Here is a 56,101-nt window from a genome sequence, read left to right on the forward strand (position 1 = left end):
CAGGAGGCCTGGTTCGTCGATGCCGACGGCAGCGTCAAGGAAGGTGGATCGTCGAATGCCTGGATCATCACCAGGGATGGCGTGCTGGTGACGCGTCCGGCCGAGCACGGCATCCTGCGCGGCATCACCCGCACCACGCTGTTCGAGGTGGCCGCCAAGCTCGGCCTGAAGATCGAGGAGCGGGGCTTTTCGGTCGCCGAAGCCAAAGCCGCGCGTGAGGTTTTCATCAGCTCCGCGACCACGATCGCCATGCCGATCGTGGCGATCGACGGTGCTCCCGTCGCCAACGGCCATCCGGGCTCGATAACACTTTCCTTGCGGCAAGCCTTTTTTGACGTTGCGGAAAAAAGTCCAGCCTGATAACCGCACAGGTGGAATGAACATCAATATATCTCGTTCTGCTTGTCGTTATTGACGGCAAGATGGTGTTTGCGTGCTTGACACGTGCCGGGTAATTTGGCGCATTGGCTTGCAAACCGAAGGGGATCGGCGAAAGACAAGAACAATGGCGGAACGATCGCAAAATCTTCAGGACCTGTTCCTGAATTCAGTTCGCAAAAGCAAAAACCCACTCACCATCTTTCTCATCAACGGCGTGAAGCTGACCGGTGTGGTCACTTCGTTCGACAATTTCTGTGTTCTGCTGCGTCGAGACGGCCATTCCCAGCTCGTCTACAAGCACGCCATTTCCACGATCATGCCGAGCCAGCCGGTTCAGATGTTCGATGGTGAGGAAAGCCAGGGCGCCTGATTGGCACGTAAGAAAGACGCGGACCGCAGCGTTCGCGAAAAATCAGCATATCAGCCGGGGACGGAAGCCGAAGGCCCGACCCGGGCTGTGGTCATCGTGCCTGTGCTTACCCGCCAGCCGCGCAGCGACGAAGACACGAATCGTCCGCGCTTGACGCGTTCCGCCGAGGCCCGCCACAACGAGGCGGTTGGCCTTGCCCAAGCCATTGACCTCGACCCGATCCATACCGCGGTGGTGACCGTCAACGATCCGCGCCCGGCGACCTTGCTCGGCAGCGGCAAGGTCGCGGAGTTCGCCGAGATCGTCAAACAGGGCCATGCCGAACTGGTCATTGTCGACCATCCGCTGACGCCGGTGCAGCAGCGCAATCTGGAAAAAGAGTTGAACGCCAAAGTGCTGGATCGCACCGGGCTGATCCTGGAGATTTTCGGCGAGCGCGCGCGGACCAAGGAAGGCACGCTGCAGGTTGATCTTGCGCACCTCAACTATCAGAAGGGCCGACTCGTGCGAAGCTGGACTCACCTCGAGCGCCAGCGCGGCGGCGCTGGCTTTCTCGGCGGCCCTGGCGAAACGCAGATCGAATCGGATCGCCGCGCCCTGCAGGACAAGATCAAGAAGCTGAAGCTCGAGCTGGAAACAGTGCGGCGCACCCGTGACCTGCACCGCGCCAAGCGCAAGAAGGTGCCTTTCCCGGTGGTGGCGATCGTCGGCTACACCAATGCCGGCAAGTCGACGCTGTTCAACAAACTGACCGGAGCAGGGGTGCTGGCCGAGGACATGTTGTTTGCCACGCTCGACCCGACACTGCGTCGGGTGCGGCTGCCGCACGGCACGCCGGTCATCCTTTCGGACACGGTCGGTTTCATTTCGGACCTGCCGACGCATCTGATCGCGGCCTTCCGGGCCACGCTGGAAGAGGTGGTCGAGGCCGATCTCGTCATCCATCTGCGCGATATTTCGGACCCCGACACGGCCGCCCAGGCCGAGGATGTCGAGCGGATCCTTGCCGATCTCGGCGTCGATGCCGGCGACAGCAAGCGCGTCATCGAAGTGTGGAACAAGATCGACCTGCTCGACGAAGGCAACCGGGCTCGGCTTCTTGCCGATGGCGCCGATGGCGACAAGACGCCGCCGATTGCCATATCGGCCGCCACCGGCGAGGGCATCGATGTGCTGAAGGCGATCATTGAGACAAGAGTTTCAGGCGAACTGGAAACGCTGACCATCACGCTCAAGCCTGAGCAGCTCGGGCTCGTCGACTGGCTCTACCGCAATGGCGACGTCGTCTCGCGCACCGACAATGAAGATGGCGGCGTGACCGTCGCGCTCAAGGCGACGCAAAGCGCGCATGAAGAGATAGAAAGCCGATTGCACCGTAAAAACAACGGATAGTCGCTGTTACTTCGCGCTCTTGGCTTGCTGCCAAAACGCCTCCATCTCGTCGAGCGAGGCCTTTTCCAGCGTGTTTCCGGACGCTTCCAGCGCTTGCTCGACGTAGTGGAACCGCGACCGGAATTTCTCGTTGGTGCCGCTGAGCGCCGCTTCGGAATCGACCTTGAGATGACGCCCGAGATTGACGACGGCAAACAGCATGTCGCCGAACTCGTCCTTGATCGAAGCCGTATCGCCCTTGGCAAGGGCCTCGCGCAACTCGCCGATCTCTTCCTCTATCTTGTCGAGGATCGGCGTGGCCTCGCTCCAGTCGAAGCCGACGCGGGCAGCTTTCTCCTGCAGCTTGAGCGCCCGGGTCAAAGCGGGCAGGGCGACCGGCACGCTGTCCAGAAAACCCTTGCCGTGATCCTCCGGATCGTGCCCGCGGGCGAGGCGGGCGCTGCGTTTCTCAGCCTTCTCCTCGGCCTTGATCTTTTCCCACATACCCTTGGCCATGCCGGCGCTGCGCGCCTTCTCATCGCCGAAGACATGCGGGTGGCGGCGGATCATTTTCGTGGTGATGGCCTGGACCACGTCGCCAAAAGCGAATTCACCAGCCTCCTCGGCAATCTGCGCGTGGTAGACGACCTGCAGCAGAAGGTCGCCGAGCTCGTCGCGCAGATCGTCCAGGTCGCCGCGCGCGATGGCGTCCGCCACCTCGTAGGCTTCCTCGATCGTGTAAGGCGCGATGGTCGAGAAATCCTGCTCGATGTCCCACGGACAGCCGGTTTCCGGGGCCCGCAGCGCCGCCATGATCTCAATCAGCCGGGAAATGTCCTTGGAGGGTTTCATCGGCCGGATGCTAGCCTGCGTCCGACCGTGTAGCCAACGGCGTCGGACGGCGAGGGGCGATTGTCCACAGCGCTGCTCAACGCCTCAGTCGAGCACGGAGACGATCGCCTTGGCGAGCGCGTCCATACCGTCTTCCGGCAGGCCGGCGACATTGATGCGGCTGTCACCGACCATATAGACGCCGTGCTCGGCGCGCAGCCGCTCGACCTGCGCTTCGGACAGGCCAAGCCGGGAAAACATGCCGCGATGGCTGGCGACGAAATCGAAGCGATCGGAATTGGACTGCCGCCGCAGCGCTTCGGCGAACTGCACCCGAAGCCGCAGCATGCGCAGGCGCATCTCCTCTAGCTCCGCTTCCCAGTCGGCGCGCAGCGTGGCGTCTTCAAGCACAGTGCGCACCGCGGCCGCGCCATGGTCCGGCGGCATCGAGTACATGGCGCGCGCCGCCGACAGCATCTGGCTCATTGCCACATCCGCCTGCGCGCCGTCTTTAGCCAGGATCATCGCCGCGCCGACACGGTCGCGATACACGGCAAAGTTTTTCGAGCAGCTCGAGGCAACGACCATCTCCGAAACTTTTTCAGCCAGCAGGCGCAAGCCGGCGGCGTCTGCGTCCAGGCCTTCGCCAAAGCCCTGATAAGCAATGTCGACAAACGGCAGCAGGCCGCGCTCGACGACAAGGTCGGCTATTTCAGCCCACTGCGCGATGTCCAGATTGGCGCCTGTCGGATTGTGGCAGCAACCATGCAGCAGCACTACGTCGCCGCTCTTGGCGGTCGCCAGCGCGCTCATCATGTCGGCGAAGCGAACAGCACCTGAGGCAGCGTCGAAATAGGGATATTCACGTATCTGCAAGCCGGCGGCGCGCATCACCGGCATGTGGTTCGGCCATGTCGGGTCCGACAGCCAGATTGTCGCGTCCGATCGCGTCCTCTTGAGCAGCTCAGCCACCAGCCGCAGCGCGCCTGAGCCGCCGGGCGCCTGCGCCGCACGGATGCGTGTAAGCTCGGCCGCAGGGCCAAAGACCAGCCTCGCCATCGCCGTGTTGAAGCCGGTATCGCCGGCAAGGCCGAGATAGGTCTTGGTATCCTGGCTCTGCAGCAATCGCTTCTCGGCTTCGCGCACGGCGCGCATCACCGGCGTCTTGCCATCGCGATCCTTGTAGACGCCGACGCCGAGGTCGACCTTGTCGGGGCGGGGATCGGCGCGATAGAGGCCAATCAAAGCAAGGATCTTGTCGGCTGGGGCAGGCTGAAGATCTTCAAACATCGGCGCGGTTCCGTTGGCGGCGGAGTGATACGCAAATCGGCCGTGCTGCGCCAGCGGTTTTCATTTGCGCCAAGTTGAAAACCGCCAACCGGGACTGGACATAGAAATCCATAGCGTGCCTCGAGGAGAGGCTCGCACCCGGCGAAAGGCCTTGATGGCACGGCGCGTCGCGCCGTTCTATCACGCTGGCTTGAGGGCAGCAGACGGCAAGGCGGCGGCAGGTTGCTGCTTCTTGGCACCCCAACCGATCCGCGGCAACCATTCGAGGTAGTAGGCGAAGCCGAACTGCAGCGCGATGCCTGTCGTGATCAGGATCGTGTCGTAGAGCAGCCCGCCCGGGCTGACGACCTTCATGACCTGCGCAATCATGGCGAGGATCGTTCCGGCGATGAAGACCGGCAGCGAATGCTTGCCGAGAACCGCGAGCGGGTGTCCGGGCCTGGTCCTCGCCAGGTTGGAAAGCGCCGGGAGCGTCACGATCAGATAGGCGATCGCCAGAATGTGCATGAGCCGCGACAGCGACAGGAATGTCTTATCGAAACCGGTCAGCACGGTAGGGAGGCCGGAGGCCGTCTCGATGCCCCACAGCGGCAGCCGCACCCAAATCAGCGCGCCGACCAGATACCCGACGGCCGCGCTCGTCATCATCCAGTTGAAGCGGATTTCGCCGCCGCGCTTGAGATGCAGCATGCCGGCGATCCCGATGACAAACAGAAATTGCCAGGAGAGCGGGTTCAGGAACCAGAAGCCGTCGCCGGGAAAATTCGAAGGCGCGATCTGGAAAATGCCGGCGATGAGCCAGAGGACAGCGGACGCAGCAAGCATCAGCCGCAGGCTGAACGTGCCGATCCACAGGAAAAGCGGCATCATCAGAAGCACCACGGCATACATGGAAAGAATGTTGTTGTAGCCGATCTGATGCCCGAGCGCGGCGATGCCGAGCAGCGCTTCCGGCGTGTCGTCGATGATCATCTGGATGTTGATTAGCTTCAAAAGATCGGGCCGCGAGAAATGCAGCGCAGCTGCCGAGAAGATCGCCAGCGTCGCCACGGTGGTCATGACGTGGGTGACATAGAGGACACCCGCGCGCCGCCAGGCCTTCAGGGTGATGAGCAACCGGTTTCCCGGCTGGAACTTCAGTCCGTAGGCGAGCCCGACAGCGATACCAGAAATCAGCACGAAGGCTTCGGCCGAATCGGAAAAGCCGAAATTCTTGTGCGTGAAATACTCGAAGACCGTCCCGGGCACATGGTTGACGAAGATCGTCAGTAGCGCTAGCGCGCGGAAGACATCGATGCGGGTATCCCGCTGGGTTGGCGCATTGCCTGTCGTGTCGGGGCTTGTCATATCGGGTCGATAATTCGTTGAACAAAGCGGGCCCAAAGGACCGTCGGCGAAGGGAAGATTCGGCGGTGAATGTTTCCTGCCTATAACTCGCAAGTGCCCCGAAAAAGATGACACCTTCGCGATTTTCCGCGTCACAAATTAATTCACGTGTAAACATCGAAATCCCAGGCGCCGCTAAGCCGCACGGCGAATTGTGGCGGCTGAGGGGAGGGCCGCTCGGTCGCGGACAAAGAAGCCGCATGCGTGATGGTGAGGCGTTGCACCGGTGATGTCTGACCTTCCCGGATCGCAAAAAATTCAAAGAGTGGGATTAAAACCTGCCATGCTCCGTAAACAGGACATGAGAGGGCCGATGTCACGCTTCGATATCATAGGACAGCTTGGTTCCCTGCGGCGCTACGCGCGTTCGCTAACGCGCGACAGCGCCGAAGCAGAGGACCTGGTGCATGACGCTCTGGTGCGGGCCTATGAGCGGCGCGGCACCTTCCGATCCGGCGGAAACCTGCGCGCATGGCTGCTGTCGATCGTCCACAACGCTTTCATTGACGGCTTGCGGTCCCGCAAGTCTGAAGCGGCGCGCGTCGAGCAGGCCGGGTATCTTGCCGACGCCAGTATGCAGGCTCCCCAGGAACATTCCGTCCGCCTGGCCCAGGTGCGCGAAGCTTTTTTCAAATTGCCGGAAGAGCAGCGCTCGGCGCTGCATCTCGTCGCCATCGAGGGACTTACCTACAGCCAGGCGGCCGAGGCCAGCGGCGTGCCGTTGGGAACGCTGATGTCGCGCATCGGCCGGGCGCGGGCGGCGCTCCGTGAGATGGAGGACAAATTGCCGGCGCGTGTGAAAAGCCACCTCAGGATCGTGGGAGGCCCGTGATGTCTGCGATGAACGAACTGCGCGACCCGGTGACCGATGCCGATCTCGACGCCTATGTCGACGACCAGCTGGACGTTGCCCGCCGCATCGAGGTCGAGGCGTTTCTTTCGGCCCGTCCGGAGGCAGCCGCTCGCGTGATGTCCGACCTCAGGACGCGCGACGAACTGCGCGTGGCGCTTGCCGGATCCAGGGGCATGGCGCGGCCGGCAACGGCCGATGCAGCGCGGCGGCTGGAGCGCGGACTGGCCCGGGGTCGCGTGTTAGGCACGTTGCGCCGGGCTGCGGCAGTCGCAGTCCTGGTGGCCGCGGGCTGGCTGGCGAACGGCATCGTCGGGCCGATATCGGTGACGAAAGTCGTCGCCTCGACACAGCCGCCCGCCTATCTGGAGGAGGCGATCCGGGCACACGGGACGACAATCATGCGCGAGGCCATGTCATCCCAACCCGAAGCGCCGGACTACGATGCTGACGAAATCCGCGCCGCCACGGCGATCGTCATGCCGTCGCTGCCAAAGGACTGGAAGGTTCGTGACGTCCAGATTTATCCGTCGCGGTTCGGCCCGAGCGTCGAGATGGCTGTCGAAACAAGGGACCTGGGACTGGTCTCGCTCTTCGCGATCAGGCCCGGAACGTTCGACGTGGTCAAGCCGACCGCCGCCCCCTCTGGCGAAATTTCCTCGGCCTATTTCCAGATCGGCGAAGTCGCCTACGCGGTCGTCGCCCGAAGCGGTATCCGCGATCTCGATCGCACCGCCGAGACGCTCGCCAAAACGCTTTACTGACCCTCACCAAGGAGAACTCGCATGAATACCCCCAATCTAGGATACCGCACGGGCGTCGGAGCCCAAACCGGGGCCGTCTTCGACGAAGGCCTGCGCAAGCACATGCTGCGCGTCTACAACTACATGGGAGTCGGCCTCGTCGTTACGGGCGTGATCGCCTTCATAGTGGCGTCTACGCCAGCCCTTTACGTCCCGATATTTTCCACTCCGCTGAAGTGGGTGGTGATGTTGGCGCCGCTCGCCTTCGTGCTGCTGTTCTCGTTCAAGATGCAGACGATGTCGGCGGCCGGCGCCCAAGCGATGTTTTGGGCATTCTGTGCGGTGATGGGCCTGTCTCTGGCCTCCGTGTTCCTGGTCTTCACCGGCACGAGCATCGCGCGCACCTTCTTCATCGCCGCCACCATGTTCGGCGCCACCAGCCTTTACGGCTACACGACCAAACGCGACCTGACCCAGTTCTCGTCCTTCCTGATCATGGGCCTGATCGGCGTGGTGATTGCCAGCATCGTCAACATCTTTCTCGGCTCGACTGCGCTCCAGTTCGCCATTTCGGTGATCGGCATCGCCGTCTTCATCGGTCTCACCGCCTGGGATACGCAGACGATCAAGGAGCAGTTTGCGGAGAATTTTGGTGCGGAATCGCAGCAGAAGCTAGCCGTCTTCGGTGCATTCTCGCTCTATCTGAACTTCATCAACATCTTCCAGTTGCTGCTGAACTTCACCGGCGAGCGCGAATAGCTGCGTCAAATCAAATGCATGTCGCGGCAGCGGTTTTGAAGCAGCGACATGCATAAATAGGGACGTAGAGCGCGCCGCGAGAATGTCCTGGACGCGGCGCGCGCAAATGACCGGAGTTGCTTCCCATGAACAGGAACGACCAGCAGGCGATTGGCAATCTTTTTGAGAAACTTGCGAATGTCGAGCGACAGACGCCGCCGCGCGATGCCGAAGCGGAACGCTTCATCAACGATCAGATTGCCCGACAGCCTGGCGCGCCATACTACATGGCGCAAACAATCGTCGTGCAAGAGCAGGCCCTGAACGCGGCACAGTCGCGCATCGAGGAACTGGAACAACAGGCACAGCAATCTGCCGGCGGCGGATTGCTTGGCGGCCTCTTCGGAGGCAGCGGCGCCAGGCGCTCGGGTTCGGTGCCGCGGGTCGGGCGCACCGCTGCCGCTGCACCGGAGCAGCCGCTTTCTGGCAATGATCGGCAGGGGGCAGGCGGCGGTTTCCTCGCCGGAGCCGCGCAGACTGCGATGGGTGTGGCGGGCGGCGTGCTTCTCGGCAACGCGATCGCAGGCATGTTTGGCGAAAGCGGCGAAGCGCAGGCAGCCGAACCGCCGGCACCACAGCCAGAGCAAGCCGACCAAGCAGACGATGCCGGCTCCGATGGCGGTGGTGATTTCGGCGATATTGAATTCTGACCATGCGCGGTGCGGGTGGGTCCGGCCTCGGACCACACGATATATGCCAATGGCTCGTCGGCCGTTGGCAGCCGCCTGCTGGCGGTCTCATGGACGGCTCTGTGGGAAAATATGACGCTGCTCGGCTTGGTCGATCGCACGAGTCCGGGGTTCTTTCACGCGGGACAATCACCTGATCGCGCATCGACCTCAGTTGGGAGCGCCGGGGAGGGTAGAAGGCATGGCAATCGAGAAAAGGTTAGGCTGATACGAGCCTATCGCTCGTGGCTGCATCGCGCGAAGGTGGAGAGTGCTGGTAGGACACTGGGCATTCATGGTGGGCCTGCGATCCAGCCGACGAAGCAAGCCGCTGTGACCACTGTGTCTTCGATGTGCCCAGGGCGAACTCTGCCAACCTGAGGAGCTGCACGTCAGAAGTGCCCGCCGGCGCGAAGATGTGGTGCGCATCCCGCAACAACCTTTCGATGGGCCGGTCGGCGAACAATCCACAAGCGGCATGCACTTCCATGGCGTTGCGGGCCGAATCCAAGGCGTGCTCCACGTTGATCAGCTTGGCATTTATCAGTTCAGCGTCACAAGGCAGGGCACGGTCCAGCATATGCACGGCGTGATAGGCGGCGAGCCGGGCGGTCATCAGCCGCGACTGCATCTGGCCGAGTTTCTGCTTGATGGTGGGAAGTTCGCAAAGAGGGCTGCCGTAACGGTGCTGCTGCGCGGCAAATGCCACGGTCTCCTCGACAAGCGCATGGTGGATTCCGAGCGCGACGGCGGTCAGGTTGGGCCTTCCGTAGAGGATGCTGGAAGAATAGGCCACAGCCAGGCCGTCGCCCTCCTTGCCGAGCAGGTTTTCAGCGGGGACCCGGCAGTTGTCGAAGACAAGTTCCCCAAAACCGAAGCCGTGCAGGCCCATCGCTGGCTTCAGTGCAGCGCGTGAGAAGCCGGGGCGATCCGCCTCTACGAGGAACGCGGACAGACCCTTCGAGCCGCCTCCGGTTCGGACGATCACCCCATGCAGATCGCCGACATGGCTATTGCCGACATACGTCTTGTGGCCGTTGAGGATATAGGCGTCCCCGTCGCGCTCGGCGTTCGATGCCATGCCGAGCACGTGGCTGCCGGACTCGTGTTCGGTTACGGCAATGGTCGGCAGACATTCCCCCTTGGCTATGGCCGGAAGCCATTTCCGCTTCTGGGCTTCGTTGCCGAAATGGAGAATTTTCGCGACGCCTAGCTGCGAGGCCTGCACCATCGCTCCCATGGCGCCGCTGACGCGCGAGATTTCCTCGATGACGATGGTCTTGGCCAGATGCCCGAGACCCAAGCCGCCAAATTCTTTGCCAATGGTGATGCCGATCCAGCCCTGGCGGGCGATCAGCCAAGATAGATCATGGTCTACAGACCGCGAGGCTTCCATGGCAGGTATACGGGGCCGGATCTCGGCCTCCGCAAAGGCCCGTGCCCGATCCCGAATCTGATCGTGGCGCTCGGTAGCGAAGTAACTGTCCATCCGATCCTCCTGACTTCCGGAGCGCGATGATCGGAGCAGCGGACTACCGGACAATTTCACGGGGAGGGGAATTCGGTTACATCCGAAACAGGGAAGCTACCTCCGTGACTCGAGACATGACCGTCTGGTGGCAAGTTGCGGTGCCTTTCAGACGTTCACTAGGTCGCACTGAGAGCTTCAACGATCTCTGAAACAGTCGCTATTTTGGCGATCTTGCCGTTCATGTAATCCAGGGAGACGCGCGCGTGCTCTGCGTCGTAGGAGCCGATGCATTCCTCGGCCAAGACCACTCGGAAATCTCGTAGGCGTCCACCGCAGCCACACGGATACAGGCGTGTGTATTGACGCCGCATAAAACCAGTTCACCGGCGCCAAATTCAGCCAGTAGCTCGTCAAGTCCCGTCTTGAAGAACGCGCTGTAGCGCTTCTTGACTATCGTCGCATCGCTTGGCTGCCAATCGAGCTCAGCGTGAAGCAGGGCACCTCTCGTGCCCTGAATTGTAACGGCGATGCGTTTGTCGCGCATCTCAAGAAATGCGTCGCTGAGATCCGAACGGAACTCCTGCCGCACCCAGATCACCGGGAGCTGTAAACTCCTGAAAGCGGCCACCAGCCGGTTGGTATTCTGAACCAGTCGATCGGCTTTATCTGCTTCCCACAGGTCGAGATACTCATTCTGCAGGTCGATGATAAGGAGGCAGCGTTTGGTCATCGTCGAGCTATATGAAGCGCTGAATGCAGATTTGTGACGAGGCCGTATCTCCTAGCGAGCTGTCAAAGCGATTTAGAGACGCGCCGGCGAACCACTGCGGCACGCGGAAACTGGCGATCCGGTGTCTTTGCAGCATTCGCCTTATCGTTGCCAGAAGGGCAGCTTGGCGATCTCTTCCTCGACCTGCTGTCTCGTCAGACCGATATCGTCGATCAAGTGGGGATTGTCCTTCGACATTTGCTTAAGTTCCCAGCGAAAGCGTGTCCGCTCGCGCCAGGTCGCGATAATGCTTCGCAGGGTCGTCAGGTGCCGACGCGACACTTCCGCCGGCCTCACGGGCGTTTCCGGCCGCGCTGCCTGATGCGGCGCCGATGCAAGGGTATCGTTCATGGCAACCTCCATATGGTTTGAGGGTCCGGGACCCTCGACCTGAAAGAGGTTGAATTCTGCAGGATACAAACAGCGCCGTAATTAAGCTCTCCCAAATAGTTCTCAAAACTTCCAAATCGGCTATAGATGCGCTGTATGCAAGGATCGCGCTTTGCCTTTGGTCCGTTCGTGCTTGATCCAGGTGCGGGAACACTCCTTCGGAACGATGTCCCCGTTGCCGTTGGCTACCGCGGGTTGAAGCTGCTTGCGGCGCTCGTCGGACGGCCCGGCGAAATACTTGAGAAGGCCGAGTTGATGGACGCGGCGTGGCCGGGCACTGCCGTCGAGGAAGGCAACCTCACCGTCCAGATCGCGCAACTGAGGAAGCTGCTTGGTCCGGCCACCGACGGCGGTGAATGGATCTCCACGGTTCCGCGCGTCGGCTACCGGTTCACGGGGGTCATCGAACAGCTCGGTGGCGCGAAGCGAAAACCTTTGCCGCTGCCCGGCAAACCATCGATAGCGGTGCTGCCCTTTGTTAACATCAGCAACGATCCCGAGCAGGAATCCTTCGCGGATGGGTTGACCGAAGACCTGATCACCGACCTGTCCAGGGTCTCCGGCCTGTTCGTCATCGCACGCAACTCGGTCTTTGCCTACAAAGGAAAGGCGACGGACGTGCGCGACATCGCACAGGACCTTGGCGTGCGGTACCTGCTGGAGGGTAGCGCAAGACACGCCGCGGGGCGGGTGCGTGTCAACGCACAGCTGGTCGACGCGGAGAGTGGCGATCATCTGTGGGCGGAACGCTTCGATCGCAGCCTGGAAGACGTCTTTGCCGTTCAGGACGAGGTCACCGGCAAGATCGTGGAGGCGTTGCTCGGCCGGCTGCGTGCACCGCCGCCGCGCAATCGACCCAAAAATCTCGAGGCTTACGATCTGTGCGTGCGGGCGCGCAAGCTGATGGATGATTCGCCGCAGACGGCGCAGGAAGCGCATCTGATGCTCACCCGCGCGATTTCGCTCGATCCGGAATATGCCGAGGCCTATCGCTGGCTTGCCATGAATCACTGGATGGGATGGGTGCATTCTGGCGGACCAACCGAAACATCCCGTAGCGTTGCTTTGGAACTGGCGCGCAAAGCGGTGGCGATCGACCCCAACGATGCCGGCTGCCGCTGGGTTTTGGCTTACCTGCTTGCCTATGAGCGCGGCTTCGCCGAGGCCGATGCGGAATTCGCCAAGGCGATCGAGCTCGACCCGAACGAGGCCGATGCCTGGGCGGCATTATCCGACATCGCGGTCTTGGCCGGGCGGGTCGAGGAGGGGCTTGAGCACATTCGCAAGGCGTTCCGGCTGAACCCGTTTCCGGCAAGTTGGTACTATCTGACGCTCGGCCAGGCGCAATATGCTGCGCGCGAGTACGAAGCCGCTGTCGACACACTGCGCAGGGATGAGACCTATCGTACAAGCTCACGCCGTTTCCTGGCGGCAAGCCTTGCCCAACTCGGCCGACTCGACGAGGCGCGCGCAGAGGTCGAGCTGTTTCTCGTCGGCAACCCGCATTTCACAACCCGCCACTGGGCCACGACGGAGCCGTTCCGGGACGCTGCGACGCTTGAGCATTTCGTTGAAGGTTACCGCAAGGCCGGTCTTCCGGAGTGACGCGCCGGCGTGACCCTCCCAAACGGCCACTCGCACCGTTCGTGCGTGCGACCTACTCCTCAAAGCGACCCGTGGCGTCACGATCGCGCTCATATCGTCTCTTGAGCGGAAACGGTGGCAACCAGGATTCGCGACGGATGATCCAGCTTTCGTATGTTGGCATCAGCTGGTCGGGGGCATCCAGGGATCCCAGGTTCACTTCGATTTCGTCTGCGGTGCGCCCGAAAATGGTCGAGCCGCAGCGGGGGCAGAAAAACCGCCCGGCGTAGTCGCGTGTTTCGCCATCGATCGTTACCGCATCCTGGGGGAACACCGCGGAAGCGTGAAAAAGGGCCCCATGATGCTTGCGGCAGTCGAGACAATGACAAATGCCGACCCGGTATGGGAGTCCCGACGCCACAATTCGGACGTTGCCGCACAAGCAACCGCCGGTGAATCGGTCCATGCTGCGTCTCCTCCAAAACAAGCGGTCGGAATGTTTACAACGAACCCCGTCGGGGCGTCCATGGGCGGCGAGGGGGCGTTGAAGCTACGAGAGGAATCCAGGTTTCAAACCTGCCTAACAATGGTGCCGATCACATTGACGAGAAGGCGCGCGGCGGTCAGCGCCGACAGGCCGTCAATGTCGGCCGGAGGATAGAGCTCGACAAGGTCGAATCCTGCGATCTTGGCCCGCCTGCCGAGGCCCGCGATCAGGTCGATCACCTGCGTATAGGTGAGGCCGCCGGGCGTACGCGCCGCCACGCCCGGCATGATGCCGGGGTCGAGGCCGTCGCAGTCGAGGGTGACGACGACCCGTACTCCTTCCGGAATATGCTGGAGTGCGGCTTCGACGCCCTGGGCGTGAACCTCGCGGGCGGTCACGAAGCGGCTGCCATAGCGCCGCGCCGCTTCGATGTCAGTGAGGCGTGCGCTGCCGACGCCACGGATGCCGACCTGCACGATGCCGGCGACATGCGGCATCTCGCTCGCCCGGCGCATCGGGTTCGAATAGCCGTGGCGTTCGCCATGCAACTCGTCGCGCCAGTCGATATGGGCGTCGATCTGCAGGATCCAGATCGGCCCGTGATCCGCAAAGCCGGCGAGAAAGGGTATGGGTACGGAATCGTCGCCGCCGAGCAGGATTGGTACGGCCGGCAATGCCAGGACCTCGCGCGTCTTTGCCTCGATCCGGGCCCGGTTGCCGGCATTGTCATGCATAGCGGTCGGGATGTCGCTGGCGTCGATGCAGCAGACCGGCTTGCCGTCGAACAGCGGGCCGCCGAGGTCGAAATCCCAGTGCTCGACGAGTTCGGCATCGTCTTGGCTCGCAGCGCGAATGGCGTCGGCGGCCAAGGCATAGCCGCTGCTGTCCTTGCCGGGATAAGTGCTGCCGTGACCGGCTCCGAAGATCACCGCACGAGGCATGCGGCCATCGGCGAAGCGATCGGGAAAGCCGAGAAAGGGAGGCGAGGCGGTCATGTTGTGATGGTCTTAGCTGAAAATTTCGGTGTTGAGAGGTGCAGGATGGGGTCGTCCGAATGCGAGATTGAGTCAGTCGACTGAATCGAAGCGAACGGTTGCCTCTCAGATAACGCGAGCGTTCGGTGCATGATCTAGGACGAGATTGGGCTCAATGCCATGCTCAAGGTAGAACTTCATGGCTGCTAACAGGTTTGTGAATCCTTCGGTGGAATTTATCGCTTCCTCCGCGCCGCCAGAAAAGCCCCAGTTTCTGACCGTGACGAAGGTCTGACCGTCTTCTATCGATCTAAATGTCCATCCGACGAAACTCGGATTTTCAGACCCGTTCCACTCGATCAGGATTCGCTCGTCCGGGTCGATAGCCTTTACGTCGGCGATTGTATGCACGCCATACATCTCCCAATCCCATCTGACCCTTTCGCCCACTTGCAACGGTGCGGCACCCTTGGAAAACCAGAAATGAGATGTGATCCTCGGATCGATCAGTGATCGAAAGACCTCTGCGACGGGCTTGCGTATCATCATCTGTGCCTTGGCGACTGGCTGCTCAGACTTGTTGGACATCTGAATTCCACCCTTTCACAATTGCCGGTCTCAAGGTCTAACACGTATCGATGAGGGTTGTTCCGCCAGGGCGCAACCGCGCAGGGACGTGCTGCCCTCCATGATCTCAAGCCCGCCGCGTCGGGGTAGTCGATTGCCCGGTCGGCTGCGCTTCATCTCTATCTCTATAGGCTGCCACATCAGAAAGTCGCATAAGATAGATTATGGAACTGACGTGCAGTTTTGATTGAGTTGCCTTTCGGCCAGCCGCAGTTCCTTGTTCCTTGGGACTCAGCGGAACTGCGGCTGGTAGAGTCTCCTACGCCGCCTGCGGCACGCAGGCTTCGCAGATTGCTGCGATGTGCCGGAGCTGGTTGACGCCGGAAACCAGGAAGAGAAAAAGTCTGCCACTGGCTTCTCCCTGGAAAATCAATGATTTGACGATCTGGGCAACCGTGCAGCCGCATTGCGCGGCGGCTTCCTCGGCCGTGCGTGTCGAGGCGCCCATGCGCCTGATCTCGATGTCAAGACCGGAATCAGCCGCTGCCTTGGTCACACGATCAATGCTGCCAGCCATGAAGAACCGAGCCTATTACACTGATTCAAAAGCGATTTCGATCGTCATGCCATCATAGGCCGGCTCGACGTTATCAGGCGTCTCGGCCATCACCGTGGCGTAGTCAAGCGGCACATGCATATGCGTCAGTACGGCCTTTTTCGGCGCCAGTTTTTCGATCCAGCCGAGCGCCTGGCCGAGCGACAGATGGCTCGGATGCGTCCTGTATTGCAGCGCGTCGATGACCAGCACGTCCAGCCCACCCAGACGCTCGGCGGTGGTGTCCGGGAAATCACTGATATCGGGGCAATAGGCGAGCCCGCCTATGCGAAAACCAAGCGATATGATGTCGCCATGGATCTGCGGCAGCGGCTCGAGGGTGAGGGCACCGCCCTCGCCTTCGATTACGACCGGCCTGGCGTGGTCGATGATATGGGGCTCGACGATGGGCGGATAGGAACTGCCCAGCGGTGTTTCGAAACAGTAGCTGAACGCTTCCCTTAACCGCAGCATGGTGGGCTGGTCGGCGTGGATATCGATGAGATGACGCTGCTCGAGCACGAAGCCACGCAAATCGTCGATGCCGTGGATATGGTCGGCATGCGGATGCGTATAGACGACCGCATCGATGCGCCTGACCGATGACAGCAGCATTTGCTCGCGGAAATCCGGCCCGGTGTCGATGACGACTGTGGTTCTGTCGCCGTTCGCGGCGATCCGCTCGACGAGCGCTGCGGTGCGCATGCGCCGGTTCCTCGGATTGGCTGGGTCGCAATTGCCCCAGTCGCCGGTGATGCGCGGCGTGCCCGGCGATGAGCCGCAGCCGAGAATGGTGAGGCGCAGCCGGTCGCTCATGCGTCAGGCGCTCAGCGCACTTGGGCGCGGCATCTTCTCGAACAGCCGGAAGAAATTGTCCGTGGTGACGGCAGCGATTTCGGCCTCGCTGACACCGATCGTTTCGGCCAGCACCTTGGCTGTATGCGCCACATACGCAGGCTCGTTGCGCTTGCCGCGAAAGGGTATCGGCGCAAGATATGGCGCGTCGGTTTCGACCAGCAGTCGGTCGTGTGGCACGTCGGCAGCGATGGCGCGCAGCTCGGCCGAATTCTTGAAGGTCAGGATGCCGGAAAAGGAAACGTAGCCGCCGAGCGCCACGCCGACTTCGGCCAGCCTGCGCCCGGACGAAAAACAGTGCAGGATGAAGGGGAAGGCGCCCTTCCCTGTTTCGTCCTCGAGGATATCGGCCATGTCGCTGTCGGCGTCACGCGAATGGATGACCAGCGGCAGGCCAGTCTCGCGCGCGGCAGCGATATGGATGCGAAAACCCTGCGCCTGCGCATCGCGCGGCGCGTGATCGTAGAAATAGTCGAGCCCGGCCTCGCCGATCGCCACGACTTTTGGATGAGCGGATAGCCGGACAAGATCCTCGGCCGACACGTCCAGCTCTTCGGCGGCATTGTGCGGATGGGTGCCAACCGAGCAATAGACTTCGTCGAAAGATTCAGCGATCTCAAGCACTTGTTGGAACCGCCTCACACGCGTCGAGATCGTCACCATGCGACCGATTCCAGCGGCAAGGGCGCGGGCGACGATGGCCGCCCGCTCCTCTGCGAAATCCGGAAAGTCGAGATGGCAGTGACTGTCGACCAGCATCAGGCGCTTGCATCCGTTTGCTCGACGTAACGTGGAAACACGCCTTCCGGCGCGGGCAAAGCAACCCCTGATGCCAGCGCATAGTCCGCGTGGACATGCACGAAATCGCGGCTGTCCGCCGGCACAGCCAGCAGGTCGAGCAGCTTAGCGGCCGATCCCGGAATGAAGGGCTGGCAGAGCAGCGCCACGCGTCGGATGATTTCTGCGGTCGTCCACAGCACCGTTTCCATGCGCGCCGGATCGGTCTTTCTGAGCGCCCAGGGTTCCTGCGAGGCGAAGTAGCGATCGGCCTCTGCCACCACGCCGAAGATCGCCGCAAGCGCTAGATGGATGCCCTGCTCCGCCATCGTCTTGCGTGCAGTAGCAAGCGCCTCCACCGCCTGGTCGAGGATCGCCCTGTCGGCCTCCGCCAGATCGCTGCGCTTCGGCACTACGCCGCCGCAGTTCTTGGCGATCATCGACAGCGAGCGCTGCGCCAGATTGCCAAGGCCATTGGCGAGGTCGGCATTGGTGCGGTTGACGATGGCCTCGTGGCTATAGCTGCCGTCCTGGCCGAACGGCACCTCGCGCAGGAAGAAATAGCGCACCTGGTCGAGGCCATAATGCTCGACCATCGCGAACGGGTCGATGACGTTGCCTACCGATTTCGACATCTTCTCGCCGCGGTTGAACAGGAAGCCGTGACCGAAGACGCGCTTCGGCAAGGGGATTCCGGCCGACATCAGGAAGGCAGGCCAATAGACTGCGTGGAAGCGCACGATGTCCTTGCCGATGATGTGTGCATCGGCAGGCCAGAAGCGCCAATTGTCAGCATTTTCATTTGGATAACCGACACCGGTAATGTAATTTGTCAGAGCGTCGACCCAGACATACATCACATGCTTCTCGTCACCCGGCACCGGCACGCCCCAGTCGAAGGTGGTGCGCGAGATCGACAGATCCTTCAATCCTGACTTGACGAAGCTCATCACTTCGTTGCGCCGCTCGGCCGGGCCGATGAAATCGGGTTGGCTTTCGTAGAGCGTGATGAGCTTGTCCTGATAGGCCGACAGGCGGAAGAAATAGCTCTCTTCCTCGACCCATTCGACCGGGGTTCCCTGCGGTCCGTAGCGGACATTGTCGGCGCGGACTTCGGTCTCCTCCTCGCCGTAGTAGGCTTCGTCGCGCACCGAATACCAACCGGCATAGCCGCCCTTGTAGATGTCGCCATTGGCAGCCATCGCCTTCCAGATCGCCTGCGAGGCCGCATAGTGACGTTCTTCGGTAGTGCGGATGAAATCGTCGTTGGAGGCATTGAGCGCGATTGCCATGCGCTGGAAATCGGCCGCGTTGCGGTCGGCCAGTTCATGCGCGGGAATGCCTTCCCGCTTCGCCGTCTGCAGCATCTTGATGCCGTGCTCGTCGGTGCCGGTGAGGAAGAAGACTTGCTTGCCGTCGAGTCGCTGAAAGCGGGCGAGTGCGTCGGTGGCGATCAATTCGTAGGCATGGCCTATATGCGGCTTGCCATTGGGATAGGAAATCGCGGTGGTAATGTAGAATGTGTCGCGTGACATGAATTAACCGTCATGAATGTCTGAATGAAGATGTAGCGGTGAGATATCGCATCGAAACGGCGATTGCCATCCCGATGGGCCGTCACATTCGCATTGCAGAATTCAGGCGGTCGATCATGGTCAAGGCGTGCTGCTTCTTGTCGAGATTGTAGGTGTCGGTCTCAGATATAGCGTTCAAAGCCTCGTGCCAAGTATCCGACAGTGTTTTCGCCCGCGCCAGATCGCCCGCCAGCGCGGCCTGGCTTGCGCCGGTCGAGAGCAGGTCGAGCGCACGGCGATTGAAGATATCGAACTGGATCGCCTGGTCGCGACCGGCGACCGCCTCCGCGAGGCGATAGGCGCCGGCAACATCGCTCTTCCTCGCTGTCGCCAGGGCGTCGAGCGTCTCGGCGATTTCCAGCCCGCCATACTGCGTCAACAGGATTGCGGTGCGCGCGCTGCCCCCTGCCCGCTTGGCCAATGCCGCGCGCGCCGCGGGTTCGTCCGGCGGCGGTGGCTCGACGTTCTCCAGAACCGCCATCAGGCTCTCGGCATCGAGCGGCGCCAGCCGCACCATCTGGCAGCGCGAGCGGATCGTCGGCAGCAGGCTGCCCGGCGCATGGACGATGAGGATGAACAGTGTGCGTGCCGGTGGTTCTTCAAGGTTCTTCAACAAGGCATTGGCCGCATTGACATTCATGTCGTCGGCCGGATCAACGATCACTACCCGGTAGCTGCCGTCATGCGAGGTCAGTGACAGGAAGCGGCTGACCTTGCGGATCTCGTCGACGGTCACGACCGTCTTGAAGCTTTTTGTCTTGTCGTTCGGCGGGCGGGTCAGATGGAGCACCGAAGGATGTGCGCCGGTGGCGATCTGGCGAAACAGCGATGACGCCGGATCAGGAACGGCGAGAACGTCCGGCGCCTGTTCGAATGCGGGATGCTTCAGCAGATGATGCGCCAGATGGAAGGCAAGCGTTGCCTTGCCGATGCCGACCGGTCCGACAAAGATCAGTGCATGCGGCAACTTCCCGGAGCGATAGGCGGCGGCCAGCATGTTCGCCGCCTGGCCATGTCCGACCAGACGCGGGGTCTCGGACGGCTCCGGCACGCCGTCGAGCGTGTCGTGCTGTTCTGGTGCGATCCGTTCGAAAATCATCCTGGCGACGCCTGCTTCCTGTGCGCCGGCGTCATCGTCTCCAGCGCCGCGAACACGGCAGCGGTGACGACATTCTCCACCGTGTCGGGGTCGGCGGACGCGTCGACGACGATGCAGCGCTCGGGCTCTGCCGCGGCAATCGCCAGAAAGGCTTCGCGGCGGCGCTGATGGATATCAAGCGTTTCCTTTTCGAAGCGGTCGGCGCCGGCATCGGTGCCCCGCCGTGCCGTGGCGCGCCGCAATCCTTCGGCCGGGTCGATATCGAAGATCAGCGTCATGTCGGGCACCATGCCGTTGATGGCGACCTTTTCCAGCGCGCCCATGAACGCCGGATCAAGGCCGCCGGTGACGCCCTGGTAGACGCGCGAGGAGTCCATGAAGCGATCACAAAGCACGATCGAGCCGCGTTCGACCGCCGGCCGAATGACCTGCTCGACATGGTCGGAGCGCGCGGCGGCGAAAAGCAGCGCCTCCATCCTGGGGCCGAACGGTTCGGCAGCGCCGGAAAGCAGGACATGCCTGACCGCCTCCGCGCCGGGCGAGCCGCCCGGCTCACGCGTGACAAGGACATCGTATTTCTTGGCGCGCATCTTGCTGGCCAGCCGCTCGATCTGCGTCGACTTGCCTGCCCCCTCTCCGCCTTCGAAGGTGATGAAAAATCCGTGCACCAATCAAAAAGCCTTCTTCCATACTGCGGGAACCGTAATAGTCCCGGTCAGAAAAAAGGTCCACCGCAACGGTGCTAACGCAGCCAGCCGACGGCCAGTTCCTTGACGGCGTCGAGCGCGCGCCGCGGCAGCGAGCCAACGCCAACCGATTCGGCCGCGAAAAGCGGCGTCTCCTGGCTCAGCGTATCACCGATCCAGACCCGCAGTGCACCCACCGGCTGCCCCTCCTCCACGGGCGCTGCAACCGGTCCGTCATAGACGATCTTGGCGGTCAGCTTGTCGCGGTTGGCGATGGGCAGGAAGATATTCACCGGCCCTTTTGCCTTCAGCGCCACGCCGGATTTCGCACCGCCGAAAACCTGGGCTTCGCCGACCACTTCGTCCTTGGCGAAAATCTCCGTCTTCTGGAAGGCGCGAACGCCCCAGTCGAGCAGCTTCCGCGCTTCCTCGGCGCGCTCGCGGTCGCTTTTCAGTCCGCTCATCGCCGCGATGATGCGGGCGCCATTGTGGCTGACCGAGCCAACGATGCCGAAGCCGGATGCCTCGCTCATGCCGACAGCCAAGCCGTCCGCGCCGATATCCATCGCCAGCAGCGGGTTGCGGTTCCTCTGAGTGATCTTGTTCCAGGTGAAGTCCGTCTGGCCATAGTAGCGATAGAAGTCCGGGTACTCGCGCCAGATATGCAGGGCCAGAAGGGCAAGCTCTCGAACCGTCGTTTGCTGACCTTCGGCCGGCAGACCGGTTGAATTGACGAATGTCGATTTCGCGAGGCCAATCTGCCTTGCGCGGTTGGTCATCTCAGTCGCGAAATTCGCCTCGGATCCGGCGAAGCCTTCGGCGATGATGATGCAGCCGTCATTGGCTGCCTGGATCGTCACGCCCTGAATCAGGTCTTCAAGCCGGATCGTCGATTTGAGCTTGGCAAACATTGTCGATGTTCCGGATGGCGCGCCGCCCGTGCGCCATGCGTTCTCACTCACCGCGAATGTGTCGTCGAGCGTCACGCGCCCCGACTTGATGGCGTTGAAAACCACCTCCATCGTCATCAGCTTGGCCAGTGACGCCGGCGGCATCGGCTTGTCGGCGTCCTTGGAAAACAGCACCGTCCCGGTTTCGGCATCGATCATGAAGGCCTGTGCGGCCTTGGTCTCGAAAAGCTGCGCCGCGGCCGGGGCCAGCGAGAGCAGCAGGAGGCCAAAACCCAGGAGCCCGGCGACAGGCGCGGCGAAGCGAGATTTCATGAGAGGTTCGACCTGTCAGCCGGCATTTCTGGGCAAGCTCTACAAGCTATCAGGCTTTGTCTCGGCCGATCAACCGCGCCTTGGACAACTGGGCAAAACTTCAGGTTTTGCCGGTCAGTTCCGAACCACGAGCGCGTCCGGTGCGCCATGTGACCATGCCGCCTGCAGCATCTCGTCCAGGCTGCCATGGCCGTCCGGATAGAGATTGACCGAATACCAGTCCTTGCCTTCGAATTCAGAGCGCTGGATTTCGGCCTTGCCGAAGCCGGAAAGCTGGGTGGCCACACGCTGCGCCTCGGCAGCATCCTCAAACGAACCCGCCGCGATATAGTCCGTGGGCGAACCGGCCGAAGGCGCTTGCCGCTTCCACGATTGAAGGATTTCGGCGGGCGACATGCCGGTGCCATCCAGCGCGGCAAAGACATTGGTGGCACGCTGCACGCGCTCGTCCGCATAAGACAGCGACGCCACTGTGAACGGCGATTGCGCCGGCAGATTGATTTCCGGACGTTCCGGCACGATCGGCCCGAAATCGGGCAGCGTCACATTGCCAGCGGCCGGCGTCTGCGCCGACAGGACAGGCTGTGCGGATGCGGAATTCGTCAACTGACCGGGAAATGGAGCGGCGGCAGCACCCAACGCGGTGCTCGGCGATGGTCCATTCATGGCGATCATGACACCGGTGGGCAAGCCGTCCGATGGATCCGGCGCCCTGTTGCCGGGATGGTAGGAGGCCATCAGATACTGATCGTCACTGCCGTCAAGCGGCGCACGGCCGACATATTCGACCTTCACCTTTGCCGTGCCGATGTTTGCATAGTCGAGCATTTCGGCGGCACGTTTCGACACATCGATGATGCGCCCGTCATGGTAGGGTCCGCGGTCGTTGACGCGCACGATGATCGAACTGCCGGTCTTCATATTGGTGACTCGCGCATAGCTCGGCAGCGGCATGGTGGGATGCGCGCCGGTCAGATGCGTCATGTCGTAGACTTCGCCGTTGGCGGTCAGCCGGCCGTGGAAGGCGTCGCCATACCAGGAGGCGAGGCCCACCTTGGCGTAGCGCTTGTCTTCCTTGGGATAATACCACTTGCCGCGCACCTGATAGGGCTTGCCCAACTGGTCGCGTCCGCCGCCACGCTGCAAGCCGGACTTCTTGAAGGTGACGCGCGGACTGGCCTTTACGCCATATTCGGATTCGGCAAAATACTCCTTGGAGCGAGGCTTCTTGTTGACCATCGCCTTCGGCTGTGGTGGCGCGGCGCAAGCCGCCAGCAAGGCAGCCGACAGGGCAAACAACGTGAAAGCGCAAGCGCGACGGAGATGCGGGCGCGCCGTGCTCTGCATGTTTCGATTGTCCCCTCTCAACAAAGGCACCGCAACTTGACTGTCGGCAGAGCTAAAACCCCTCGACAAATGCCAGCGCCACCTTGATTCGCAATCCCTTGTGCACCGGAATTGCTTATCACCGTATTAACCGATTGTGGTCGGAACCGGGCGAGATTGTGGCACAAACCGCCCCGGCGATCGCTGTGAAAAACCACGGCCTTTCGACCTTCGGTGCAGAGTGCTGTTCGTCCTGCTTCAGTCCCGCCGTCGAGCATCCATGCTCTGCCGTTGGCAGGAACGGGTTATGGCCGGTTGACAGGACTTCGTCGGGCGCACTAGAGCAATGAAGCGAGAACGGTCTTCGGGCGGCGCAGCAGTACCAACAGGTACAAATTAAGATTAGGACGAGCATCCAAGTGATTGAAAAATCACGACGGAGGGATGGCCGAGCGGTTTAAGGCACCGGTCTTGAAAACCGGCGTGGGTGCAAGCCCACCGTGGGTTCGAATCCCACTCCCTCCGCCAGATGCACCCTGCCCCAACATTCTCCGCCTTGATCTAGCAGGGTCGAAACCCCGCGCAACTGCGGGCTTTTCAGGCAAAGCTTGCAACCGCGCCGCCGGATGTTTCCGTCGAATGATCGTTCTCTCGGCTGATATTCTCCAAAGCTGTCAACCTCGCACTTTTAGTTCTCAGGTTTAGAGGCGAACAATTTCAATTGTTTCGTGATATCGGGATTATGCGAAGTTTAGCAGATCATTCGCTAGGCGATACGGATCCCATGGCCCTCTTGGGCAATCCCAGCCTGTGACGGTGAAATGGCGCCGTGCGCTATTGCCTACGCTCAGCGCCAAGCAATCACCGTCCTGTTTGGGCCGAAAGCGGTCAGGCAGCTTCTAATCTGAGATGTAAGTGAGCAGACATTCAGCTCGGCGCAGGCTCGGTCCTAAGCTGAACCAATGCGGACCTTCATGCCGACCCTAACCCGGTGTAGAAGGCCGTGCTGGCCATTGGCGGGCATAACGGTGCTCAGCGAGCAAGCTGATGACCCCGAACAGGTCTTGTACTCGTTCCTTTTGAAACTCATGCATCATCTGGATCAACTTTAACGCGCCAGCGGTGAGCTGGCCACATTCGTCGGCTCATTGGGTAAGGGACAGAGCTGGAGTGCGAACCAGCACCGAACATCTGGACCGAGTCGGTGGGCTCTGGCGATTGCCGGTGCCGGTTGAGCCCTGCCTGCCAGGCGAAAAGCGGAATACCATCGGCGGTCTCTCGCCAGTCTTGGAATCCGATCAATCCGTCTTCCGCATCGCCTGCGCGATCAGTCCGCCGGCAGCCAAGCCCAGAGCAAGCGCGACATACGTGGCGGCGATCGAGCGCTTCGAAAGCACGGTCTCCCAGCCTGGGGTGAGCCGCTTCGGTACGACGAGATAATCCACGACGGCTGCAATCATGGCCACTGCCGAGGCATCGCGCAGCATCAGCAGCGGCGACCGCTGAGGGTTTCGGGCGAGCCAAGCCTCGAACGGAGCGGCCCAGAACATGGCCGAGGCATGGTGGGTGCCGAAGCCCACCGCAGTGTGTGCGAGGTCGGCTTTCCTGACCGCACCGGCCTTATCGCCGTGCAGCCAGTGGCTGGTGGCGTTGGTCGGCTGCAGTGCGGATTTGCCTTCGGCTTTGGCCAGAAGGGCTAGAACCGCCGCCGTCACAAAGCTTACGACCGTGCCCGTCACGACCGTCGAAAGCCCCACATTCAAAAACCCGTTCACCTCAAACCTCCGCAAAACCAGTTCGCCCTCCTTTAATTGCCGAACCGAACCTCGGTTCCGTGTGTCGGCGATGCCGTGGCCTGAGCTGCTGGACCGCCCGCCGCTGGACAGGCCTGGCGCGAGGCAAGGCACAACCGGCTCGTGCGCGAGCACCCGGGCTTTCCATCAGGATTCGCAATGAGATTCAGAGATCGAGGCAAACAGTGCCTTGCGGCCGGCTGCAGCAGGCCAACACATAACCGGCCGCCTTCTCTTCAAGGCTGAGCCCTCCAAGGTCGTCCATCGCGACTTCACCCGAAAGCTTGACCGTCCGGCAAGTTCCGCAAATACCCTGCTGGCATGCGGTGGGAATGTGGAGCCCGCAATTGCGCGCCGCATCGAGCAGGGTCTCTTCGGGCGCACAAAGATGCTCTGCGCCGGACCGGGCGAAGCGGACGCGCGTAACGCCAGCGACAGCCGATTGCAGAGGCATGGAATTACCCACGGCGCCGCCGAAGCTTTCCTCGTGGTACTGCGAGGGTGCGATGCCGATCTCCGCGACACAGGTCCGAACCGTCTGCATAAACGGCTCGGGGCCGCAAACGTAAGACGTGCGCTGGTGAAGGTCCGGAGCCAGCCGCAAGAGCATGGGGCCGTCGATGCGACCCTTAGGGCCCTGCCACACCGAACCTTCCTGGCTGCAGATGAAGCTTACATTGACATTGGAGAATCGCGCGGCGAGCGCCTCCAACTCGGCGCGGAAGGCGATGTCGTCCGCCGTCCGAGCGCAGTGAATGAAACGGATGTCATGGCCAGATGCCCGGTCGGTTAGCGCCCGCAGCATCGACATAACGGGAGTGATGCCGCTGCCGCCGGAAAGGAAAAGCGGCTTCTCGCATGGTAGATCGTCGAAGTTGAAACGTCCGACCGGCCCTTCGATTTCAATGTCGTGGCCCGGCCGGAGATTGTCGTGAAGCCAGTTGGAAACAAGCCCGCCCTTCACCCGCTTCACCGTGATCTGCAGGTCGAGCGGTCGGGTCGGCGGCGAGGAAACCGAGTAGGATCTCGTTACCGTGGCGCCGTCGATCGTCAGGTGCAGTATCAGATATTGGCCTGCACTGAAGCTGAACATGTGGCCCGAAGCGGTGGAAAAGACGAATGTGCGGACATCGTGCGTCTCGTCGATGACGCGCCGGCAGCGGACGAACTGTCTTGCGCTCTCCGCCCATTGCCGTTGACGCATCGCCAGAGCGAAATCGGCAGTTGAAAAGGGAATGTGCGCGTTCATCATTTGACTCTGGTTTGCCTCGGCCAGAATGGCAGCCGGGATACTTTCAAAAAAGTGGCAGATGTCGGCTTTACAATCGGGTATTTCGATCTAACTTTCCATGGACATAACAGCCAGATGGAGCGCGCGAATCCCTCTGCGGATGATCGGCTCATGCTTGCGGCGCGCCAAAATAGCGGTGTGAACCGGCTGCTGAAGCGCGGGCGCACCCTCTACCACAAAAGATGGCCGCTCGGCGGTATACCGCCGAGCGTCGTCACTGCGCATATAGCAAGTGCCACCCATGCGCCGCAGCATCGCTTCGGCGAGCGTTTCCGAGCCCATCGAAAGACGGCCTATCGCCAATTGCGGCAGCGCCTCGGCGTGGGCTTTTTCAAGCGCGACCGTGTAGCCTGGCCGGATGTACGTGTCCGGATTGACCTCCGACAGGATACTGGCCGCAGTAGACACCATCACATATTCTTCGACCATCAGAGGATCGTAGGCGATTTCAGGGAGGTATCTGGGCGCGTAGACCACAGCAATATCGAGGTTTCCCAAGCTCAAATCGGAAATCATCTGCGGCGAATAGTCGGATTCTACGTGAATTGACGATTTCGGCAGCACTTGGAACAACGTCTCCACCCAACCTGGCAATATCGAGCGCGTCATCCCGACCTGGGCAGCGACGCGCAAGGTGCCTTCGAACCGGTTAAATGCCCGCACCTCATGGCGGGCCTGAGACCATGTCGACAGCATGGCGCGCGCATAAGCATCAAAACGCCGCCCCGCCGCGGTCGGCTCGGCGCCGGCTCGTCCTCGCAGGAAGAGCTCCGAACCGATGGCCTGCTCCAGGTTCTTGATGCGGGTGCTCACTGTTGACTGCGTTACGCCCAAACGATCCGCAGTGCGGTTAAAATTTCGCGACTCCATGATGTCGAGAAAGGTCTCGATGTGATCCAGCTGCATGTCGCCTCCCAATCGAAAAACCCGATCGTATTAGCCCAAATCACAAGCTTGATCAAATAATGCCCAAGGCGGAAGCTGCCGTTGAAGAAGCCGGCTAGGTTAGCCGGCCTACCACGCCAGGGAGTTGGATAGGGTGTTCATAGTCGATTGCGATTGTCACAATTACTGGTCGAGCGCGACGGTGCTCGAGCCCTATCTTTCCGGCGTCTGGAAAGACATGTTCATGGAAGGCGAAAAAACTGGTCCGAGAGGCGCCTTCCCGCACGGGCACCGTCCCTGGTTTCACCCGCAGGACTTTTCCCGCAAGGATGTCAGGCCCGAGACCGAAGCCGACAATTATCTCATCATGAAGGAAAAGCACCTCGACAAATATAATATCGGGGCCGCCATCCTCACCGGCGACGAGCCGATAGAGGCTTCCACGCTAGCAAACCCATATTACGCTAGCGCGCTGGTCAGGGCCTATAACGACTACCAAATCGCCGAGTGGCTTCCCAAAGACAGCCGCTTCATGGGTTCGATCATCGTCGCGCCGCAGGATCCGAAGCTCGCAGCAGCCGAGATTCGCCGCCTCGGCAACCACCCCCGTATGGTCCAGGTTCTAGCCTCCCAAGGCTCGGTCAAACCGTACGGCGATCCCTTTTACCACCCCATTTTCGAGGCCTGCGCCGAAGTCGGGCTGCCATTTGCAATTCATCTGGGCGGTCATGGCGGCATAAACTGGAACGCGGTCGCGCCGGCTCCGACGACCTTTTTCTGGGAGACGCACGCAATTCTTCACATGTCGGCCTTGTCGCATGTTGCAAGCATGATCGCGCATGGCGTTTTCGAGAAATGGCCGGATCTATATTTCGTGCTCATCGAGTGCGGAGTGGCTTGGGTTCCGTCGGTATTGTGGCGACTGGACGCAGACTACAAAGCTCTGCGCAAGGAAACGCCGTGGCTGAAGATGCTGCCCTCCGAGTATTGCCGGCGCAATATTCGCTTCTCCACGCAACCACTGGAGCAGCCCGCGAACATTCAGCATCTCTGGTCCACTCTCGAAGCAATGGACGGCGAGAACACGCTGATGTTCGCCTCCGACTACCCGCATTGGGATTATGACGATGCCAACACGCTGCACATCCCGCCCGCCTGGAAAAGCAAGATCATGGGATTGAATGCGCTCGAGGTCTATAAACGCATTCCCCGCACGCAAGCGGCGAATGCCGCGTGACGGGAGCAAACCATGGCTGAGAAGACATACATTTGCCGCGTCGACGAAATCGAGACCGGAACTCCGTACATCGCCAAAATCCGCAGCCTTTCAGTCGGGGTTTTCCGCATCGGAGATTCATTCCATGCCTTGCTGAACGTTTGTCCGCACCGCGGCGCTCCGCTTTGCGAGGGACCGCAATGCGGAACCACGGCACCGGTCGACCAAGCGCAATTCATCTATCACCGCGAGAACGAAATCGTGCGCTGCGCCTGGCACGGGTGGGAATTCGACATAAAGACCGGTGCCGCTCTGGTCGACCCGGGCGTGCGTGCCCGAACATTCCCGGTCACGGTGGAAGCTGGTGAAATCTATGTAACGGCGTGAAATTTGCGTCAAACCGCCGGAAAAATCGAAAGGAGGCAAATCGGCTGAATCCACCAGATCTGCTCGATAAATGCCAACAACAAGAATGCGGGAAATCCGCAATGGGAGGAAGCAGTGTCGGAATCTGAATATAAACTGCGCTTAGCGCAAAACCTGATCGGCCGCGGCAAGGTTTCGCGCCGTGATTTCATCCATCTAGGGCTGGCGGCAGGCCTGACGGTCGCCGCCGCCGATATGCTCTTCGTGAGCGTGGCGCGGGCCGCACCGAAGCAGGGCGGCTTCGCCAAGCTCGGCATGGCGCATGGCGCGACGACGGATTCGATCGATCCGGCCGGCTATCCCGATACGTTCACGCAAACCGCCTTTTCGGGTGCCATGTCCAACAGCCTGACCGAGGTCGACGCGAAAGGCAGCATCCAGCCGGACCTTGCCGAGACCTTCGAGACCTCGGACGACGCGACAACATGGGTCTTCAAGCTGCGCAAAGGTGCGACCTTCCACAACGGCAAGACGATCACGGCGGACGACGTGGTCGCCTCTATGCAATATCATATGGGGGCCGACACCAAATCGGCGGCGAAGTCGCTGCTCGAATCGGTGACCAACATCAAGGCAGACGGCCCGGAAACGATCGTTTTCACACTAAACAGCGGGAATGCAGACTTTCCCTACATCATGAGCGACTATCACCTTGTCGTCATGCCTGCCAAGGACGGAAAGGCGGACTGGGAATCGGGCGTCCGGACCGGCGCCTTCGTGCTTGAGAACTTCCAGCCAGGCGTCTCGGCGAAGCTCAAGCGCAACCCCAATTACTTTAAGAACGGCAAACCCTATTTGGACGAGGTCGAGTTTATCGCCATCACGGACCTCGCCGCGCGTATGGCCGCGCTGTCAACCGGCGAGGTTGATTATATCGGCCGCGCCGACCTGAAAACGCTCGGCATGCTGAAGCGCAAGCCGAATATCGAGATCCTCGAGGTGACCGGCTACGGCCACTACACGCTGCCTATGAACGTGACGGTTGCGCCATTCGACAACCCCGATGTGCGCATGGCGTTGAAATGGGCCATCGATCGCGAGGAAATCGCGCAGAAGATTTTCCTTGGCCATGCAACTGTCGGAAATGACAACCCGATCGCACCGGCGATAAAGTTCGCCATCAATCCGGAGCCGCAGCACAAGTTCGATCCGGAAAAGGCGCGCTTCCATCTGAAAAAAGCGGGAATGGAAAATCTCAAGGTCGACCTTTCCGTCGCCGACGCCGCCTTCGCCGGCGCCGTGGACGCGGCCGCCCTCATCCGCGAGACGGCGGCCCAATGCGGCATCGATGTCAATGTGGTGCGCGAGGCCGAGGACGCCTATTGGGACAATGTCTGGCTCAAGAAACCGTGGTGCGCCTCCTATTGGAGCGGTCGTGCAACGGCCGACTGGATGTTCACGCAGGCCTACTCGGCGGATTCCAGCTGGAACGAGACGTTCTGGAAAAATGCCCGCTTCAACGAACTGCTGATCCACGCACGCGCGGAGACCGACGAGGCCAAGCGCTCCGCGATGTATGCCGAAATGCAGCAGTTGACGCATGATGACGGCGGCGCCATCGTCCTGGTCTTCAACAATTTTGTAAGCGCCAAGTCCAAGAAACTGGCGCACGGCGAGCTGGCGCCGAACTGGGAGAATGACGGACTGAAGATGGCAGAGCGCTGGTGGGTAGCCAACGCGTGACGTTCGCCAGGCGAGGCCGCCCGCGGCGCGGGCGGTTCGCTCTTTTCAGGGGAAACGCTCGAAGGCACCGCCCATGAATCCGGTCGTTAGGACGGTTCTGCAGCGCCTGGGCCTCGGCCTGATCACGCTGTTCATCGTCACCATCATCATCTTTTCGGCGATTGCCATGCTTCCGGGCGATTTCGCCAAGGCTATGCTTGGGCAATCCGCGACGCCCGAGACGGTCGCCGCATTCCAGCGCGAGATCGGCATCGATCGTCCGCCGGTTGAGCGCTATTTCGCCTGGGTCGGACAGATCGTGCAGGGGGATTTCGGCTCTTCCTTCGCAAGCCGCACCGGCTACCGGCGCACGGTCGCCGAGATCATTGCGCCCCGGCTCTACAACACGATGTTCCTCGCCGTGATGACTGCCCTTATAGCGGTTCCACTCGCGCTGGGACTCGGCATTCTCGCCGCTCTCTACCGCAACAGCTGGTTCGACCGTGTGGTGAACACGGTGACGCTGACGACGATTTCATTCCCCGAATTCTTCGTCGCCTATATGCTGGCCTATCTCATCATCTCGCGCGACACGTTCATTGGAACCGAATTCGCACAATCCCTGCCCGAGTGGCTCGCGGCTTCGATCAACTGGGTCCTGAACCTGGTTCCCAAATTTCCGACACTGGCGAACATCAGCGACCGAACGCCGTTCTGGGAGCACGTCTGGCGCGCAGCGTTGCCGTCCATCACCCTCACGCTGGTGATTGTTGCCCATATGATGCGTATGACGCGCGTTGCGATTATCAACATGCTGGCAAGCCCCTATATCGACATGGCGCGGCTCAAGGGAATGTCGCCGATGGCAATCGTTCTCAGACACGCCCTGCCCAATGCCTGGGCGCCTATCGTCACGGTAATTGCGTTCAACCTCGCTTATCTCATCGTAGGCGTGGTCGTCGTCGAGGTGGTGTTCGTCTATCCCGGCATCGGCCAATTGATGGTCGATGCGGTGAAGTCCAGGGATGTTCCGGTCGTGCAAGCCTGCGCCCTAATCTTCGCAGCAACCTACATCCTGCTCAACCTGACCGCCGACATCATTTCCATCGCCACCAATCCGAGGCTTTTGCATCCGCGATGACCAGCACCGAACATGCCGTGGCGGTTCCGAGACAGAGGCGCACACGCGCCTCCCGGATAAAAACCGCACTCAAAAAGGCTCCATTCAGCGCTTGGTTCGGCATCGTGGTCATCCTTGGCTATGTCTTCGTCGCGCTGTTAGCGCCCTGGATAGCGCCGTACGGAGAAACGCAGGTTTTCACCGAGGCTTTCGCGCCTTGGAGCCAGGAGTTCATCGTCGGGACCGACCAACTCGGTCGCGACGTGCTCACCCGGCTGATCTATGGCGCGCGCAATACGATCGGCATCGCCTTCGCGACTACGCTTCTGTCCTTCGCGGTCGGCGTCACGCTCGGTTTGCTGGCCGCGATGTACCGGGGGTGGCTCGACCAGATTCTGTCGCGCGCGGTAGATGTGCTGATGTCGATCCCGAGCCTCATCTTCGCGCTGATGTTGCTATCCATCTTCGGTTCGTCGGTCACCAGCCTGATCCTCATCATCGCCCTGCTCGATTCGACCCGCGTATTCCGGCTGGCGCGCGCGGTCGGGCTGAATGTTGCCGTCATGGAATATGTCGAAGCCGCGCAACTGCGTGGCGAAGGGCCGAGATGGATTCTGACCAAGGAGATCCTGCCCAACGTACTGCCGCCGCTGATCGCGGAATTCGGCCTGCGCTTCTGTTTCGTTTTCCTCACCATCGCCGCGCTCTCCTTTCTCGGCGTCGGCATCCAGCCGCCGACTGCCGACTGGGGCTCGATGGTGCGGGAAAACGCTACCCTCATCACCTATGGCGACATCACTCCGCTCTTGCCGGCAGGCGCCATTGCCCTTCTCACGGTCTCGGTGAATTTCGTTGTCGACTGGTTCTTGCATGCGACAAGCGGGTTGCGCGATGAAAAGTAAGAATTCTGGCCAACGCGAAAAGGGCACGAAACTCCTCAGCGTTCGCAACCTTCACGTCGAAGGGTTTTCCGACGAGCGCTGGCATCCGATCGTTCGCGGTGTGGATCTCTCGCTAAACCGCGGTGAGGTTCTCGGCCTCATTGGCGAGTCCGGCGCCGGAAAGTCCACCATTGGGCTTGCCGCGATGGGATATGCCAAGCCAGGCTGCCGGATCACGCAAGGATCCATCCTGTTCGACGGGGTCGACCTCCTCGCCATGACGGAAACCGCACGGCGGCGGCTCCGAGGCTCGCGCATCGCCTATGTCGCGCAAAGCGCGGCCGCTTCCTTCAACCCGGCCCATCGGCTCCTCGATCAGACCGTCGAAACGGTCGTGGCGCACGGGATCGCCAGTCGCGAGGCAGCGAATCGGGATGCCATCAAACTTTACCGGCGTCTTCACCTGCCGGATCCGGAGACCATCGGCTTCCGCTATCCTCACCAGGTCTCCGGAGGACAGTTGCAGCGGGCTATGACGGCGATGGCTATGGCCTGCCGGCCCGACCTGATCATCTTCGACGAGCCGACGACGGCGCTCGATGTGACCACACAGGTCGAGGTCCTCGCCTCGATCCGCCAGATTGTCGAAGAATTCAACACTGCCGCGATCTACGTCACGCATGATCTGGCCGTGGTTGCGCAGATGGCGGACCGGATCATGGTTCTGCGCCATGGCCGTACTGTGGAGGAGGCCGAAACACGCCAGATGCTTGCCGCGCCGGCCGAAGACTATACGAGGACGCTCTGGGCGGTGCGAAAGCTAGCCAAACCCGAAGTGCCGGCCGCGGACCATCTGCTCACGATCGATAACATCACCGCCGCCTACGCAGGGAAAGTCAAGGTTCTGCAGGATGTATCGATCAAGGTGCCGCGCGGACGGACGGTAGCGGTCGTTGGTGAATCTGGTTCCGGTAAATCAACGCTCGCCCGCGTCATCACCGGCCTGCTGCCGCCGGTCTCGGGCTCGATCTCATTTGCGGGGCATCGTCTGCCAAGAACACTGAAAGAGAGGCCCAAAGACATTCTGCGCCGCATTCAGATGATCTACCAGATGCCTGACAACGCGCTCAATCCGCGTCAGACCGTCGAGGAAGTCATCTCCCGGCCACTCGAGTTCTATCTCGGCCTCAAAGGGGGGGCGTGCGACCGCCGGGTTGGCGAACTCATGCACATGATCGAGATGGACGAAAGCTTCCTCGATCGTCTGCCGAGCGAACTCTCGGGCGGTCAGAAGCAGCGCATCTGCATTGCCCGGGCGCTGGCTGCTAATCCGGAGCTCATCATCTGCGACGAGGTGACCTCAGCCCTCGACCAGATCGTACAGGAAGAGATCCTGAAGCTTCTTATGCGGCTGCAACAAGAATTCGGAGTCAGCTACATTTTCATCACGCACGACATCGCGACGGTGAGGGCAATCGCCGACGAAATTGTCGTCATGCATCAAGGCAAAGTCGTCGAGCAGGGGCTCAAGACCGAAATCCTGACGCCGCCGCATGCTCCGTATACCGAACTGCTTCTCTCCTCCGTGCCGGAGATGGATCCAGACTGGCTGACGAAGCTGCTGGAAACCCGGGAGCGCAAGCGGGTCGGCGCGGCGAACTGAATCCCAACGTATTGACCGCTTGGCTCCATTTCTCGCGCGAACGTCGGTTATGCCGCAACCGCGACGTCCAGAATGGTCGCAACAATGTCTGCTTTCAGGCAGTAGCAACGGTCACCTCAACGGCCGATATGGGCGCAAAGCGGACCTAACATAGCAGCGCCCGTTGTGCGTGCCATTGCGCCGGTACCGGTTGAAGTAGATCAGCGGTGGTCATCGTGGCTGGTTGGTGCCCGTCGAGGACCGTCTCGACGATTGCCGGAGAAAGCAGCGTCAGTTGCAAGAGACGATTGACATATGAGGCGCTGATTTTCTCTACCTTGGCGATATCCTCCGCGCTCGCGTAGGCGCCCTGCTTCAGCATCTGCTGCCAGCGATAGGCGCGTGCGATCGCCTTGACGAGTGTATTGTCGACGCGTGGCCGAGCAGAGGCCCAACGCTCCTGGCCGACCGGCGCGACGATCAGCTTGCGCCCTCCCCGCTTGCGAAGCGTCAGCGGAACTTGGACGGTGATGATGTTGGTGTCGCTGCCGGTGTCGCTGTTGGTTATCATGTTGCGCTCGGGACATTTTGACGTTGAGCGAGATCGGCCGCAAGACCGACCAATCCCTCGGTGCGCAGGCGGATGGAAAGGCTGTCCATTGTCACGTCCACGCGTTCGACCAGCAACCGGACGATGCGTGCCTGCTCGGCGGGGAAGAGTTCATTCCAGAGCGGATCGAGTCCGAGCAGCGCCGCCCTCACCTCGTCTTCACTGATCTCGGCATCGTGTTCGCGCCCTGCTTTCCAGGTGGCGATGATGATCTCGGGAGCACGGAGGAGGACGCGCAACTGATCAACGACGGCTGCCTCGACCTCGGCCGCTGGCAGGCGCCCAACTGGGCATGCGCCAGTACCGTGCTTTAGCACCGATTGGCTAACATAGTAGCGGTAGAGCTTGCCTGCCTTGCGCGTATGGGTTGGCGACATCGCACATCCCGTCGGCCCAAATAGAAGACCCTTCAGCAGCGCCGGTGTCTGCGCGCGAGTGTTGGCTGCGCGTTTCCTCGATCCATCTGACAGGATAGCCTGCACCTTGGCCCAGAGGCCGCGGCTGATGATGGCCTGGTGTTCACCAGCATAGGAGGCACCCTTGTGCACGGCTTCGCCGACATAGACAGGGTTGTTGAGCAGCTTGTAGATTACGCCCTTGTCCAATGGACGGCCGCGACGGGTTAAAATCCCTTCGGCCGTCAAAATCCTGGAAAGGGTTGTTGCCGAGCCGGTCGAGATAAACCGCTCGAACACCATGCGGACATTTGCCGCCTCAGACCAGCTTGCGGTCCTTGATGTCGTAGCCGAGCGGCGCCCAGCCGCCCATCCACATGCCACGCTTTCGCGATGCGGCGAACTTGTCACGAATGCGCTCGCCAATCACCTCGCGTTCGAACTGCGCGAAGGAGAGGAGGATGTTGAGCGTCAACCTACCCATTGAGGTGGTGGTGTTAAAGCTCTGGGTCACCGAGACGAAGGTGACGTCGTTGGCATCAAAGGCTTCGACCAGCCGCGAGAAGTCCATAAGCGAGCGTGACAGGCGGTCGATCTTATAGACCACGACCACGTCGACCAGGCCCACGTCCATGTCGGTCAGCAGGCGCTTCAAGGCAGGGCGTTCCAGCGTCGCACCAGAGATCCCGCCATCATCGTAGTGATCGGGCACCAGAACCCAACCAAGGGCCTTCTGGCTGGCCACAAAGGCCTCACAGGCCTCGCGCTGCGCATCGAGCGAGTTGAACTCCATGTCGAGCCCCTCCTCGCTGGACTTGCGGGTGTAGACCGCGCAGCGCAGCTTGCGGACGATGGTCTTCGGGCCCGCCATGTTCATGACCGGCCCCTCGCCTTGCTGCAATGGTTCTTCAGGCCGAAAAACAGCCAGCCGTTCCAGCGCGTGCCGGTGATCGCGCGCGCGACTGAGGACAGCGACTGGTAAGGCCTGCCTTGCCATTCGTAGCCATCAGCAAGGACCGTCACGGTCTGCTCTACGCCCTGCCATTCACGCAGCAGTTGGGTGCCGGCAATTGGACGATCCTCACCGCGGCGGCGTCGCACCGCTACTTCGCCAGGCCGAGGCAGACGCCGCACTGGTTCTGTTTCGAGCACCGCGCCGAAGGGGAGCGGTTTCTGTAGGCAGCAATCAATCAGAATGTCCGCCTACGTCACCGTTTCGCGGCATCGGAATCCCGCTCCTCGCGTCTGAGGAATTCACTGGTGACGGTGCCGAGTTTGCTTTCCAGCCATTCAGCCATCGCCTCTTCCTCGCGCAGGTTTGCCTTGCACGCGCTTTGGGTCTCGGAATCGCCGACCTCGCCGGCTGCGGCGATGAGCATTTTGTAGCTTGCGATCTCCATATGCTCGAATGTGTAGCTGGCCAGCGATCCTTTCATCACCTCGTCGCCTGCGAACAGGCCGCTGATGCTCTGTCCCATGGCGATTAGCTTACCGCCGGCGTCTTTAAGCGTTGATGATCCTTCCCCCATGCGATCGAGGCATTGTTCGAGACGTTTTGCCTGTTGCCTCGTTTCTTCGAGGTGCAGCGTCATCCGGTCGCGTAGCTCGGGATAGTTTTCGAGACGCTCGATTTGGCCGCTCAACATCGTCTCGGCCTGTTCTTCCATGGCGTGAGCGTCGCGAAGCCACTGCGTCAGACGTTCCTTGGAGTCGGTCATGTCTGTCTCCGTTGGTCAGCATAATTTTACTGCCATCGCAACGCCGCCACAGACCGTTAGTTCCGATCGCTCGATAGCTTGGTCCCCAACCGGGAACAAACACTCAACGACCGGCGTTTCTTGCACGAGGACCGGACTGCCGCTCTCCTCGGTCTGGGTGTGAAAGCCCGCTTTCTTTTGCACGTGCAGCGGGGCTCTCGAAGGCTTTCAAATGCCGCGCCCGCGTTTCAATCGCACCTGCCTCAGCCCTCACGATCTGGCTGTTTGTGAACGCGTCTTTGATCAGGTTTGCGCAGATGAATAAATCGACCTTTTTAGCCGGGATGTGGAAGTCTTAGCTGTGACGATTGTCGCGGTTTTCCGAAACATTAGTAACCGATGAGTGCAATTTGCTGGAGGCAGTCCGGTTGGGTTCGTGACGCGGCATTGGCCAAACATCGATAATGAAGGCCAACCAAGCGGCTGGCTTGTTTGCGACGACGGCTCGATGGAGTCGGCGGACTTCATCCACTTTGATGACGCTACGCTTTGAAAGCCAGGGCGTCTCACCTCTTCTTGGTGGCTGCCGATGCGTTCTGCCCAGCCTTCCCACTTGCTTTGGCATCCTTGGAATGCGCCGCCAAAGCGGGCCCGGCGCCGGTGTCTTTCTGCATGTTTCCGCTGCTCGATTTCGCAGGGTTTGCTGTTTTGAAACTCTTGAGCAGTTTGCTGAAGAAACCCATGGTCGCCTCCATTAAAGCACCGGTAGGCAGAAATGCCCCGCTACCTCCTTGGTTCCGCGGAATCTGATACTGTCGCATTCGACTTGGCCGAATTGCTGTTGATGCCCAGTGCAGCTTCTCAGAGGGACCATCGACACTGCGCAGAGCAAGGCAGAGTCTCACCAGCGAAGGGACTAGCGAAGGCTGGATGGCGCAGCGCCTTTACACTGGGCGCGATTTCGCGCAACGCTCAAAGCGGGCTATGAAGAGAGTGAGAATTCCCCGCTACCTTTCGGGCAGCGGGGTTCCTCGATCAGAGGCGGTTGAGGTCACGAGCCCGATCCCGCTCGATCTCGTCGGGAGTATAGTCTTCCGCCTCGGCGTCAAATCCTGTCCAACCGCCGGCCTCGTAGTCTCTGCGACGTTCGGCTAAGTCGACCGATCTGGATTGATTGAGGATCGCTCGGCACGCGGCAGCAACCCGATTACAAAGATGATTATCTGAAGTGGGCTGGTCGTCCCTGTTAGGCGACTCGTGAAAGGACTTGCTGATCCAGGTCGCACCTAGCCAGTCCGAAACGCCAGCGATGGTTCGTTGCCTCACGTCTGCTCTGGTAGAACAAAGTCAGTTTCCCGCCCTCGATCATCACCGTCGAATGGCCGTTCTCCCCAGGCTCACCAGGATCAAGCACAGGGCCGACCGACACGTAGGGACCCTGGACGTCGTCGGCGATGGCGAAGAATACGCGCTGACGACTTCCGCGCGGAACGTCGGGAAGGAAGCAGGTGGCGTTGAGAAGCACGCGACCGTCGGGCAATTCGACCAGTTGGGCGCCCTCGATCCCCCATTCGTAGTCCGGATGCTCGCGCGCATTGTGATGGGGAACGTCGAGATGGTCCAATATCTTGCCGAGACGTTTCCATGGCCCGAACCAGGAATCGGATTGGCTGCGCGCCAGATAGACGTCAGGCTGCGGCACCCTGGTGAATTTAGGCATGCCTGAATAGACGATGTAGCGCTTCCCGCCGATAATCGCCGGATGGGGATCGTAGATACCGTCCTCATCGGTGTCCGGCAGGGACAATATCGCCGGATTCAGCACCACCCAGTTGAAGCCATCATTGGAAACCGCATGCTCGCAACGTCCCCCCGACTTCATGAATTCGGTCTGGATAAACATATGGAAGACGCCGCATTCATGAATGACGCCGGGCGCCGCTATGCCCGATCCGGTTACCGCCAAGTCGAGCGCCTCATGCTCGGTCCACGGCCCATAAAGGTCCGGAGCCGTGGCATGTAGTATATTCCAGCTCTCGGTCGTGACAGTGCCGCTGGAACCGAAGACGTGCCAAAGCGCGCCGTCGAACACCGGACAGGGATCCTTCAGATCATCCACGGACTGCGGGTGAAACAACGGAAAGACGTTGGTTTCAAAGTTGAACTTCATTCCTTGCGGCTCTCTCACGGTGGCTGCCCTCTTCGGCCATCTGTGGCGACCAAAACGAATCATGCGCGGCTCATTAACTCTTATACCTGCGCTCATGAATGGTGGTTGAACGATTGAGCGGATTTCAGCCGTTCTGTGGCAATGCGCCACATTTGGCGAGATCTGAAGCTGCAAGGGCCTCCGCCTTGGCCGAGGCGACATGTTCTTCAGGTGTTGGTAGCAGCGCCGCTTCTCTTCGAACAATTACGCAAGTGGCCGGCTCGGCGGCTACAGCCAATCAAAATCCGTGGAACAACTTACTCAAATGAAAGTTAGATGTGCGGATGAAGGCTTCATCAGGAGCGTGCTTCGATTAACATATGTTAATCTGGAGAATTACAGGCTATAACTAAAGAGGCTTGTTACATGAAAATAGCGGGTGGCAAAAAAAATAAATCAATTACCCCCATAAAATCGTCTATTATACTTTGCTTTTCTCACCTCAGGTGGGATTTCGTACACCAACGCCCGCAGCATATTCTGACGCGCGCCTCAAAACAGCAGCAGCTAATTTACTTTGAGGAGCCGATCTACGAGGAAATACGCTATCCTTCGATGCGGGTGAACGCTCGATCTGCAATGATCACAATCGTAACCCCGGTTCTTCCGGCCGGCATTTCCGCAACAAAGGCGGACGCTATCCAGCGCAGATTCGTCGACCAGATCGTCAACTCAACTCCGCATGACCGGCTGACTATATGGTACTACACGCCCATGGCGCTGCGTTTCAGTGACCATATAGCCTGCGATGTATGCGTCTACGACTGCATGGATGAACTCTCCGCCTTCAAGAACGCACCGGCAGAGTTGACGCAGATGGAAAAAGCGCTGTTCCAGCGCGCTGATGTCGTGTTCACGGGCGGGCAGAGTCTGTACGAGGCCAAGCGAAGCCTCCATAAGTCGATCTTTCCCTTCCCAAGCAGCATCGACGTTGCGCATTTTCACAAAGCAAGAGAGCCCGGCGATGACCCTGTAGACCAGGCAGACATACCTCACCCGAGAGTGGGCTTCTTCGGCGTGATCGACGAACGGCTCGACGTTGAAATGATCGCACAGGCGGCTGCGGCAATGCCCGAAGTGCATTTCGTCATGCTCGGCCCGGTGGTCAAGATCGACCCGCTAAGCCTGCCGCGCGCAAGTAACTTGCATTGGCTGGGTGCCAAGCCCTACGCCGACCTGCCTGGCTATCTCAGGCACTGGAGCGCCGGCTGGATGCCCTTCGCGCTCAATGAGGCGACACGCTATATCAGCCCGACCAAAACTCCTGAGTTCCTGGCCGCCGGACTGCCGGTGGTCTCCACGGCGATTGTGGACGTCGTGCGCACCTATGGTGCCGAAGGCCTGGTCGACATTGTTGACGCCGAAGACATCGAAACCAAGCTTCGGTGCCTTCTGTCACGTCCCCGGAATTTCCTGTTGAAGGAAGTCGATGCCTACCTCGCTAACATGTCCTGGGAACGAACGTGGGACGCAATGGCTGCCCATATTCAGCGCGCCTATGCAATGAAAAGCATTGTGCCTTTGCGCCGGGGAGCCTGACCATGTTCGATTGGTTGATTGTCGGCGCCGGCTTCGCTGGCAGCGTGCTCGCCGAACGCATCGCATCGCAACGGCAGGAAAGCGTCCTGCTCATCGACCGGCGAAATCACATCGGCGGCAACGCTTATGACTGTTACGATGAAGCGGGGATTCTGGTCCACCGCTATGGGCCGCATATATTCCACACCAACGCCCGATCGATCATCGACCACCTCTCGCAGTTCACCGAATGGAGGCCTTACGAACATCGCGTACTGTCTTCGGTCGACGGAAAACTGCTGCCGATACCGATCAACCTCGACACGATCAATCGCCTGTACGGTCTTGAATTGACGCCCGAGCAGTTGGAGGAGTTCTTCGCATCCCGGCGAGAAACGGTCGAGGAGGTCCGGACCGCCGAAGACGTGGTTGTGAGCACCGTTGGCAGGGAACTCTACGAAAAATTCTTTCGCGGCTACACAAGGAAGCAGTGGGGCATCGATCCGGCCCAACTAAGCAAGTCCGTGACTGCGCGGGTTCCTACCCGAACCAACCGCGATGATCGCTACTTTGGCGACACTTTCCAGAATATGCCGGCTGGCGGGTATACTCGCATGTTCCAGCGCATGCTGGACAACCCGAGGATCAAGATCATGCTGCAGACCGACTATCGCGAAATTCGCGACACGATCCCCTTTCAGCGGCTGATCTACACCGGGCCGATTGATGAATATTTCGATTGGAGCCTTGGTCGTCTGCCTTATCGGTCACTGCGGTTCGAGCACGTGACGCTTGATTGCGAGCAGTTTCAGCCGGTCGCCGTTGTCAATTATCCGCAGACGGAAAACTATACCCGCATTACCGAGTACAAGCATCTGACCGGTCAGCAGAGCCCGAAGACCAGCCTGACTTACGAATATCCAACCGATATCGGCGATCCCTATTACCCGGTGCCGCGGGCGGAAAACGAGGCGCTGTACAAACGCTATGAAGCACTGGCAGCGGCGTGCCCGGACGTGTGGTTCGTCGGGCGCCTGGCCACGTACCGCTACTACAATATGGATCAGGTTGTCGGTCAGGCTTTGGCGACGTTTGCGCGCATTCAACAGAGCCTGCCGGCAAACGGCACCGTGCAGATGCTTACGCAGCGGACGACGCTCGGCCAACATTCGGAGCAGTTCCCCACCTACTGACGTGGCCCGCTCCTTCTGCGACCGCTACGAAACACCTGCCGCGAACAATCTGCGCTGGCGATCCAATTCATCGGCAACCGGCTGGCGAAGACTGCGCGAACCGTCGGCATGAATCGTGGAGAACAAGCCGACTTCCGCGTGGCGCGAATTGTCCCAGCCGGGATACGCGGTCACCGGGTACAGACATATACCCTGAACCGGGGCATCACGGCTCATTGCGTCACGGACCTCATCGCAAACATAATGGAGCCATGCCGGCCGGCCTGATCCTTCAGCGCCTGTCTCGGCGATGAACATGGGCTTTCTGTAGCGCTCTGCGACTTCAACCAACATGTCGGAAAGCGCCCGATATTCGTGGTGGCCCATCGGTATCGTTGGCCCGTGAAAGTACCATTGATTGTGCGGATAAAAGTTAAGTCCGATGACGTCGACACAGTCGTCGCTGCCGCCCAATTCGGGCTCGGCACGTCCCGTCAGCATGTCATAGGCTTCAAACTGGCCCTGACGAACATTTTCCGCGCGCCGCTGCTCGGCACGACTACGGTCGCGGGGCGCCACATGGATTAGCGGTTCAGCCCATATGAACCGGCAATCAGGTTCGGCATCGCGCATCGCCTTGGCGCCGGCAACCGCTGCCCTCACCAGCTGTCGCTTGAACCATCCCCGCTTCTTCGGCCCCACGCGTGGGAAATAGCCGACCTCTATCGCCCATGCGAAAAATGAGATCTCATTGATCGGGCACACCAGGGGAGCTACTCCCGTGACGGAGCGGTGGACCCGGACAGCTTCAGCGGCGAAGCGAACATAGGCCTCTATAAAATCTGGGGCGCCTTGGTCTACGTGATCTGGTGAGCCATAGTGGAAGATATCCCAGACGACCTGCACCCCCGCCGCGTGGGCTGCTTCGATCATTGAGATCCAACCCGACCAGTCGAAGACTCCGGGCGCAGTTTCAATCAGGTGCCAGCGCAAGCCGTCGCGGATCGTATGAAGCCCAAGGGCAGCACAACTGCGATAGTCGGCGAGAGCGTGTTTATCGTGTGCGGTCGCGCGAATCAAATCAAGGCGCACTCCGTCGCCGCGCCGATGCGATGAACATTCGAAGCCAGCCATGAAGAAGCTGGCAAACGCGGACGGGCATTCGCCTGGCGGACGTGCCGGCTCGTTGCTCATACGTGCGACCCGTCGGCCAAGGCTCGCGCCAGAGCTCCCACTAGGCCATCGGCTATTGCTAGGCGATCGACCATTGCCAGTTTCGACCCCCACCACAATTTCATTCGGGCCGCCATCACGTCGCCTCTGAGTGGTACGGGTGCAAGCGTCGAATGTTGACCAAGCGAACGCGAGCGGGGCGGAGTCCAGGTGTTGCCGGTGAGCAGGGCGACCTCAGGATGACAGACTGGGGCTCTGAAGCCGAGCCTCGTTGATCGTCGTCGCGCTGCATAGTCCCTCCCAATGGAATGCGAGGAAGGAGAAGATCGCAAGCACGACAACGATAAAACCGATGAGATGGCGCAATCTCCCCCACATCGCGTACCGAACTTGCCTGCGAGCGTGAGGTTCCCCTTCGGCTGAGATATTTCTGGTTCGGCGGGCGACCCGCCCAACTTGGCATTCCTGCTCTTTGTCGACGAAGCGGCGCAGTACATCCGTGTCGGTACGATCAATGGGATCGCCCCGCGGCGGTGTTCCGGCCGTCGAGACGAGACGATCGAAAGCCCCGACTTCGTCGAACAGCCATGCAATTTCCGCCTCCTTCGTCACGTCGGCGGCGAGGGTTCTGACACGACGATCTGCACCTGGCGTGCGTTCTGCGGCCTGCAACTTCTCTGGTGACAGACCGACGATCATCTGGGACGGAGTCGACATTGCGATACGCTACGGCGCGCGCGGTTATGAGGGGGCGGCGTCGGAGCTCCTGCCGAGGAGGGCGTCTCTCCAGTCTGCAGTCCGGAGTTGCTGTACGGAGAACATCCGCTGCCCGGCGAAACATTTTGCCATCGCGGCAGTTATACTGCTCTGCGGACGAAATTCGAGCATGCCTTGAACGATATTAGATTGGCGATACCGCTGGTCGGCGAAGTGGAAGACTCTGCGCCGAGATCGGCTGCGGGCCTGCCTTGGATCAAGGTGGCCGGTTCCTATTTCGTCACCGAGAACGGCCAGTCATGGACGCCGATTGGGCAGAACGATGCGGTAAGCTGGCCCGAACTCAATGGCCTGTTCCGGCGCGCCGATATGGCCGGCGTGGAAAGCCATCTCCGTTGGCTGAAGGAAAGCGGTGTCACCTGCCTCAGGCTGATGCTGGAATATGCCCAGGTTCGCCACCGCTACTTCGAGAAGCCGCAGGGCCGCTTCGTGCCGGCTATGGTGCAATTGTGGGACGACCTCTTTCGTCTTTGCGAAAGACAGGGCTTAAGAATCCTGCTCACCCCCTTTGATACGTTCTGGCAGTGGCTCCACTGGCGCCACCACCCCTACAACCGCAATAACGGAGGCGTGCTGGACCACCCGTCGCGATTCCTGATCTGCGCCGAGACGCGCCGCGCGATCAAGGCCCGGCTGGAATTCGTGGTTCGCAGATGGAGCGGCAGCGGAGCCCTCTTCGCATGGGACCTCTGGAACGAGATCCATCCCGAGCAGTCTCAGGGCAACGCGGATGGATTCGGCGCCTTCATCCATGATCTCAGCGATTTTGTGCGCCGGCTGGAAACGTCACTTTACGGCCGCTCTCACCCGCAGACCGTCTCGCTGTTCGGACCTGAGCTTCGCTGGCGGCCCCACATGCCGTTGCCGGGGCCGATCTTCCGCCACCCAGACCTCGACTTCGCCTCTCTCCATCTCTACGAGGAGGGCACAATCGACGACCCCAGCGACACGGTAGCGCCGGCGCTCGGCATGGCGCGGATCGTCGGAGAGGCGCTCGGCGAAATCCGTGACGGCCGCCCTTTTCTCGATTCCGAGCACGGCCCGATCCACTCGTTCAAGGACAAGAAGATCACGCTTCCGGAACCTTTCGATGATGAATATTTCCGCCATTTGCAATGGGCTCACCTGGCGGCGGGGGGCGCCGGTGGCGGCATGCGGTGGCCAAACCGCACCCCGCACATGCTCACCCCCGGCATGCGGCGGGCGCAGGGTTCGCTGGCCGATTTCCTCCCTCTGATCGACTGGGTTTCGTTCCGGCGTGCCCATCTCGGCAACAAGATGCGGGTTTCCGGTCAGGACGCCGCGGCTGTTGCCTGCGCTGACGATTCTCAGGCAGTGGTCTGGCTGGTTCGCCGCGACACGATCGGGCCAAACGGTATGCTGCGTGCCGGCGCTGCGCCGGTTCCGGCCGCCTTGCAGCTGCCCGGTTTGGCTCGCGGCACCTATCGCGTCATCGCCTGGGATACCGCGGCCGGCAGGCAAACGGCGGAATGGCAAGCGAATTCGGACGGCTGGCTGAAGCTTGATGTGCCGCCGTTCTCCGCAGATGTCGCGCTTGCTATCCGCGGGGTCTGAGCAGGATGGGGACTGCGCCTGAAGGTATTCATACGCTCGCGATCTGACTTGCCATAGCCCATGATGAGCCGTCCTTGCAAACTCGTCGCCAATGCTGATGTCAGTGATTGCGCCAAGCGAAGTTGCGCGGAGATTCCAAGTGATCTGCGCATTAGGTGTTGTGCTCGCCCGAACGCGACTGCTGGTCGGCGGCATCGGCCGATCCGCCCAGCGTGTCGGCGACCGTGGCACCTCGCGCACCCATCGGCTGCTGCGCACCTGTGGTGGTGTCCTTGGCGGTCTGATGCTCCATCTCGGCATTCAGCTCCGCGCCCACAATCAGGACAATCACGGAGATCCAGGTCCACATCATCAAGCCGATGACTGCCCCCAGGGCTCCATACGTCGCGTTATAGTCGGCGAAGTTCTCAAGATAATAGGAGAACCCTATCGAGACTGCGACCCAGACCACAGCCGCAAGGAAGGCGCCCCATGTCGCCCATTGCCACTTTGCCCTTTCACGGCTGGGGCCGTAGCGATAGATCAGCGTGATCCCGAGGCCGACCAGGAGCAGCATCATCGGCCACCGAAAGATCCGCACAAGGGCTTCGGTCCAGCCGCCGAGGTTCAGCAGCGCAAGCATGGCCGGCACGATCCCCACCGAGACGATAAACCCAATACCGATGAGGATGGCGCCAAGTGTGAAGCCCAAGGCCAGGAGGTTCAGATGGATAAAGCTGCGCTTTTCACTCTCCTCGTAGGCGATGTTCATGGCTTCGAAGAGCGTCTTGATGCCGTTGCTGGCGCTCCACAGTGCGACGGCAAGGCCGAATATGAAACCGAAGCTGAGCGCGCCAGTCCTCTGAGCGGCCAAGGACCTAAGCTGTGATCTGATAACGTCCAAACCGCCCGAAGGAAGTACGCCGCCAAGGAACGAAATGTGCTCAGCGATGGTCTGAGGATCGGCGACAAAACCGTAGATGGACACGAACGCGGCGAGCGCGGGAAAGAGGGCAAGGAGCAGATAGAATGCGGCCCCGGCCGCGATCAGCATAACACGGTCCTCCTTTACTTCAGCAAAGACCCGCCACAGCACGTCTTTCCAGCCACGGCTGGGGATCTCTGACGGCCATTCGGCATTGCGTCCGCGGCCCTGCCGTCTGGCCCGCCGCTCAAGCTGCACTTGGTTTTCGTAAGCGTCGTCGGTTGTTTTCTTCGACATTCTGCCGGCCCGGAGCATCTTCTTCGCGGGGCAAACGTGTAATAGCGCCAAAGGATGCAGGTGCAGACCTGCGCTCACAAATAAACATCCGCCGACTGCAGAAACACTGCGCCATTCCCATGCGACGAGTTGATTTAATAGCAACACTGCCCTGCCCACGACCCTCAATGGCTTGTTCGAGCGACCAATGAGAATACGCCAGCTTTCCAGCATGTCGGCCATTCGCGGCAGTCGGCTGACTGCGTTTTAACTTAGCGCGGCCGGCCGGCGCGGATTATGGCATGGGCGATCGCGAGCTGCGCCTCTCTCGGCGCGTCCAGCCGGCCTCTAGCATGCAATCGACCATCGCTTGAAAGCCAGGCTCCATCGCCTCCTGACAGTTGAAGCTGGGCGAAATCGCGGACCCTGCACATGGCTAATTACCCGAACTCACCCCAGGCAATTACTCGTGCAGACGCAACTCAAAACTTGCGGCTCATAACGATCTGCGAGCGGTAGCTGTCGAACTTGGCCTCGTGAATCCAGTCGTCACCTTGGGGCGGCTTGGCTACCAGGTAGGCATCGGCGGAATGAACTTGAGCCGGCCGGCGCGGCACTCACAGGTTTGCCCACCTGATCGAGTCTGGGTCGGCGGTATATATTAGCTAGACGGAACATAACGTGATTCTAATGGAAGGCGGCAACAAATGTTGCTGATCCGCGTTGCGCTTGATCTGAAGGCCAGCCAGGGAGGAAATCAAAATGGCCGAGGACAAGTGCAATAGAGGTTCTGGGGCGGAAACCGCGCGTCGCGGGTGACGAAAAATATGAGTTCTGCTATTTCGCCACTAAGTTCGGCCTCTCAATACCGCAGGATCCGTGACCTTTTGGCAAGCACGGTAATGGTCGCGAGACCCTGTGTCGGGAGGCTGGGAGGCTCGGAACGCCGTGACTCAAAAAAAGAACGATTCTCGAACAATGACCAACCTTTCACAACTAGGGCCGCCCATTACAGGCAAGCTACATAGCGAAGAGGTCGAGCATGAGAGCGATCATTTCTATCTGGGTTCGACGGGCGGCAAAGTTGTAGATGCTCGGGACCTGCGGCAGGTCATCTGGCACGACCAGCCGAGGCACGAGTCGCTGGAACTCAATTCCTGATCTAGTCAAAAGGGGCCGCGATGTTCGGCAAAGACCTCTTGGTTCGCATGCTCGACCGCCGCGACACCCTGCCGCCAGACGAGATCGCGCTTATTGAGGCTCTTCCGGTCCGGCCGGCAACTTTCAGACCCGATGAGGAGGTCGTTAGGGAGGGTTCCCGCCCGGCCGAAAGCTGTCTTGTCGCGAATGGTTTCGCAGTTCGAAACCAGGCTATTCGGGATAAGCGTCAAATAACGGCAATTCACGTGCCGGGAGACTTTGTCGATCTGCATAGTTTACTGCTAAAAGTGATGGATCACAGCGTGAGCGCCCTGGGCTCGTGCGATGTAGTTTTCATTCGACACAAAGACCTGCTCGCAGCAATGGGTGAAAGTCCACATCTCACCCGGATGCTCTGGCTTTCAACCACTATCGATGCCTCGATCCAACGAACTTGGATAACCTGCCTCGGGCGTCGCTCCGCCAAACAGCATCTCGCACATGTAATTTGCGAGTTGTATGTCCGCTTAGAAATAGTTGGATTGGCCTCTGACCAGACGTTCGCGATTCCACTGACGCAAGCGGAATTGGGCGACGTGCTTGGGTTATCAGCAGTTCACGTGAATCGGACGCTACAGGAACTTCGAGCGAACGACCTGCTTAGCTGGAAAGACAGGAGGATTGTTATCCTGGATTTCCAGCGATTGGCGTTGCTGGCCGACTTTGATGCGACCTACCTAAATCTCTTTCATGAACCGCGGTGACCGCCTCGGCCGGGACGCGCCAGCGCGCCAATGCGGCATCAAGATTTCTTGCCAATTAAACAATGTGAATGAGCCCTCGCTCCGGATCGATTACTGCTTGGTTCAATAGGCACAGATGACGACCAAGAAGGATTGCACATGCGTGACCTCGAAAACCTCATCGAACAGTATGTAAATATTCGGAGGCGGCGCCATAGTTTCATATCGACGGGGCTCGCCGTTAAGGCGCTCAAACAGATTGTTCCGGCATGTTCGATCTCTGATTCCGACCTAGCGAACATGATTGCTGACCGTGCAATAGACTACAACCTTCCGGTGCGCTTTGATCTTAATGCGAGCTAGGCGTGGTGCTTCATTATACTAGCCTGACCATAAGCGCTTGAAGCACATGCGCAGAGGCGCGGACCAATGTCCGCACGGCCGCCTGGGTCCGCGTCTTGGCACACCGCGTGTGCGAACTTCCCAAAGAAAGTTCACCAAGCTCACCGGTTAGTGCGATGTTGCTAATTTAGCTTGAAGTGATGGAACCTGTTTGCCGCAGGCAAGTTCGTTAGGCAGTGGAGGAGATTGCCACCATGAACAGTGTCATTTATCTCATCGGCCTTGTCGTTGTCGTGCTTGCGATCCTCTCCTTCCTCGGATTCCATTAGGAGATACCATGCAGCGCGAAGACGATCAGGGCCGTAAGCCGGCCGATTTCGAAACAGCCAAAAGCGAACTGTCCGAACGGTTCCAGCAGGAAACGCAGACCGCGACAGAGGCGCTACATGACGCTCGCGATGAACTCACCAGGAAGGCGGGCGATTACGCTTCGGAAGCGAAGCAGGAATTATTCAACAAGGCCGAGGGAACACAGCGCGATATCAGCTCCAACCTAAAAGCTTTTAGCGGAGCGTTGCGAGCGGCAAGCGAGCATCTGGCCAATAATGATCAACGGACCGCTTCGAAGCTCACCCTTGATGCCGCCGGCGGACTTGAACGCCTTTCATCCTCGTTGAAGGACAAACCATTCGAAGATGTTCTTGGCGAGATGCGGTCGTTCGGCCGCGAAAACTCAGGGGCGCTGATCGCCGGTTCAGTATTGGCAGGCTTGGCGCTGGGACGGTTTATCAAGAGCTCGCCGCCCACTGCCCCGACCGAAACACAGACACGATCGCAAACAGGCGGGGGTTCAGAAACGGTTTCGAACTCGGATGAGAACGGAACGCGGTCGGCAGACGCATCTGAAGCGACGCCGCCCCGTTTCAACCAGCCAAGAGACGACAGGGCCGGCGATGACTTGGCCGGCGACGACTTGGCCGGCGACGACTGGGCTGGCGCAAGCCTGGAGCAGAACCCATGACCAACAATCAGGAAAGTCGCGGCCTCGCAACCCTCGTCAGCGATCTGGCACAGCAGGTCACAACCCTGCTTCAAACCGAAAGTAGGCTGTTGCGGGCCGAAATTTCGGAAAAAATTAGCAAGGCCGGCGCAGGCGCCGCCGAGGTTCTGGGCGGCGCGATATGCCTTCTCGCGGCCTTGATAGTGCTTTTGCAAGCACTCGTAATCGCCCTGGCGAGTGCCGGCTTGGGAGCGGGATGGTCCTCGCTGCTGGTCGGGATCGTCGTCGCGATACTGGGAATCATTCTCTTGCGCTCTGGCACGAAAAGCATGGCTCCTTCCGAGCTGACGCCCGATCGCACACAAGACCAACTCAAGCGCGACGCGCGCGTGATCAAGGATCAAATCAGATGAGCGACAAATCCGCAGCCGAGCTTGAACGCGATGCCGACATCGCCCGGGCGAAAGTAGCAGACACCGCCGATTCGATCCGCAGCAAGATGACACCGGGTCAATTGATCGACGAATTTACCGGAATGTTCGCCGGCGAAGGATCCGCCATGCTTGGCAACCTCAAGTCGCAAGTCAGGGACAACCCGTTGCCGCTGACGTTGATTGGAGCCGGCCTGGCCTGGCTGATGCTCGGCAACGGCACGTCAGCGTCTAGTTCAGCTGCCGCCGCTTATCGGACAGGAACGGCTCCTGACGCTTTCTCCGACCTGCGCGGCGATGAATTCAGCCAGGGCAACGAAGGGTCCGGAATCGGGGCGATGATCTCCGATACCGCCGGTTCGGTTACATCAGCTGCAAGCGGCGCGGCCGAAGCTGCAACAAATGCTGTGACGGGTGCCAAGGAGAGGATGACAACAACCGCCGGCCAGCTCGGCTCAAGCGCCAGCGAGATAGCGGCTCGGACGCGCCAATCGGCACAGGACCTCTTCGAGCGCGAACCGCTGGCTATCGCCGCAGTCGGCCTTGCGCTGGGCACTGCTATCGGGGTGATGCTGCCCCACTCAGCCACAGAGGACGAGCAACTTGGCGCCTACCGCGACAAAATTCGCGACAGTGCGGAGGAGGTTCTCGAAACGGGCCTGGAGCAAGCAAAGCAAGTTGCCGCCGAGGCCTACGAAACGGTCAAGGAAGAGGCCGACCGGCAAGGCTCGGGTGGAGATGCCGAAACGCTAGCAGGCAAGGTCGGCAAAGTTCTGGAATCGACCGCAAAGCGAACCGAGGAAGCCATTCGCGATCGTTTGCCGGGGTCGTCGGACGAGTCTTCTACCACCTCATAGCGTCGCCACCAGCCTGAATGACGGGCGTGGTCCATAGGACGTCATCCGGCATCATCGCCGGTCGCAACCACACGATACCGGAAGTGATTGCGGATGTGGTCATTGAAATAGCGGCCCTTGGCAAAGGCGGCTTTGAACGCGGCGAAGGTATCCGGCGGCACTTCCTCAAATTGGTAGCATTTACCGCTGGCCACGAACCACACCGAAAGGACTTTGCGCTCCGGATCGTATTCCGTTTTGCGTATCGAGGTGGACGGCATGACGGCGGCTCGATCAAAGGCATTCAACGATCGGAGAACCCGTCGAGTTCCTCGTTGGGAGGATTGGCGCAAGCTCAAGCGCGCGAACCGATCGAGACGATTGGCATCACGGATCGTCCATCAGTCTGCGCGGGGCGCGCGTGCTGGAGTCCCGCCAGAAGCCGACCGCGAAGCCGCAATCGCTCGGCTCACCGAACGGTAAACCAGCCCAGTAGCAATACAGTGGAACCTTTCAAAGCCGCATGCCTTGTCCCTTCTTCATGGAAGGAAATGCGAAATGAGCCTTGACATAGGAAAAGTCGCCATAGCCTTGCTTGGCCTACAAGAATAGGGACAAAATCGGCGAGTTAATCGCCGGTAGGAACTCGACAGATCCCAAAAGCGCTGGCTCCCCCGGCGGCCTCGGCGATATACTGGACCGTCTCAGGAATGCGGGTGCGGGCGATCAGGTTGATTCTTGGGTCGGCAAAGGATCAAATCGCCCCGTTCAGCGCGACCAGGTTGAGAAAGAGATCGACCCGCAAACGTTGAGCGATCTCGCGGAGCAAACGGGATTGTCCCGCGAGGAACTTCTCGATCGGCTCACAATAGAACTGCCCGACGCGGTGGACAAGCTTACTCCCGACGGCCAGATGCCTGTGAGCAACAGTCCAACTCTCCTCGACGAGATACCAGGAGCTAGTCGCACCTAGCGCGAAAAACGCCCGCGCCTCCGGGAGAGGTCGCGGGCTGATCGGAGGGGACAATCCGATCTCGCAGCATTTCTATGACCACAGAAATATTGCTGCAGGACGAGAACGTCCTGCCCGGTGCCAGTGTTCCACACGGAAACAAATGAGCCCGCCGCACTTGCAGGTGCGATGGTCGACCAAGCGTTCACCGAGCGACGGCTTTGATGACCGGCTACTCGCGACTATCGAAAGCCACGAACAGGCCCAGGGCAGCAGCGACTTCAACGATCGCCTCGATTAGATGGTCGTCGCATGCGGTCAAATCAGGGGCAGACTGCCGAACGTGGTTTAATGCGGCTTTGACCGAGACGGTTTCCCTCAGTCCGCCCTGTTGAGGATTGCGGCAATCGCCAGTGGAGAAGGTTGGATTTCAGGTCCTCTCCCTCCGCCAGAAATATAGCTATGTGCCTGGCTTTACTACTATTTTCGGTTCGATTGAGCTTAGTTCCTAACTCCGGCCAACGATGGACCCACTCATCCTTGCGGTCTTTCTCGCCGGCGCCCATACTTTTTGCTCCGGCTACCGGCTCAAAGTGATTATCTGGGAGAGCTCGGCGGAGCCGAGACGCCACTGGAGTCCGACAGCGGACCATTCTCAAACAGTGCTTCGTGTGCGTGCAGGGCTTCCTTCACGCAGTGCTTCCCTCCTCGCGTCGGGACTGAGATCGAATGCGTCGGGGTTCTCATCCTCGTCACCTTCCGACTTGTCGCTCTCAGGTCACGTCGAGACATAGCCTCTCTGCGCGGAAGGTAACTTACTATATTGGAGAATTCGAAAGTCAGTCCTCGATGTGAACCCTGCTTTTTCAGCAAGCCGAGCAAGAACTCGACGTCCGTCGAAGCAGCTATCCTCATCGAACCCTCTCGGCTGTTCTTCACCAGATCGAGCGCATTTTTGCGCGGCTGGGCAGGCTCGCGTTCAGCCTCGATCTTGCTTCCTGCTTCGCCGGAAAAATCACCGGCAATCACGTGGTCGATCGGATCGCACCGAGCCGGCGATCTTTGATCGACATAGCTGTCTTACCCAGCCAACCACGTAACTTACATTCCCCCACTGCCGTCCACGCGGTAACCTCACGTTCGTACGACAAGCGCTGGCGCGCGGCATTGCCGCGGCCTCGTCGACGGGCTCTTCGCATTCTTCGCGGTGCTGCTCCGAGCGCTCTGACGCGGAGGCAAAGATCTGGGCGGGATTACAACCGACTGACAACGGGAGAAGATCATGACCAAGAAACCATTCAACGGCGTCATCAAGCTCGATGTTCGTGATTCCAAACCGGATTGGGGGCCATTCACGCTGCCCAGGGCGCCGGAAGGTTCCCCGAATGTTCTGATCATCCTCTACGACGACACCGGTCTCGCGGCTTGGTCGCCCTTTGGGGGCGGCATCAACATGCCGACGCTCCAGAAGCTTGCCGACAACGGCCTGATGTATTCGCAGTGGCACACGACGGCGCTCTGCTCGCCGACCCGCTCGACATTCCTAACTGGGCGCAACCACCACCTCAACGGATGCTCCTGCATCACGGAAGGAGCGCAGGGCTTTCCAGGGTGGAGCGGCCGCCTCCCGGCGGAATGCGCGACGATCGGCCAGGTCCTTCAGGATGCCGGCTGGAGCACCTATTGGCTGGGCAAGAACCACAACGTGCCTGAGCAGGATATCGCATCCGGCGCGAGCCGCTCCGAATGGCCGTTGCAGAAGGGCTTCGACCGCTACTACGGCTTCATCGGCGGCGAAACCAACCAGTGGTACCCTGACCTCATCGAGGACAACAAGTTCATCGACCAACCCTATGGACCCGAAGACGGCTATCACCTGTCCAAGGATCTGGTCGACCACGCATTGCATATGATCCGCGACCAGAAGGCCTCGAACCCGTCGAAGCCGTGGTTCATGTGGCTCTGCCCCGGCGCCAACCACGCGCCGCACCATGCGCCCGAGGAGTACATCGACAAATACAAGGGCAAGTTCGACGAAGGCTACGAGGCCTATCGGGAATGGGTGCTGCCGCGCATGATTGCGAAGGGCCTTTTACCTAAGGACACCAAGCTTACGCCGATCAACCCGCTGCCGGCGGACGTGGCCAATCCGGGCGACGCCGTGCGCCCGTGGGACTCGCTCAATGCCGAGGAGAAGAAGCTGTTCGCCCGCATGATGGAAGTCTATGCCGGTTTCTCGGAATACACGGACGCGCAGGTCGGCAGGCTGATCGACTATCTCGAGCAGAGCGGCCAGCTGGAGAACACGATCGTCTTCTACTGCTCCGACAATGGCGCCTCGGGCGAAGGCAGCCCAAGTGGCTCGGTCAATGAAAACAAGTTCTTCAACGGCTATCCAGACGAGTTGTCGGAGAACCTCAAGTATCTCAAGGTGCTGGGCAGCACCGACACATATGGCCATTATCCGACAGGTTGGGCAGCAGCAACGTCAACTCCATTCCAGATGTTCAAGCGCTACTCGGAATATGCCGGCGGCACCTGCTGCCCGATGGTGATCTCCTGGCCGAAGGGTATCAAAGCCAAGGGAGAGGTGCGCAACCAGTATCACCACTCGACCGACATCGTGCCGACGATCCTGGACGTTTGCGGACTGGAGATGCCCAAGACCTACCGGGGAGTCGAGCAGTACCCGCTCTCCGGCGTCTCGATGCGCTACAGCTTCAGCGCCAAGCCCGACGGCAAGACGACGAAAAAGCGTCAGTACTATGCCATGCTCGGCACCCGTGGCATGTGGGAGGACGGCTGGAAGGCCGCGGCTCTTCACGTGCCACTGACCGGCAAGGGTCATTTCGACAAGGACGAATGGGAACTCTACCACGTCGACGCGGACCGCTCCGAATCGACCAACCTTGCAAAGAAGCATCCCGAGAAACTCAAGGCGCTCATTGAAACCTGGTTCGACGAGGCCGAGAAGAACAAGGTGCTTCCGCTCGACGACCGCAGCGCGGCCGAGCTTCTCGGCGTAGAGCGACCGAGCGAGGAGCCTCCGCGCGAGCGCTACATCTACTATACCGGGACGTCGCCGGTGCCAGAGGGCGTCGCTGTCAACGTCCGTGGCCGATCCTACAAGATCCTCGCCGACGTCGAGATCGTCGACAAGGATTGTTCTGGCGTCATCTTCGCCCACGGCTCGCGCTTCGGCGGCCATGCGCTCTTCGTCAAGGACAGGAAGCTCCACTACGTCTACAATTTCCTCGGCATCAAGCCGGAGCAGGCGTTCGTGTCGGAGAGCGAGCTCAAGCCGGGCAAGTACACGCTCGGAATGGAGTTCATCCGCGACAAAGCCGGCAAGCACGGGGAGTCGCTCGGCAAGACGACGCTCTATGTCAATGAGAAGATCGAGGCGCAGGGTGACATGCGTACCCAACCCGGCAAGTTCACTCTGTCGGGGGATGGGCTCTGCGTCGGACGGGACAGCGGCGATGCGGTCAGCGAAGACTATAAGACCCCGGGGGAGTTCAAGGGAGGCAGTATCCTGTTCGTCGGCGTCACTGTCGAAAAGGGCCAGTACCTCGATCTGGAGAAGCTGGCGGCAGCGGCCTTCGCCGTCGACTGACGTTGACCGCGGGAAGGGAGGCCGAAGGAACCGTCCGGCGGCCTCTCCCTGCGCCTTCCGAGCCGATGAGATCGCGGGAGAAGGTCGATCGGACCAGGAATTGGACGAACGGAAATCAGATCAGCTTAAACTCTCGCTGGGATCGATGAACTAATTCCCCTGGTGCCGTAGAGCCAACCGGGAACATCTCGATGCTGATGAGCCGAGCTGTCGGGATCGGGAGCAGATGTGCGCATGCAAATGAACGAAGCTCTGCACGCAAACGAAGTACTGTTTGAGAATGGTCCGCCTGTCGGGCTCCAGCGACGTCTGGGCCTCGTCAGGGGTAGTCAACTGAATGTTGGCCGCCGGGCGATGATCGTCGGTGCGGTAGGCTGGGCGCCCCTTCTCGTTTTAGCCGGCATTCAAAATGTGACTATGCACACCGGCGGAATTACGCCGCTCCTTTGGGATGCGGGTATGCACGCGCGGTACCTGATCGCCGCACCACTACTCGTCTTGGCCGAAGCGCTGTGCGCACCAAGACTCAATGCGATCGTACGGCACTTTGCTGACGCCGGGCTTGTAACCAATCGGGACCGTGGGACATATGACGCTGCCGTCGCATCGACCCGAGCGCAGCTCAATTCGCGCGCCGCAGAAATTGTCGTAATCGCTCTGGCCTATCTCCTCATGTCTGCAGCGGCCTTTTCGCTGCCGTTCGATCAGGTTCCAGTTTGGCACAAGACCGGCGGCTCCGCGCCCGCCTTCTCGC

At 60.3% G+C, this 56,101-nt stretch carries 54 protein-coding genes, 1 tRNA gene and 2 pseudogenes (1 of these 57 cut by a window edge); 27 read left to right on the plus strand and 30 right to left on the minus strand.

What is annotated here, in order from left to right; translation table 11 throughout:
• From EOC93_RS10335 to hflX, 3 genes are all read left to right on the plus strand, one after another.
• Positions 1 to 360: aminotransferase class IV (locus EOC93_RS10335; RefSeq protein WP_206532228.1), on the plus strand; the 360-nt coding region annotated here is incomplete at its 5' end.
• A 145-nt stretch (positions 361 to 505) separates the two neighbouring features.
• The gene (gene hfq / locus EOC93_RS10340; RefSeq protein ID WP_006202172.1) at positions 506 to 751 is read left to right on the plus strand and encodes an RNA chaperone Hfq; all 246 of its coding nucleotides are present in this window, start codon (positions 506 to 508) and stop codon (positions 749 to 751) included.
• On the plus strand, positions 752 to 2,143 hold the full coding sequence (hflX, locus tag EOC93_RS10345) for a GTPase HflX (RefSeq protein WP_127204554.1): 1,392 nt from the start codon (positions 752 to 754) through the stop codon (positions 2,141 to 2,143).
• 6 nt (positions 2,144 to 2,149) lie between these two features.
• Here hflX and mazG read toward each other — a convergent pair whose 3' ends face one another.
• The 3 genes from mazG to opgC form a co-directional block, all read right to left on the minus strand.
• The gene (gene mazG, locus EOC93_RS10350) at positions 2,150 to 2,974 is read right to left on the minus strand and encodes a nucleoside triphosphate pyrophosphohydrolase (protein WP_127204555.1); all 825 of its coding nucleotides are present in this window, start codon (positions 2,972 to 2,974) and stop codon (positions 2,150 to 2,152) included.
• Between the two features lie 84 nt (positions 2,975 to 3,058).
• Complete coding sequence (locus EOC93_RS10355) at positions 3,059 to 4,243, minus strand: amino acid aminotransferase (protein WP_127204556.1); 1,185 nt, start codon at positions 4,241 to 4,243, stop codon at positions 3,059 to 3,061.
• A 180-nt stretch (positions 4,244 to 4,423) separates the two neighbouring features.
• Complete coding sequence (gene opgC / locus EOC93_RS10360; protein ID WP_127204557.1) at positions 4,424 to 5,590, minus strand: OpgC domain-containing protein; 1,167 nt, start codon at positions 5,588 to 5,590, stop codon at positions 4,424 to 4,426.
• A gap of 322 nt (positions 5,591 to 5,912) precedes the next feature.
• Between opgC and EOC93_RS10365 the strand changes: the two genes are divergently transcribed.
• The 4 genes from EOC93_RS10365 (at position 5,913) to EOC93_RS10380 (ending at position 8,670) form a co-directional block, all read left to right on the plus strand.
• Complete coding sequence (locus tag EOC93_RS10365) at positions 5,913 to 6,461, plus strand: sigma-70 family RNA polymerase sigma factor (protein ID WP_127204579.1); 549 nt, start codon at positions 5,913 to 5,915, stop codon at positions 6,459 to 6,461.
• Positions 6,462 to 6,469: 8 nt separating this feature from the next.
• A complete protein-coding gene (locus tag EOC93_RS10370; protein ID WP_127204580.1) occupies positions 6,470 to 7,243 on the plus strand; it encodes an anti-sigma factor in 774 nt (257 codons plus the stop codon).
• A gap of 21 nt (positions 7,244 to 7,264) precedes the next feature.
• Complete coding sequence (locus tag EOC93_RS10375; protein ID WP_095488631.1) at positions 7,265 to 7,981, plus strand: Bax inhibitor-1/YccA family protein; 717 nt, start codon at positions 7,265 to 7,267, stop codon at positions 7,979 to 7,981.
• Positions 7,982 to 8,106: 125 nt separating this feature from the next.
• Positions 8,107 to 8,670 (plus strand): DUF2076 family protein, encoded by a 564-nt coding sequence (locus EOC93_RS10380; RefSeq protein ID WP_095488632.1) that lies wholly within the window; start codon positions 8,107 to 8,109, stop codon positions 8,668 to 8,670.
• Between the two features lie 238 nt (positions 8,671 to 8,908).
• Here EOC93_RS10380 and EOC93_RS10385 read toward each other — a convergent pair whose 3' ends face one another.
• From EOC93_RS10385 to EOC93_RS10395, 3 genes are all read right to left on the minus strand, one after another.
• Positions 8,909 to 10,177, minus strand: a complete 1,269-nt coding sequence (locus EOC93_RS10385; RefSeq protein WP_095488633.1) for an acyl-CoA dehydrogenase family protein — start codon at positions 10,175 to 10,177, stop codon at positions 8,909 to 8,911.
• A gap of 220 nt (positions 10,178 to 10,397) precedes the next feature.
• On the minus strand, positions 10,398 to 10,889 hold the full coding sequence (locus EOC93_RS10390; RefSeq protein WP_206532229.1) for an isochorismatase family cysteine hydrolase: 492 nt from the start codon (positions 10,887 to 10,889) through the stop codon (positions 10,398 to 10,400).
• Between the two features lie 141 nt (positions 10,890 to 11,030).
• The gene (locus EOC93_RS10395) at positions 11,031 to 11,279 is read right to left on the minus strand and encodes a DUF1127 domain-containing protein (protein ID WP_127204558.1); all 249 of its coding nucleotides are present in this window, start codon (positions 11,277 to 11,279) and stop codon (positions 11,031 to 11,033) included.
• 135 nt (positions 11,280 to 11,414) lie between these two features.
• Between EOC93_RS10395 and EOC93_RS10400 the strand changes: the two genes are divergently transcribed.
• Complete coding sequence (locus tag EOC93_RS10400; RefSeq protein ID WP_127204559.1) at positions 11,415 to 12,923, plus strand: winged helix-turn-helix domain-containing tetratricopeptide repeat protein; 1,509 nt, start codon at positions 11,415 to 11,417, stop codon at positions 12,921 to 12,923.
• Between the two features lie 52 nt (positions 12,924 to 12,975).
• On the opposite strand, the gene EOC93_RS10405 is transcribed toward EOC93_RS10400, so the two are convergent.
• From EOC93_RS10405 to EOC93_RS10455, 11 genes are all read right to left on the minus strand, one after another.
• Positions 12,976 to 13,368, minus strand: a complete 393-nt coding sequence (locus EOC93_RS10405) for a GFA family protein (RefSeq protein WP_095488635.1) — start codon at positions 13,366 to 13,368, stop codon at positions 12,976 to 12,978.
• A gap of 104 nt (positions 13,369 to 13,472) precedes the next feature.
• Positions 13,473 to 14,384, minus strand: a complete 912-nt coding sequence (locus EOC93_RS10410) for an agmatinase (protein ID WP_127204560.1) — start codon at positions 14,382 to 14,384, stop codon at positions 13,473 to 13,475.
• A gap of 105 nt (positions 14,385 to 14,489) precedes the next feature.
• Positions 14,490 to 14,951, minus strand: a complete 462-nt coding sequence (locus EOC93_RS10415) for an SRPBCC family protein (protein WP_127204561.1) — start codon at positions 14,949 to 14,951, stop codon at positions 14,490 to 14,492.
• Between the two features lie 298 nt (positions 14,952 to 15,249).
• The gene (locus tag EOC93_RS10420) at positions 15,250 to 15,507 is read right to left on the minus strand and encodes a YbaK/EbsC family protein (protein WP_348627596.1); all 258 of its coding nucleotides are present in this window, start codon (positions 15,505 to 15,507) and stop codon (positions 15,250 to 15,252) included.
• A gap of 15 nt (positions 15,508 to 15,522) precedes the next feature.
• On the minus strand, positions 15,523 to 16,341 hold the full coding sequence (locus tag EOC93_RS10425) for an MBL fold metallo-hydrolase (RefSeq protein WP_127204562.1): 819 nt from the start codon (positions 16,339 to 16,341) through the stop codon (positions 15,523 to 15,525).
• Between the two features lie 3 nt (positions 16,342 to 16,344).
• The gene (locus tag EOC93_RS10430; protein WP_127204563.1) at positions 16,345 to 17,139 is read right to left on the minus strand and encodes a TatD family hydrolase; all 795 of its coding nucleotides are present in this window, start codon (positions 17,137 to 17,139) and stop codon (positions 16,345 to 16,347) included.
• Positions 17,139 to 18,692 carry a methionine--tRNA ligase gene (gene metG / locus EOC93_RS10435; protein ID WP_127204564.1) on the minus strand — a complete coding sequence of 518 codons (1,554 nt, stop codon included), beginning with the start codon at positions 18,690 to 18,692 and terminating at the stop codon, positions 17,139 to 17,141. The genes EOC93_RS10430 and metG overlap by 1 nt, the downstream gene beginning before the upstream one ends.
• Before the next feature lie 82 nt (positions 18,693 to 18,774).
• Positions 18,775 to 19,830, minus strand: a complete 1,056-nt coding sequence (locus EOC93_RS10440; RefSeq protein WP_095488644.1) for a DNA polymerase III subunit delta' — start codon at positions 19,828 to 19,830, stop codon at positions 18,775 to 18,777.
• The gene (gene tmk, locus EOC93_RS10445) at positions 19,827 to 20,501 is read right to left on the minus strand and encodes a dTMP kinase (RefSeq protein ID WP_095488645.1); all 675 of its coding nucleotides are present in this window, start codon (positions 20,499 to 20,501) and stop codon (positions 19,827 to 19,829) included. The genes EOC93_RS10440 and tmk overlap by 4 nt, the downstream gene beginning before the upstream one ends.
• A gap of 71 nt (positions 20,502 to 20,572) precedes the next feature.
• Positions 20,573 to 21,739, minus strand: coding sequence for a D-alanyl-D-alanine carboxypeptidase family protein (locus tag EOC93_RS10450; RefSeq protein WP_127204565.1), 1,167 nt, complete (start codon positions 21,737 to 21,739; stop codon positions 20,573 to 20,575).
• Positions 21,740 to 21,853: 114 nt separating this feature from the next.
• Positions 21,854 to 23,086: a septal ring lytic transglycosylase RlpA family protein gene (locus tag EOC93_RS10455; RefSeq protein ID WP_095488647.1), complete on the minus strand. Its 1,233-nt coding sequence runs from the start codon at positions 23,084 to 23,086 to the stop codon at positions 21,854 to 21,856.
• A gap of 417 nt (positions 23,087 to 23,503) precedes the next feature.
• Here EOC93_RS10455 and EOC93_RS10460 point away from each other — a divergent pair.
• A tRNA-Ser gene (locus EOC93_RS10460) sits at positions 23,504 to 23,593 on the plus strand.
• A 770-nt stretch (positions 23,594 to 24,363) separates the two neighbouring features.
• On the opposite strand, the gene EOC93_RS10465 is transcribed toward EOC93_RS10460, so the two are convergent.
• The 3 genes from EOC93_RS10465 to EOC93_RS10475 all read right to left on the minus strand — a co-directional run bounded on the left by EOC93_RS10465 (position 24,364) and on the right by EOC93_RS10475 (position 27,055).
• Positions 24,364 to 24,993: a hypothetical protein gene (locus EOC93_RS10465; protein WP_245458040.1), complete on the minus strand. Its 630-nt coding sequence runs from the start codon at positions 24,991 to 24,993 to the stop codon at positions 24,364 to 24,366.
• A gap of 31 nt (positions 24,994 to 25,024) precedes the next feature.
• The gene (locus tag EOC93_RS10470) at positions 25,025 to 26,110 is read right to left on the minus strand and encodes a hybrid-cluster NAD(P)-dependent oxidoreductase (protein ID WP_095488649.1); all 1,086 of its coding nucleotides are present in this window, start codon (positions 26,108 to 26,110) and stop codon (positions 25,025 to 25,027) included.
• A gap of 87 nt (positions 26,111 to 26,197) precedes the next feature.
• Positions 26,198 to 27,055 (minus strand): LysR family transcriptional regulator, encoded by an 858-nt coding sequence (locus tag EOC93_RS10475; RefSeq protein ID WP_127204566.1) that lies wholly within the window; start codon positions 27,053 to 27,055, stop codon positions 26,198 to 26,200.
• A gap of 133 nt (positions 27,056 to 27,188) precedes the next feature.
• Between EOC93_RS10475 and EOC93_RS10480 the strand changes: the two genes are divergently transcribed.
• From EOC93_RS10480 to EOC93_RS10505, 6 genes are all read left to right on the plus strand, one after another.
• Entirely contained in the window at positions 27,189 to 28,271 is a 1,083-nt protein-coding gene (locus EOC93_RS10480) for an amidohydrolase family protein (protein WP_127204567.1), read from the plus strand.
• A 12-nt stretch (positions 28,272 to 28,283) separates the two neighbouring features.
• Positions 28,284 to 28,637, plus strand: a complete 354-nt coding sequence (locus tag EOC93_RS10485) for a Rieske (2Fe-2S) protein (protein ID WP_023797723.1) — start codon at positions 28,284 to 28,286, stop codon at positions 28,635 to 28,637.
• A 114-nt stretch (positions 28,638 to 28,751) separates the two neighbouring features.
• On the plus strand, positions 28,752 to 30,359 hold the full coding sequence (locus EOC93_RS10490; RefSeq protein ID WP_245461427.1) for an ABC transporter substrate-binding protein: 1,608 nt from the start codon (positions 28,752 to 28,754) through the stop codon (positions 30,357 to 30,359).
• Positions 30,360 to 30,432: 73 nt separating this feature from the next.
• Positions 30,433 to 31,479: an ABC transporter permease gene (locus tag EOC93_RS10495; protein ID WP_095488652.1), complete on the plus strand. Its 1,047-nt coding sequence runs from the start codon at positions 30,433 to 30,435 to the stop codon at positions 31,477 to 31,479.
• The gene (locus EOC93_RS10500; protein ID WP_095488653.1) at positions 31,476 to 32,360 is read left to right on the plus strand and encodes an ABC transporter permease; all 885 of its coding nucleotides are present in this window, start codon (positions 31,476 to 31,478) and stop codon (positions 32,358 to 32,360) included. Before EOC93_RS10495 ends, EOC93_RS10500 begins: the two co-directional genes overlap by 4 nt.
• A complete protein-coding gene (locus EOC93_RS10505) occupies positions 32,350 to 34,002 on the plus strand; it encodes an ABC transporter ATP-binding protein (RefSeq protein ID WP_095488654.1) in 1,653 nt (550 codons plus the stop codon). The genes EOC93_RS10500 and EOC93_RS10505 overlap by 11 nt, the downstream gene beginning before the upstream one ends.
• A gap of 145 nt (positions 34,003 to 34,147) precedes the next feature.
• Here EOC93_RS10505 and EOC93_RS10510 read toward each other — a convergent pair whose 3' ends face one another.
• From EOC93_RS10510 to EOC93_RS10535, 6 genes and pseudogenes are all read right to left on the minus strand, one after another.
• Positions 34,148 to 34,552, minus strand: a complete 405-nt coding sequence (locus EOC93_RS10510) for a hypothetical protein (protein ID WP_095488655.1) — start codon at positions 34,550 to 34,552, stop codon at positions 34,148 to 34,150.
• Positions 34,549 to 35,857: pseudogene (locus EOC93_RS35530) on the minus strand (recombinase family protein). The gene EOC93_RS10510 and the pseudogene EOC93_RS35530 overlap by 4 nt, the downstream one beginning before the upstream one ends.
• Before the next feature lie 2 nt (positions 35,858 to 35,859).
• Positions 35,860 to 36,117 (minus strand): annotated as a pseudogene (locus tag EOC93_RS34730) (DUF2924 domain-containing protein); the annotation flags it as partial.
• Between the two features lie 77 nt (positions 36,118 to 36,194).
• Positions 36,195 to 36,704, minus strand: coding sequence for a ferritin-like domain-containing protein (locus EOC93_RS10525; protein ID WP_095488657.1), 510 nt, complete (start codon positions 36,702 to 36,704; stop codon positions 36,195 to 36,197).
• Positions 36,705 to 37,249: 545 nt separating this feature from the next.
• Positions 37,250 to 37,426 carry a hypothetical protein gene (locus EOC93_RS34060; protein WP_023801603.1) on the minus strand — a complete coding sequence of 59 codons (177 nt, stop codon included), beginning with the start codon at positions 37,424 to 37,426 and terminating at the stop codon, positions 37,250 to 37,252.
• 503 nt (positions 37,427 to 37,929) lie between these two features.
• Positions 37,930 to 38,853: a hypothetical protein gene (locus EOC93_RS10535; protein ID WP_095488658.1), complete on the minus strand. Its 924-nt coding sequence runs from the start codon at positions 38,851 to 38,853 to the stop codon at positions 37,930 to 37,932.
• Positions 38,854 to 39,258: 405 nt separating this feature from the next.
• Between EOC93_RS10535 and EOC93_RS10540 the strand changes: the two genes are divergently transcribed.
• The gene (locus EOC93_RS10540; RefSeq protein ID WP_127204568.1) at positions 39,259 to 40,431 is read left to right on the plus strand and encodes a glycosyltransferase; all 1,173 of its coding nucleotides are present in this window, start codon (positions 39,259 to 39,261) and stop codon (positions 40,429 to 40,431) included.
• Between the two features lie 2 nt (positions 40,432 to 40,433).
• A complete protein-coding gene (gene glf, locus EOC93_RS10545) occupies positions 40,434 to 41,603 on the plus strand; it encodes a UDP-galactopyranose mutase (protein WP_127204569.1) in 1,170 nt (389 codons plus the stop codon).
• Between the two features lie 24 nt (positions 41,604 to 41,627).
• Here glf and EOC93_RS10550 read toward each other — a convergent pair whose 3' ends face one another.
• Both EOC93_RS10550 and EOC93_RS10555 read right to left on the minus strand, forming a co-directional pair.
• Positions 41,628 to 42,776: a beta-glucosidase gene (locus EOC93_RS10550; RefSeq protein WP_095488661.1), complete on the minus strand. Its 1,149-nt coding sequence runs from the start codon at positions 42,774 to 42,776 to the stop codon at positions 41,628 to 41,630.
• Positions 42,777 to 42,989: 213 nt separating this feature from the next.
• Positions 42,990 to 43,454, minus strand: a complete 465-nt coding sequence (locus EOC93_RS10555) for a hypothetical protein (RefSeq protein ID WP_127204570.1) — start codon at positions 43,452 to 43,454, stop codon at positions 42,990 to 42,992.
• Positions 43,455 to 43,646: 192 nt separating this feature from the next.
• Here EOC93_RS10555 and EOC93_RS10560 point away from each other — a divergent pair, with 192 nt between their 5' ends.
• Positions 43,647 to 45,107 (plus strand): hypothetical protein, encoded by a 1,461-nt coding sequence (locus EOC93_RS10560; RefSeq protein WP_206073009.1) that lies wholly within the window; start codon positions 43,647 to 43,649, stop codon positions 45,105 to 45,107.
• Positions 45,108 to 45,258: 151 nt separating this feature from the next.
• Here the strand turns inward: EOC93_RS10560 and EOC93_RS10565 are convergent, their stop codons facing one another.
• Complete coding sequence (locus EOC93_RS10565) at positions 45,259 to 46,530, minus strand: YihY/virulence factor BrkB family protein (protein ID WP_348627597.1); 1,272 nt, start codon at positions 46,528 to 46,530, stop codon at positions 45,259 to 45,261.
• 735 nt (positions 46,531 to 47,265) lie between these two features.
• Here EOC93_RS10565 and EOC93_RS10570 point away from each other — a divergent pair.
• The 6 genes from EOC93_RS10570 (at position 47,266) to EOC93_RS10595 (ending at position 50,800) form a co-directional block, all read left to right on the plus strand.
• Positions 47,266 to 47,448 carry a hypothetical protein gene (locus EOC93_RS10570; protein ID WP_095486762.1) on the plus strand — a complete coding sequence of 61 codons (183 nt, stop codon included), beginning with the start codon at positions 47,266 to 47,268 and terminating at the stop codon, positions 47,446 to 47,448.
• 20 nt (positions 47,449 to 47,468) lie between these two features.
• A complete protein-coding gene (locus EOC93_RS10575) occupies positions 47,469 to 48,191 on the plus strand; it encodes a Crp/Fnr family transcriptional regulator (RefSeq protein ID WP_127204571.1) in 723 nt (240 codons plus the stop codon).
• Between the two features lie 138 nt (positions 48,192 to 48,329).
• Positions 48,330 to 48,533 carry a hypothetical protein gene (locus EOC93_RS10580; RefSeq protein WP_127204572.1) on the plus strand — a complete coding sequence of 68 codons (204 nt, stop codon included), beginning with the start codon at positions 48,330 to 48,332 and terminating at the stop codon, positions 48,531 to 48,533.
• Between the two features lie 316 nt (positions 48,534 to 48,849).
• Entirely contained in the window at positions 48,850 to 49,533 is a 684-nt protein-coding gene (locus EOC93_RS10585) for a hypothetical protein (protein WP_206072982.1), read from the plus strand.
• Positions 49,530 to 49,925 carry a phage holin family protein gene (locus tag EOC93_RS10590; RefSeq protein ID WP_095486764.1) on the plus strand — a complete coding sequence of 132 codons (396 nt, stop codon included), beginning with the start codon at positions 49,530 to 49,532 and terminating at the stop codon, positions 49,923 to 49,925. Before EOC93_RS10585 ends, EOC93_RS10590 begins: the two co-directional genes overlap by 4 nt.
• Positions 49,922 to 50,800, plus strand: coding sequence for a hypothetical protein (locus EOC93_RS10595; RefSeq protein ID WP_127204573.1), 879 nt, complete (start codon positions 49,922 to 49,924; stop codon positions 50,798 to 50,800). Before EOC93_RS10590 ends, EOC93_RS10595 begins: the two co-directional genes overlap by 4 nt.
• 41 nt (positions 50,801 to 50,841) lie before the next feature.
• Here EOC93_RS10595 and EOC93_RS10600 read toward each other — a convergent pair whose 3' ends face one another.
• Complete coding sequence (locus EOC93_RS10600; RefSeq protein ID WP_095486909.1) at positions 50,842 to 51,060, minus strand: KTSC domain-containing protein; 219 nt, start codon at positions 51,058 to 51,060, stop codon at positions 50,842 to 50,844.
• A 314-nt stretch (positions 51,061 to 51,374) separates the two neighbouring features.
• On the opposite strand from EOC93_RS10600, the gene EOC93_RS10605 reads away from it, so the two are divergent.
• From EOC93_RS10605 to EOC93_RS10615, 3 genes are all read left to right on the plus strand, one after another.
• On the plus strand, positions 51,375 to 51,752 hold the full coding sequence (locus tag EOC93_RS10605; protein WP_245329950.1) for a YidB family protein: 378 nt from the start codon (positions 51,375 to 51,377) through the stop codon (positions 51,750 to 51,752).
• 1,261 nt (positions 51,753 to 53,013) lie between these two features.
• Complete coding sequence (locus EOC93_RS10610) at positions 53,014 to 55,347, plus strand: arylsulfatase (RefSeq protein WP_127204574.1); 2,334 nt, start codon at positions 53,014 to 53,016, stop codon at positions 55,345 to 55,347.
• Between the two features lie 234 nt (positions 55,348 to 55,581).
• Positions 55,582 to 56,101, plus strand: partial view of a hypothetical protein gene (locus tag EOC93_RS10615; RefSeq protein WP_127204575.1) — the 5' portion only. The gene runs 662 nt beyond the window's last position; only the first 520 of its 1,182 coding nucleotides appear in the window; its start codon is at positions 55,582 to 55,584; the stop codon falls past the right edge of the window.

The sequence above is a fragment of the Mesorhizobium sp. M6A.T.Ce.TU.002.03.1.1 genome (assembly GCF_003997275.1).
Taxonomy (GTDB): Bacteria; Pseudomonadota; Alphaproteobacteria; order Rhizobiales; family Rhizobiaceae; genus Mesorhizobium; species Mesorhizobium mediterraneum.

Excerpts from the sequence above, each read along its gene's own strand:
- hfq (WP_006202172.1), top strand. The coding sequence starts at position 506 with ATGGCGGAACGATCGCAAAATCTTCAGGACCTGTTCCTGAATTCAGTT.
- mazG (WP_127204555.1), bottom strand. The coding sequence starts at position 2,974 with ATGAAACCCTCCAAGGACATTTCCCGGCTGATTGAGATCATGGCGGCG.
- EOC93_RS10355 (WP_127204556.1), bottom strand. The coding sequence starts at position 4,243 with ATGTTTGAAGATCTTCAGCCTGCCCCAGCCGACAAGATCCTTGCTTTG.
- opgC (WP_127204557.1), bottom strand. The coding sequence starts at position 5,590 with ATGACAAGCCCCGACACGACAGGCAATGCGCCAACCCAGCGGGATACC.
- EOC93_RS10365 (WP_127204579.1), top strand. The coding sequence starts at position 5,913 with ATGCTCCGTAAACAGGACATGAGAGGGCCGATGTCACGCTTCGATATC.
- EOC93_RS10370 (WP_127204580.1), top strand. The coding sequence starts at position 6,470 with ATGAACGAACTGCGCGACCCGGTGACCGATGCCGATCTCGACGCCTAT.
- EOC93_RS10375 (WP_095488631.1), top strand. The coding sequence starts at position 7,265 with ATGAATACCCCCAATCTAGGATACCGCACGGGCGTCGGAGCCCAAACC.
- EOC93_RS10380 (WP_095488632.1), top strand. The coding sequence starts at position 8,107 with ATGAACAGGAACGACCAGCAGGCGATTGGCAATCTTTTTGAGAAACTT.
- EOC93_RS10385 (WP_095488633.1), bottom strand. The coding sequence starts at position 10,177 with ATGGACAGTTACTTCGCTACCGAGCGCCACGATCAGATTCGGGATCGG.
- EOC93_RS10390 (WP_206532229.1), bottom strand. The coding sequence starts at position 10,889 with ATGACCAAACGCTGCCTCCTTATCATCGACCTGCAGAATGAGTATCTC.
- EOC93_RS10395 (WP_127204558.1), bottom strand. The coding sequence starts at position 11,279 with ATGAACGATACCCTTGCATCGGCGCCGCATCAGGCAGCGCGGCCGGAA.
- EOC93_RS10400 (WP_127204559.1), top strand. The coding sequence starts at position 11,415 with ATGCAAGGATCGCGCTTTGCCTTTGGTCCGTTCGTGCTTGATCCAGGT.
- EOC93_RS10405 (WP_095488635.1), bottom strand. The coding sequence starts at position 13,368 with ATGGACCGATTCACCGGCGGTTGCTTGTGCGGCAACGTCCGAATTGTG.
- EOC93_RS10410 (WP_127204560.1), bottom strand. The coding sequence starts at position 14,384 with ATGACCGCCTCGCCTCCCTTTCTCGGCTTTCCCGATCGCTTCGCCGAT.
- EOC93_RS10415 (WP_127204561.1), bottom strand. The coding sequence starts at position 14,951 with ATGTCCAACAAGTCTGAGCAGCCAGTCGCCAAGGCACAGATGATGATA.
- EOC93_RS10420 (WP_348627596.1), bottom strand. The coding sequence starts at position 15,507 with ATGGCTGGCAGCATTGATCGTGTGACCAAGGCAGCGGCTGATTCCGGT.
- EOC93_RS10425 (WP_127204562.1), bottom strand. The coding sequence starts at position 16,341 with ATGAGCGACCGGCTGCGCCTCACCATTCTCGGCTGCGGCTCATCGCCG.
- EOC93_RS10430 (WP_127204563.1), bottom strand. The coding sequence starts at position 17,139 with ATGCTGGTCGACAGTCACTGCCATCTCGACTTTCCGGATTTCGCAGAG.
- metG (WP_127204564.1), bottom strand. The coding sequence starts at position 18,692 with ATGTCACGCGACACATTCTACATTACCACCGCGATTTCCTATCCCAAT.
- EOC93_RS10440 (WP_095488644.1), bottom strand. The coding sequence starts at position 19,830 with ATGATTTTCGAACGGATCGCACCAGAACAGCACGACACGCTCGACGGC.
- EOC93_RS10450 (WP_127204565.1), bottom strand. The coding sequence starts at position 21,739 with ATGAAATCTCGCTTCGCCGCGCCTGTCGCCGGGCTCCTGGGTTTTGGC.
- EOC93_RS10455 (WP_095488647.1), bottom strand. The coding sequence starts at position 23,086 with ATGCAGAGCACGGCGCGCCCGCATCTCCGTCGCGCTTGCGCTTTCACG.
- EOC93_RS10470 (WP_095488649.1), bottom strand. The coding sequence starts at position 26,110 with ATGATGAACGCGCACATTCCCTTTTCAACTGCCGATTTCGCTCTGGCG.
- EOC93_RS10475 (WP_127204566.1), bottom strand. The coding sequence starts at position 27,055 with ATGCAGCTGGATCACATCGAGACCTTTCTCGACATCATGGAGTCGCGA.
- EOC93_RS10485 (WP_023797723.1), top strand. The coding sequence starts at position 28,284 with ATGGCTGAGAAGACATACATTTGCCGCGTCGACGAAATCGAGACCGGA.
- EOC93_RS10495 (WP_095488652.1), top strand. The coding sequence starts at position 30,433 with ATGAATCCGGTCGTTAGGACGGTTCTGCAGCGCCTGGGCCTCGGCCTG.
- EOC93_RS10500 (WP_095488653.1), top strand. The coding sequence starts at position 31,476 with ATGACCAGCACCGAACATGCCGTGGCGGTTCCGAGACAGAGGCGCACA.
- EOC93_RS10505 (WP_095488654.1), top strand. The coding sequence starts at position 32,350 with ATGAAAAGTAAGAATTCTGGCCAACGCGAAAAGGGCACGAAACTCCTC.
- EOC93_RS10510 (WP_095488655.1), bottom strand. The coding sequence starts at position 34,552 with ATGATAACCAACAGCGACACCGGCAGCGACACCAACATCATCACCGTC.
- EOC93_RS10525 (WP_095488657.1), bottom strand. The coding sequence starts at position 36,704 with ATGACCGACTCCAAGGAACGTCTGACGCAGTGGCTTCGCGACGCTCAC.
- EOC93_RS34060 (WP_023801603.1), bottom strand. The coding sequence starts at position 37,426 with ATGGGTTTCTTCAGCAAACTGCTCAAGAGTTTCAAAACAGCAAACCCT.
- EOC93_RS10535 (WP_095488658.1), bottom strand. The coding sequence starts at position 38,853 with ATGAAGTTCAACTTTGAAACCAACGTCTTTCCGTTGTTTCACCCGCAG.
- EOC93_RS10540 (WP_127204568.1), top strand. The coding sequence starts at position 39,259 with ATGAAAATAGCGGGTGGCAAAAAAAATAAATCAATTACCCCCATAAAA.
- glf (WP_127204569.1), top strand. The coding sequence starts at position 40,434 with ATGTTCGATTGGTTGATTGTCGGCGCCGGCTTCGCTGGCAGCGTGCTC.
- EOC93_RS10550 (WP_095488661.1), bottom strand. The coding sequence starts at position 42,776 with ATGAGCAACGAGCCGGCACGTCCGCCAGGCGAATGCCCGTCCGCGTTT.
- EOC93_RS10555 (WP_127204570.1), bottom strand. The coding sequence starts at position 43,454 with ATGATCGTCGGTCTGTCACCAGAGAAGTTGCAGGCCGCAGAACGCACG.
- EOC93_RS10565 (WP_348627597.1), bottom strand. The coding sequence starts at position 46,530 with ATGGCCGACATGCTGGAAAGCTGGCGTATTCTCATTGGTCGCTCGAAC.
- EOC93_RS10570 (WP_095486762.1), top strand. The coding sequence starts at position 47,266 with ATGACCAACCTTTCACAACTAGGGCCGCCCATTACAGGCAAGCTACAT.
- EOC93_RS10575 (WP_127204571.1), top strand. The coding sequence starts at position 47,469 with ATGTTCGGCAAAGACCTCTTGGTTCGCATGCTCGACCGCCGCGACACC.
- EOC93_RS10580 (WP_127204572.1), top strand. The coding sequence starts at position 48,330 with ATGCGTGACCTCGAAAACCTCATCGAACAGTATGTAAATATTCGGAGG.
- EOC93_RS10585 (WP_206072982.1), top strand. The coding sequence starts at position 48,850 with ATGCAGCGCGAAGACGATCAGGGCCGTAAGCCGGCCGATTTCGAAACA.
- EOC93_RS10590 (WP_095486764.1), top strand. The coding sequence starts at position 49,530 with ATGACCAACAATCAGGAAAGTCGCGGCCTCGCAACCCTCGTCAGCGAT.
- EOC93_RS10595 (WP_127204573.1), top strand. The coding sequence starts at position 49,922 with ATGAGCGACAAATCCGCAGCCGAGCTTGAACGCGATGCCGACATCGCC.
- EOC93_RS10600 (WP_095486909.1), bottom strand. The coding sequence starts at position 51,060 with ATGCCGTCCACCTCGATACGCAAAACGGAATACGATCCGGAGCGCAAA.
- EOC93_RS10610 (WP_127204574.1), top strand. The coding sequence starts at position 53,014 with ATGACCAAGAAACCATTCAACGGCGTCATCAAGCTCGATGTTCGTGAT.